We start from the raw sequence: 56,225 nt of genomic DNA on the forward strand, positions 1-56,225 counted from the left end.
CAGCAGCGGCAGGGTAATCCGCCGGAAGATCCGGGTGGGGCTTGCCTTGTCCATCGCCGCCGCCTCGTAGAGATCCCGGGGGATCGCCTGCAGGCCGGCGAGCAGGATCAGTGCATAAAAGCCCATATGCGCCCAGACCGAGACGAAGACGGCGAAGAAGAAGGCCCAGAAACGATCGCTGAGCCAGGAGAAGGGCTCGAAGCCGAAGGGGCTGAGCGCATAGTTCAACAGGCCTTCACGCTGCAGTATCCACTTCCAGATCAGGCCGACGACGACAGGCGACAGTAGCACGGGAAAGAAAAAGACGGCGCGCCAGAAGCCGCGATTGGAAAGCTCGCGATTGAGGATCAAAGCCGTTGCGAGTGCGGTGATCAGCATCGCCGAGACCTGGAAGACGACGAAGACGGCGGTGTTGCGCACGGCCGCCCAGAACGTGTCGGCCGCACAGGTCGACGGATCGAGATAGGAGCGGCAATCAAACAGGATCCGGTACTGCTCGGCGCCGACATAGGTTCTGTTCGGCAGGAAGATGGCGCCGCCGCTCGTCGTCGAATAGATGAAGTTGATGACCAGCGGCAGCAGCACGAAGACGGAAAAGATCAGCATGTTGGGCGCCAGGAAGACGCCAGCCATGCCGTTCAGCCCCGTCAGCTTCTGCCAGGCACGCATGGGAATATCGACGATGCCCATGGCGACCCGGACAGGCGCAATCAGCGCCTGCCGCAGGCCGGTTTTGACAGGTGGTTCGGAGGAAACCGTTTTGTCCGCCATCCGTTCGTCCGTCAGTTGCCGCCAACCTTGGCTTTGATGTCCTCGTCGATGCGGGCATAGGCGTCGTCGAGCTTCATTTCGCCGGCGATCACCTGGCTGATGCGGGCGACGATGGCGCTGTAATAGGCGTCCGACCACTTCCAGCCCGGCAGCTTCATGGCGGGTGCCGCCGTCTGGGCGGCCGACTCGACGAAGGCCTTCAGCGCCGCCTGCACATGCGGATTGTCGGTCTTGAAGTCCATCTGGCCGGCGGCCACAGCTTTGTGCGCCGGAATGAACAGGCTGCGCTCGGCGAACTCCTTCTGCACGTCGGCGCTTGCCAGGTAGTCCATCACCTTGGCGACGTCCTTGGGGTTCTTGGTGTATTTGACGGCGACGAGACCGGCGCCGCCCTGCATGCCGGTGCAGGCGACCGTGCCGCAGGGGCTCCCCGCCATCACCCAATCGAAACTGTCGCCGATCTTCTGGGCAAAGCCCGAGATCTGCCAACTGCCCGAATAATAATAGGCCAGGCCGCCATTGATGAAGTCGTCGGCCGCGGCGCGATAGGTAGTGCCGGCAGCACTGACCCAGACATCCTTGTTGATGGTGCCGTCCTCGTTCCACTTGACGAAGCGGCTGAGGAAATCCTTGGAGCCCTGGTCGATCGGCGCCGGCTTGCCGTCAGCGGCGATATAGTTGGCGCCGTAAGAAATATTCGGGCCGGAGACGCGATGGCCGGAGCGGTCGATCGCCATGGCGAAGACCTTCTGGCTGTCGGCGACCTTCTTGGCGGCGACTGCCCAATTATCCCAGGTGGCCTTTGGGCCGGGAATTTCGACGCCGGCCTGCTCGAACAGCGTCTTGTTGACGAAGCCGCCGGTCAGCGTCAGCTGCGTCATGAAGCCGGTGATGGCGTTCGAGCCATCGGGACGCATCCAGTCGGCCTGGGCGCCGAAATTGTCGTCCCAGTATTTGGCATCGGCGAGCAGCGGGCGAAGATCGAGCCAATGCTGGGCCTGGGCCTTCAGATTGGTGACGCGGGCAATATCGGGCCCCTTCCCGGCTTCGAGCTGCACCGGCAGCTGTTCCTTTACGACGTCATAGGAAACCTCGTCGAGGATGACGTTGACATCGGGATTGGTCTTCGAGAAGCGCGCCAGCAGATCCTTGATGACAGCACCCTCGCCGCCGTCGGAATACCACATGATGCGCACGTCGCCGGCATGGGCGGCAACGGAACTCAAGAGAACCGCAGCAAAGGCCGCGCCAATCGATTTCATTCTGGTCATTTTCTCCTCCTCTTGACCAATGAATTCCTGCGCCCGGCCAGGTCCTCCACCTGCCGGACATGTCGTCTACGAGGCGGCGCGCCGAGGCTGCCTGCCTGATATCTCCAGATGTACCGCTTCTCCCCGCACCGACCAGTCCGCAGGTCTCAGAATACGGCCTTCGGCGCACACGGTGCCGTCCTCTTCGAAGATGACCTGGCCATAATCCGGATCGGCGACGATCAGTGCGTCCTTGTCGTCTCGGTGGGCCTGGAGTGCCGCGAAACGCGCCTGCATGCCGGCAAGGTCGCCCTCCCGATCGAGATCGGAGAGACGGACAATCCATCGGCTCTTACGTGCGGCCAGGCGCAGCTCCATATCCGTCGTCGGACCCTCCTTCACCGGCACCAGTGCTCCGCTGCCGATCAGCAGCGCCAGGCCGTTGCCGGAACGGGCGAGCGCCAGATTGCCGCCGACCGCCGTTTCGTCGAAGGCTTCGACCGGGAACCAGGCGTGGGTGAAATCCGGCTGGCCCTCGTGGATGTTGAAATCGAGGATGGCGAGATCGCGATACTGATGCACGCGCGGCAGCGTTCCGCAGCCGCCCCAGAAGCTCGGCCGGCCATAACCGAACTGGATGGTTTCGCCGGGATGGTTGATCCAGATCTGTGCTTCCGGCCGCTGACCCAAGCGCAGATGCAGCACTGTCTCCTGGTAGCCCCAGGCGCCGGGACGATAATGGGCGATGGTGCCGAGCGCGGTGTCGCGCGTCTTGTAGTGATAGAGCGCGGCGAAACGGTTCTCGCCCTGGGAAAAGGTCCACTCCCGCGCGTCGTCGGCGTCATGCGCGGCAATCGCCGCGAACTCCTCGGGAAAACGCAGGCCGTGATCGCGGATGCAGACAGCAAGCTGCGGCAAAGCGTGGACGCGCCGGCCGTACCAGCCGCGGCCCCAGAGCAGCCGGGCGATGGCCGACAGTTCGACCGAGCGGCCGGGGCGTAGCGTATGTTCGTAGGAGCGGCCCTGGCTGCCAGTCAGCATACCGTGATGGGCCGAACGGGCGACGATCTCCATCAGCCGAACGATGCTGGCATTCGCCCGGGCGCGGATCGTCTCATCCGGCGCGCAGGCGGCGAGCGCCGTCAGGCCCTTGAGGTCGATCGGGAAATAGGGAACGGAATTCCACTCCGCCATTTCCCATTTCTCGAAGTGATCGAGCCAGGCGCGGACGCGCTCTTCGCCGACCTTCATCTGCTCGGCGCCGGTGCGGCCGGAACGGACAAAAACGGCATTGAGAAAAAGCCGGCCGCCGAGATAGGCGGCGGTATGGAAGAGAAGCGCGTGGTTTTCCGAAAAATACCACTGAACGTCATTGCCCGGTTCATCCATCCAGTAGCGATAATGGAGAACGGCGTGCTCGATCCTCTGCCGCAGGCCTTGCGACAGCAGATCGCTCCAGCGCGTATAGGCAAACAGCAGCGGCACCAGCACGAAATCGGCGCAGTCGTGACAGTCCTCGATAACAGGCAGCATCGCCGCAATCATTGCCTCGGTCTCTTCGCCACCCTGCCCCAACGCCAGCCGCGCGAAAGCGCAGACGGTATCCGGCTCGGAATGGGCAGCAACCTCGGCCAGCGCCTCGGCGATACGGTCCGCCAATGCGGCGGGCGCCTGCCCCTGGCGTTCGGGATGACAGATTTCGACGCCGAGCGTGCGGCCGAGCGAAAGTTCGCCTGATTTGAAGGCGATGCGGAAATGGCGGAAATCGGCGGGCATATCAGCCGAGGCACCGAGTTCCAGCCTGGTTGCGCCCTTCTCCAGCGCGAAATCATAATCGAAACGCTCTGTCGACATGAAGTCGCCTTCGATCTCGACATGGCAGGTGAGCGCCACCGGTAGCGGCGCCGGAAACAGGATCGTCACGTCCTCGCCGAGATAGGCGGTGCGGTCGAAGCGCATGCCTTCGAGGATCGCCTCCAGCGCATCGGCATCACCGGCAGCGATCGGAACGGGGACTGCCGTTTCGACCTCCGGCCCTTCGAGATAATCCAGCTGGAAATAGAAACGGGCGTCGCGTTCGGCGAGATCGTCGACATAGACGCGGATCTCGTTGAGACCGACGGCGAGCTCGACCTCGAGGATCTGCTGGGCTTCCAGATTGCGCTCGTAAGGCGCCATGAAGCCCTGCTCGGCGCCATTGACGAAGAGGATCGCGCCACCACAGGTCGACAGGCGAAGCCTAGCCGAACCCGCGGAGCGGGCATCGAGGAAGGTGCGCGCCCAGCAGCCGATGCGGGTCGGGCGAAACCAGAAGCCCGAGAGATCCACACGCGGAGAGGCAAAGGGAAGCCACCAGCGGCTTGCTTCGAATTCGGCTGCCGGCTGCGGCCGACGGCCGGAGAAGGATTTCTTGAATTCAGTGCGGCAGGGATATTCGTGCGGGATGAAGTTCTTCGTCTTGGTGACGAAGAAGAACGGATCCATGCTGCCTTCCATCGGCCGATCGGCGACGTCGTAGCGCTGCTGCGAGAGATGGCCCAGCTGCCAATAGACGATCGGCCTTTGTTTCGCAGTCTGGCGGCGGAGATGGGATTGCTGCTCGGCGGCCATGTTTAGCCCGCTCGAACCTTAAGACGCCGGGCAAAACACCGACGCGTGGACTGGCCGTCAAACCGCATCTTCAAAGCCTCCCTGCTCTGTCGCTTGTCGCGGACTCCTAAAAGCAATTGTGCATAGGCATTCCATTTGCGCAATCTGAAAGATTTTTGCACAATAGACAGGGAGCGAGGAGATGTCATGGCCACGGAGCAGAAAAAGGGCAGGCGCACACGCCTCGACGACATCGCCGCCCGCTGCGGCGTATCGATCAGCACGGTGTCGCGAGCGCTCGCCGGCGAGAAGGGCGTCAGGCCCGAGATCCGCAAGCTGGTGCTGGAAACGGCGAGCGCGGTCAGCTACGCCTTGCCGGCAAGTGTCGCCGGCAAGAAGGTCATGCTCGTTGCCTCCGGCGCGGCGATGATCGACTATGTCCGCAACCAGTTCACCCTCTACGTGCTCGAGGGATTGAACGCGCGGGCGGCCGCTCTCGGCATCGAGGTGGCGATGCGCCCTATCGCCGACAAAGGAGATGAAGCCCGCGTCGTCGCCGAGATGCGGGACGATCCGAGCTTTGGCGGCATGCTGATTCTGACGGTCGACGAGGAGGACATGCTGGCGGGGGCCGCCGGCCTCGGAAAGCCCGTCGTGCTCGTCAACAGCGACGATCCCTATATGCGGCTGTCGAGTGTGACCCCCTGCAACCGCGAGGCCGCCTTCATTGCCGCCGAGCGGCTGATCCAGGCCGGCCATAAACGCATCCTGTTTATGCTGCGGCCGGGGCGACGGACGATCGAGCGGCGACTGGAGGGCTGGCGCGACGCTCTGCTGCATCACGGGCTCAAGGCCGATGCCGATCTGGTGCTCGAGGTCGACGATTGGCTGCCGGAACTCGGGGCCGAAGCCCTCACCCGCCTCGTCCGCGACAAAGGCCTCTCCTTCACCGCCGTCCTGACGGCAGGCGACAGCCTTGCCACCGGCGCCGTGCGCGGATTGCAGGCGATGGGTTATGCCGTGCCGCAGGACGTCTCCGTCATGGGCATCGACGACCTGCCGCAATCGGCCTTTCTCAACCCGCCGCTGTCGACGGTGCATATTCCGATGCGCGAACTCGGCGCCACCGCGCTCGACCTGCTGCGCGACATGATGCTCGGCCTTGCGACACCGCGGCGCCGCGTCGAGCTTGCCTGCCATCTCGTCGAAAGAGGCAGCGTTGCAGCGGTCGGTGGCGCACCAGCGCGAAATATCAAGCTTCCATAAAGCTCGCTTCGAACAGTTCGCGCGCATAGGCATCATGGGTGGTGCCGGCCTGCAGATCCGCCCTGGTGAGTTCGTCGACAAAGCCGCCGTTTTTCATGATCAGCACCCGGTCGCACATATGGGCGATGACAGCGAGATCATGGCTGACAAGCAGATAGGTCAGTCCCTTTTCCTCGCGCTGATCGGCAAGCAGGTTGAGGATTTCGGCCTGGACCGAGACGTCGAGCGCCGATGTCGGCTCATCGAGCAGCAGAATCGGCGGCGACAGGATTAGCGCCCGGGCGATCGCTACCCGCTGCCGCTGGCCGCCGGAAAGCTCATGGGGAAAACGACTGGCGAAACTTGCCGGCAATCCCACCTGGATCAAGGCTCTTTCGACCTTCGACCAGATCTCGGACTGGCCCATGGCGCGCAGCGGCTCGGCCAACGCGGTGCCGATGCGATGGCGCGGATGCAGGGATCCGTAAGGGTCCTGAAACACCATCTGGGCGAATTTCAGCTCCTCGCGCGAGCGCCTCTTGCCGATCGGTTTGCCGCCAAGCTCGATCTGCCCGGTCCAACCCGCCTCCATGCCGGCGAGGCAACGCAGAACCGTCGATTTGCCGCAGCCGGATTCGCCGACAATGCCGAGCGTCTCGCCCTGGTTGACCTGAAAACTGATGCCGCGGACGACATGATTGCTTGATTTGCCCGAGGCAAAGACGACATCGAGGTCGCGGACATTGATCATTGCGCCGCCTCCAGATCGAGTTTTGCCCTGTCGAGAACCGCAAGCCGCCGCACCGGGTTTTTCGGGTCGGGCAGTGCTGCTATCAGCCCGCGCGTATAGGGATGGCGGGCCTCTTCGAGACTGGTCAGCGTTTCGACGATGCGGCCGGCATACATGACGATGATGCGCTCGCAAAAAGCAGCGACCATGCGAATGTCATGGCTGATCAACAGCAGGCCGGAGTTGTTTTCGCGCACCAACTCGTCGAGCAGCAGCAGCACGTCCTTGCGGACGCTGACATCCAGTGCGGAGGTCGGTTCATCGGCAATGACAAGCTTCGGCCGGGCCAGCAGCATCATTGCGATCATCACGCGCTGGCCCATGCCACCGGATATCTGGTGGGGATAGAGCGCCATGACCCGATCGGGATCGCTGATGCGCACGCGCTCCAGCATGGCGCGGGCAGCGTCGAACGCCTGGCTCTTGCCGAGACCGAGGTGAAGGCGCGCGGCTTCGGCGATCTGCTTGCCGATCGAGAGCACCGGATTCAGCGAATAGCGCGGATCCTGCATGATCAGGGCGATATCCTTGCCGCGTAGCGCGCCCATCTGCCGCTCGCTCTTCGACAGCAACGGATCGCCGCCGAGATCCAGGCGTTCGGCGGTGACGACGGCGGCCGGCGGCAGCAGACGCATGATGGCGCGACCCGTCGTCGATTTGCCGGAACCGGATTCTCCGACGATGCCGACACGTTCGCGCCCGACGTCGAAACTGACGTTGGAAACGGCGGGCACGGCGCCTCGCCCGAAACGGACGCTCAATCCCTTGACGGACAGAACGGGCTGCAAATCATGATCTTTCATTTCAAGATCTGGCATGGCGGGGATCCAGAAGGTCGCGCAGAGCATCTCCGGCGATGTTGAAGGCAAGGCTGGTCAGCAGGATGGCGACACCCGGCATGACGGCGACCCACCAATAATCGAGCATGAACTTGCGGCCGTTGGAGATCATCGCCCCCCATTCCGGCGCCGGCGGCTGGGCGCCGAGGCCGAGAAAGCCGAGTGATGCTGCCGTCAGGATGATGCCCGCCATATTTAGGGTCAGGCGAACGATGACCGATGGCACGCACATCGGTGCGATGTAGAGCAGAAGAATGCGGATCGGTGAGGCGCCGTAAAGGCGGGCGGCAACCACATAATCGGCATTTCTAACGACCAGGGCTTCGGCGCGGGCGAGCCTGGCAATCGGCGGCCATGCCGTCAGCGAAATCGCGATGATGGCCGTGGTCAGGCCGGCGCCGAGCGCTGCAGCAAAAGCGAGCGACAGGATCAGCGACGGGAAGGACAGAACGATATCGGTGGCGCGCATCAGCAGCGCATCGGTGCGCCCGCCGAAGAAGCCGGCGACGACGCCGATCAAAAGGCCGATCGGCCCGACGATCAGCGAGATCGACAGCACCGTCTGAATGGTGATGCGCGTGCCGAAGATCAGCCGGCTCAGAATGTCGCGGCCGAATTCGTCGGTGCCGGCCCAGTGTGCCAGGCTCGGCGGCTGCAATGCATCGCCCAGCGCCTGCACGACCGGATCGTAAGGCGCCAGAAGCGGCGCGAAGATCGCGACGATGCAGAGCAGGCCGAGGATGACGAAGCCGGCAAGGCCAAGCGGCTCGGCAGCCAATTTGCGGCCGGCGCGCGTAAACGACGCCGCGATGCGGGTCGACACGCTTGGCGGGCGGATCTGAATGTCACTGCGGATGGCGTCACTCATCGGGCTGCCTCCCGCATGCGCGGATCGAAGACGGCGTAAGCGACGTCGGCGAGGAAGTTTAACAGCATGAAGATGAATCCCACGATGATGGTGCCAGCCACGATGGCGTTCATGTCGCCGATCATGAGGGCGTTCGTCATGTATTGGCCGATGCCCGGCCAGGAGAAGACGATCTCGGTCACGACAGCGCCTTCGAGCAGCCCGCCATAGGAAATGGCCAGGATGGTGATCAGCTGCACGGCAATGTTCGGCAGGACATGGCGCAAGATCGTGCCGGTCGGGCTGACGCCTTTGGCCCGGGCCGCGATGACGTAATCCTGGCTCAGCTGCTCCAGGGTGAAACTGCGGGTCATGCGGGTGATGTAGGCCATCGCCGCATAGGCCAGGATGACGGCGGGAAGAATGATATGGCCGAGCGCATTCCAGAAGATTTCGCTCTCGCCCTGCAGCAGGCTGTCGATCAGCAGGAGGCCGGTTCGCGGCGTGACGAGGCCTTCGTAAAAGACATCGATGCGGCCCGGGCCGCCGACCCAGTTGAGGCCGGCATAGAAGATGACCAGCCCGACAATGCCGAACCAGAAGACCGGGATCGAATGGCCGACGAGTGCGACCACGCGGGCGACCTTATCGATCCAGCTGTCGCGAAACAGGGCGGCGGTGAGCCCGAGCGGGACACCGACGAAGGTCGAGATGATCACTGCCAGCGTCGCCAGTTCGAATGTCGCCGGAAACGCCTGGGCAAGGTCGGAAGAGACGGGATTGCCGGTGAGCACGGCCGTGCCGAAATCACCATGAGCCAGCCCGTTCAGATAAAGGAAAAACTGCTGGTAGATCGGCAGATCGAGCCCCAGGCGCGCCCGCATCGCCGCATAGGCGGCGGGATCGGCAAGTTCGCCGACGATCGCGCCGACCGGATCGTTGGGCAAGACGCGGCCGATCACGAAGGTGACACAGAGGAGGATGAACAGGCTGACCAGCAAATGCGCCAGGCGTCGGCCAAATTCGGCTACGGAGAGTTCCTTCATGATCGGCTTGCCTTGGGAGTCTTACTGGGTTTCTACCTTGGTCACGTTCTCGAGCCGCGTCAGCTGAGACGGATGCCCGATATATCCCTGCACCTTGCCGTTGAGGACGATCGGCTCAAAGCGCTCGAACAGCGGCAGCACGGCCGGCTTCTGTTCGACGAACATCTTCTGCATCTGAACGTAAAGTTCGCCGCGCTTCTTGGCGTCCGGCTCCATCGATGCCTTCGCCGTCAGGGCCGTCAGTTCGGGAATATCCCAGGCCGAACGCCAGACGAAGTTGCCGGCATTGTTGGCCTCTTTCGAATTGTCGGGATTGGAGGAAAACTGCTCCATCGAACCGAGCACGCTCGGCATGTAGGCGCTGGTCTGCGGGATCAGCAGATCGAAATCCCGGGCGCGATGAGCGGCAATGATTTCCGAGCCATTGCCCTGCTGGATGTCGATCTTGATGCCAACCTGGGCAAGCGATGCCTGGATGGCGGTGGCAAGATCGATGCGCGGCGTCTGCGCAATGGTCTTCAGCGTCAGCGAAAAGCCGTCCTTGAAACCCGCCTCGCTCAGCAGCTGCTTGGATTTTTCGACGTCGAGATGCCAGTCGGGATTGGCGATGGCATATTCGAAATTCTCGGGAACGGGAACGTTTCTGGCCCGCCCGTATGGCCCCATGATCGTCTTCTCGATGCCCTTGTAGTCGATGCCGTAGGCGATCGCCTCGCGGACCTTGGGATTGGAGAGGTACTGGTTGCCGGCATTCATCGACAGCACGTAGAAGCCGCCTGTCGGAATGCGCTGGATGGCAAAACCTTTTTTGTCCTGGAACGTTGCGAGATCCGATGCGGTCAGGGCGCTGGCAATATCGATATCCCCGCGCTCAAGCATCAGCCGCTCGACCTGGCTTTCAGGCACATGCCGGACGATGACGCGCCTCATCTTCGGCGCGCCGGTCATATAATCCTTGTTGGCATCGAGAATGACAAGTTCGTTCGGGGACCAGCGATTGAGGGTGAAGGGTCCGGAGCCGGCCGAATGCGTCCGCATCCAGGCGTTTCCATAGTCATTGTCGACGGCATGTTTCTCCACTTCGACGCTGTCGACCACGCTGGTGGTGGTCGTCGTCAGCCGGTAGAGGAGAAGCTCCGCCGTCACCTGCTCGGAGAGATCGATCCGCACTGTCTGGTCGTCGACCGCCGTGACGAGCTTGTCGACATTGTTCTTGTCGTAGCCGACGCGCTTGAGGTTGGCGGCGGCGGCCTGATCCATCTTCAAGAGCCTGGCCAGCGAATAGACCACGTCCTTGGAGGTGACCGGGTTGCCGGAGGCGAAATTGGCCTTGCGCAGGGTGAAGGTGATGCCCTTGTCGTCGACCTTCCAGCTTTCGGCCAGTTGCGGAAGGATCTTGCCGTCCGCCGTGCTGGCGACCAGCCGGTCGTAAAGGTTGGACATGATCTCGACGGCCTTGCCTTCGGTCGCCTGCTGCGGATCGAGAGATAGAACCTGGGCCAGCGATGTACCAATCACCAGCTGATCCTGCGGGGTCGCAGCCTGCAGCTGCGGTGCAGCGATCGTCAGGGCGCCGAAAACGGCGCCGACGAACAAGCTTTTAGAAAAATGCTTCATTGTCAGTCCTCCCTGGATTACTATAAAAGACATATTATGTCGCCCGTATGTCGTATTATGATTTAACGAAGTCTGATATGATTTGCAAGACCTGAGCGGGCGACCTGATGCCAAGGGGTTTGGGAGCGGAAAATGACAATACTCAGCCGTGGCCGGCAAAGACTGGCGCAGCAGGTCATCGATCAATTGCGGGCGCAAATCGAAACGGGGCAGTTGCGCGTCGGCGACCAGCTGCCAACCGAGCCGCAGCTGGAGGCCACCTTCGGCGTCAGCCGCACCGTGGTTCGCGAGGCGATTGCCGACCTCCGGTCGGCGGGCTTCGTCAAACCGATTCAGGGTAAAGGGGTTTTTGTCGCCGACCCGAAGGCGCATTCGGTGCTGTCATTGACGCCGGTGGAAATCAAAAGCATTCCGGAAACCCTGGAATTGCTGGAGTTTCGCATGGCGGCCGAGGGTGAAGCGGCCGCCATCGCCGCCTATCGCCGCACCGCCGAGCAGGAGGCGGCCATCCGCGAGGCCAATCGCAGAATGGCGCAACTGATTGAAGCCGGACAACAGACGGTGGAGGCAGATTACGCCTTCCACATGGCGATTGCCGCCGCCACCAATAACCGATTCTATGTCGATGTTCTCCGCCATTTCGGCGCCAAGGCCATCCCCCGTGGCCAGTTTCCGACGCTGCCCGAGGCCAATGACCGGGACTATCTGCAAAAGGTCTATGCCGAACATGTGGAAATTCTCTCGGCCATCGCCGATCAGGATCCGGAACGCGCCCGCCAGGCGATGCGCGCCCATATGCTGGCCAGCCAACGTCGCTACCGGATGCTCGCCGAACAGCAATAGGGCTCGACTCTCTTCCAAATTCATATTATGTCATATGACATTGTGTAATTTCGAAAGAGACTCAAATGTATCTGGGAACACAGGTCGCCGCCCGGGATGACGACGATTATCGTATCTTCGCGCAACTGGGTGTGAAGCATATCAACGCCGACCCGCCGGGAGAACCGAGCAGCTGGACGCTTTCCGACCTCGAGCGCCACCGCGACAAGGTCGAAAGCTTCGGCCTGATTCTCGACATGATCCAGCTGCCGCTGCCCTCGCAACCGATCGAGAAGGCGTCCTATCCCGATATCCTGCTTGCCGGCCCGGAGCGCGACAGGCAGATCGACGCCGTTTGCAAGCTGATCGAGAATACCGCGGCGGCCGGCATTCCGGCGGTCAAATATAATCTCAACCTGATCGGCATTCCCCGCACACCGGACGAACCAGGGCGCGGCGGATCGATGAATGCCAGCTTCCGCTGGGACAAGACGGATCAGCAGGCAGCACCCGGTCTTGCCGGTGTGCTCTCCGAAGACGAAAACTGGGAACGGATCGACTATTTCCTCGAACGTGTCGTTCCCGTCGCCGCAAGCAATCGCGTCAGGCTCGCCTGCCATCCGCACGATCCCTATACGCCGCCGGGCTTTCGCGGCGTCACGCGGGTGCTCGGCACCGTCGAAGGCCTGAAGAAGTTCGTGCTGATGCGCGAAAACCCCTATCACGGCCTGAATTTCTGCCAGGGCTCGATCGGCGAAATGCTGGAAAATCCCGGCAAGGAGATCGACGACGTCATTCGCTGGTTCGGCGAACGCAACAAGATCTTCAATGTTCACTTCCGCAATATCCGCGGCGGCAAACTCTCCTTTATGGAGACCTTCCCCGACGAGGGCGACATGGACATGGTCCGCTCGGCCAGGATCTACAAGGAAGTCGGCTTCAAATACATGCTGATGCCCGACCATGTGCCGACCGTTTCCGGCAAGGACCCTTCCGCCACCGCATTTGCCTACTGCTACGGCTATATCGCGGCCCTTCTGCAGACGCTCGAAAGCGCCTGAGACGGCCAATTTCAACAGGTAAGGAACAGGACTTTCATGATGAACCCGATTGAATTGAAGAAGGCCGTCGGCAGTGGTCTCCTCTCGTTTCCGGTGACGCATTTCGACGACCAGCTCATTTTCGACGAGGCGAAGTACCGCCGCCATGTCGAATGGCTTGCCGGTTACGACGCTGCGGCCCTGTTTGCCGCCGGCGGCACCGGTGAATTCTTCTCCCTCAGCCCGAGCGAGATCCCGCAAGTCGTCAAGGCTGCCAAGGCGTCGGCCGGCAAGACGCCGATCATCTCGGGAACCGGCTACGGCACGTCGCTTGCCATCGAGATCGCAAAGGCGGCCGAAAAGGCAGGCGCGGACGGGCTGCTGCTGCTGCCGCCCTATCTGATGTTTGCCGAGCAGGCCGGCCTCATCGCCCACGTCAAGGCGGTCTGCCAATCGGTCGGCATCGGCGTCATCGTCTATAACCGCGATAACGCCGTGCTGACGGCTGAAAGCATTGCGCGGCTCGCCGAGGAATGCCCGAACCTGATCGGGTTCAAGGACGGCGTCGGCGATGTCGACAAGGTCATCGAGATCACCACGCTGCTTGGCGATCGCCTCGTCTATGTCGGCGGCATGCCGACCCATGAGGTCTATGCACAAGCCTATTTCGCCGCCGGCGTGACCACCTATTCCTCGGCCGTCTTCAACTTCGTCCCGGCGCTGGCCCAGCGCTTTTACGGCGCCCTGCGCACCGGCGACCAGGCGACCGTCGACGAGATCCTGAAGAGCTTCTTCTTCCCCTTCGTCGCCCTGCGCAACCGCAAGAAGGGCTACGCCGTCTCGATCATCAAGGCCGGCCTGCGGGTGCTCGGGCAGAATCCCGGCCCGGTTCGGCCGCCTCTGACGGATCTTACTCAGGAGGAGTTGGCGCTGCTGGAGAAGATCGTCCAGGCCAACGGTGTTGAACGGATTGCGGCTGAGTAATTCGGAGATTGAGGGCGGCGCTTCGCTCTTCTTAGCTCCTTAGGTCATCCTCGGCCCGGACAACTCTACGCCCGAGATGCCCCTCATCCGCCTGCCGGCACCTTCTCCCCGCCCAGCGGGGCGAAAGGACAAGCCGCGGCCTCTCCGTTTCTCGCCACCTCTCGCGTGGCACGTCCCCTAGCCCCGTTTACGGGTGAGGGGCTGTTTCGGCAATCTCTTCGGTCGAGCATATTCGCATGCGCCGGCGGGCCTCACCTACAGCGCTACACCGCTGCCGCGGTCGAAAACATGCACCTGATCGCTGGCAATACTTGCCTCGAACACGGCGCCGTAGCGGGCGGGGTATTCGCCGTCGACGATGGCGGTCACCTGTTGTCCGGCGAGATCGAAGACCACATGGGTCTGGGCGCCTGTCGGTTCTACCAGCATGGTGCGGCCGGCGAGCGGTGTGCCGGCCGCTATGCCGGGAATGAGATGTTCGGGGCGCAGGCCAACCGTGACGGCCTGGCCGGCCTTGACCTTGCGGTCGGGCGCGAGGCGGATCGCCGTGCCGTCTTCGAGGCGGGCGGCGGGTTCGCCGTTTACACCGTCGACCGTGCCGTCGAGCATGTTCATCGCCGGCGATCCGATGAAGGCGGCGACGAACAGATTGGCCGGCTTCCGGTAAAGTTCGAGCGGTGTTCCCTGCTGCTCCACCTTGCCGTGATTGAGCACGACGATGCGGTCGGCGAGCGTCATCGCTTCGATCTGGTCGTGCGTGACATAGATCGAGGTCGTCCTGACCTTCTGGTGCAGCGTCTTGATCTCCGAGCGCATCTGCACGCGCAGTTTCGCATCGAGGTTGGAGAGCGGCTCGTCGAACAGGAAGACGGCCGGATTGCGCACGATGGCGCGGCCCATGGCGACGCGCTGGCGCTGGCCGCCGGACAGCTGGGCGGGTTTGCGGTCGAGCAATGTGGCGAGATCGAGCATGCGGGCGGCCTCAGAGACGCGGGCCTCGATCTGCGGTTTGGCGACGCCGGCAAGCTTCAGATTGAAGCCCATGTTTTCAGCCACCGTCATGTGCGGATAGAGCGCATAGGACTGGAAGACCATGGCGATGTTGCGCTCGCGCGGCGTCATGGCGTTGACGACATTGCCGCCGATGGCGATTTCACCATCGGTGATCTCTTCGAGGCCGGCGATCATTCGCAGCAGCGTCGATTTTCCGCAGCCGGACGGCCCGACGAGGGCGACGAATTCGCCATCCTCGATATGAAGAGAAATGCCGTGGATGACGTCGACGGCGCCATAGGCCTTGCGAATGTCGTTCAGTTCAACGGATGCCATGATAACACCTCCAATGGTTCGGCTCAGGACTTCACGGCGCCGGCGGTCAACCCGGCGATGATGTGTCTCTGGGCGACGAAGAAGACGATGATGGTGGGAAGGATGGTCAGGGTGATGAAGGCCAGCACCAGCTGCCAATCCGTGCCGTATTCGCCGCGATAGACCATGATGCCGAGCGGCCAGGGATATTTGGATTCCGAGTTCAGCATGATCAGCGGCAGGATGTAGCTGTTCCAGCTGCCGACGAAGGAGATGATGCTGACGGTGGCGACGATCGGCCGGGAAAGCGGCAGCGAGATATGCCAGAAGAACCTCATATAACCGCAACCATCGACGAAGGCCGCCTGAAACAATTCTTCCGGAAGATTGCGGAAATAGTTTCGAAACAACAGGATGCTCATGCCGAGGCCGAAGGCCACCTGCGGCAGCACCACGCCCCAATAGGTATTGAGCAGGCCGAGGTCGCGGATGCGGATGAACAGCGGCAGGATCGCGGTCGCCGCCGGAAACATCAGCCCGAGCAGGAAATAATTGAGTAGGAAGGACGAGCCGAAGAAGCGGACATGGGCAAAGGCGAAAGCCGCCATCGACGAGACGATCAGCGTCAGCAGCACAGTAAGCGCTGCAATGATCAGCGAATTGCCGATCTGCAGCCAGTAGCGTTCGCCGAAGAGAATGTCCGTATAATTCGTCCATTGCCACTCGGTCGGCAGGCCGAAGGGATTGGTGCGCAGGTCGCCCAGCGTCTTGAAGCCGCCGAGCGCCGTCGTCAGCAGCGGCACCAACACGATCGCGGCGATCAGGCTCAGCGACACGTAGAGATAGATGCGGGTCGATGTCCTCATGCGGACGGAAGAGCTCATATCAGTCATGGCGCATGAAGATCCTTTTGTAACCGAAGGCGAGCGTCACGCAGATGACGAACAGCACGACGCCGACGGCACTGCCGAGGCCGACCTGCATGCGCATGACGCCATAGGTGAAGAGGAAGGTGACCATCGTCTGCGTCGAGTTGGACGGTCCGCCGCCGGTCAGCGGCATGATCATGTCGAAGAGTTGCAGCGAGCCGACGACGGCAAAGAAGATCGAAAGGCGCAGGGTCGAGCCGAGCAGCGGCAGGGTGACGTAACGGAACTTCTGCCAGCCGGTGGCGCCGTCGATTTCGGCCGCCTCCAGCACGCTCTTGTCGACCGACTGCAGCCCGGCGATGAACAGCATCATGTGGAAGCCGAAATATTTCCAGACGATCACCCCGAGGATGGCATAGATCGCCAGGTCCTTGTCGGCGAGCACGTAAGGGTTGGCGAAGCCGAAGAAGTTGGAAATAGCGGCAAACAGGCCGTAATCGCCGTCATAGACGAAACGCCAGATGAGGCCTGCGGCGACATCGGCCAACACATAGGGCAGGAAGAAAATCAGGCGGTAACCGACGACACCGGGAATGCGGTGCGCCAGCATCGTCGCCAGCCAGATGGCGAGCGGCACCTGGATGCAGATCGAGATGACGATGATCAGGCCGTTATTGAACAGGGCCTGGGTGAAAGCGGCGTTGCGAAACAGGACCTGGAAATTGCGCAGCCCGATGAACTCGGTTGGCGTGCCGTAGCCGTTCCACTTGTAAAGGCTGTACCAGGCCGCCTCGCCCATCGGCATGATGACAAAGAGCGTGAAGAGCAGCAGCGCCGGCGGCAGAAAGATGAGCAGCACGGTCAAGCGGTCGTGCGCGACCGAGCTCCTGCTGTTTGCGGCTCGTCTTGCCGGCCTTGCGGCACTCGGTGTCGATAGGACTGATATATTGGCCATGGTTCCTGCTTTCGCATTTCGTCGGCAGCGATGCCGGCGCTCCACTGCTGGAGCGCCGGCAGGGGACTGCGGGCGCTGGTTATTGTTCCAGTTCGAAAGCGTCCTGGATCATCTGGGCGCCGTCCTTGGAATTCATCTGTCCGGAGACGATTTCCACCGCGACGTCGTTGACGACACGGCCGACCGCCGCACCGAGATCCTGGTCGAAGAAGTTCTGATGCCAGGTCGAGCCAGCAAGCTGTTTGGCCGATTCGGCCAGCAGTGGGTTGACGACGCCGTCATCGGCACCGACGGCAACAGGCAGGAGCATGCCAGCCTTGGCCATCGCCCGCTCGTTGTCCGCATTCGTCAGGAAAGCGAGGAAATCGATGGCTTCCTTGGAGGCCTTCTTGGTGAGCGCCCAGCCGTTCAGGCCACCGAGCGTATCCGTCGGCTTGCCGGCGCCGCCTTCGACCGTCGGGAAGACGAAACGGCCGATGTTATCGGGCGAAAGCCCCTTGCCGTCGCCGGCATTTTTCCGCTGGTTGGCTTCGGTCGCTTCAAAGCCGAGGATCATCGCCACCTTGCCGTCACCGAAGACGCCGAGCGTCTGCGGCCAGGTTGCGCCGAGATAGCCGGGCTGGAAAGGTTCGAGTTTGCCGAGTTGGGCGAGATCGTCACCGGCCTTGATGACCGCCGGATCGAGGAACCCTTCGCCCTCGCCGTTCTTGGCCGCCTCGAAGACCTTCTGGCCGCCCTCGCGCATAACGAGATAGCTCCAGTAGAAGTGGATCGGCCATTTCTCGCCGCCGCCGCCGGCAATCGGCACGATGCCGGCCGCCTTGATCTTCTGCACCGCCTCGAGAAAATCGGTCCAGGTCTTGATCTCCTCGGCTTTGACGCCTGCTTTTGCAAACAGCGCCTTGTTGTAGAAGAAACTGACCAGACCGACCTTGTACGGGATCGCCCAGGTCTTGCCTTCAAAGGTCAGGCCGTCGACCGAAGCCGGCGTGTAGGCCTTGCGCAATTTGCCGCCATCGGCATCCAGCGCCGTCGTTACATCCTGAAGCGCGCCGGTCTCGGACTGCTGCTTCAGGACGCCGCCGCCCCAGCTGAAAAAGAAATCCGGCACGTCGTCGGACTGCAGCAATGTCGGAAGCTTGGCCTTGAAGGCCTCGTTTTCGAGAAACTGCATCTGGACGTCGACGTCGGGATGCTGGGCTTCGTATTTCTTGACGATGTCTTCCCAGGCGGCGAGGTTCTTCGGGTCGGTTTCAAGATGCAGCCACTTGACCACCGTCGTCGCCGAGGCGGCCCCGGCTCCGGCCAGCAACATGCCGGCTGCCGCGGCCATGGATACGATGCGCCTGCCGCCGAAAGCGGCATTCTTCAGCATGCAATTCATGATTTTCCTCCCAGGGGACCTATCCTCACAATTTTTCCCCTATGCGGATTAATTCAACGGACCTTTTGCCGGATGTCAACCCAATGCGTTAATTTTTGTCAATTACGCTTGACAGCTCCGCGGAATTGCCTGTTATTTATTTCGTAACCCGTTAAAAATATTGGCTCGCATAACGAACCTACTGCCGGCAAATTTTCATGAAGACTGCAGACCCAGAATTGATGCGCGCGATCAATCGCTTGAACGTGCTCGATACCATCAGGCGCCATGGCCCGATCTCGCGCATCGAGATCAGCGAGCGGACCGAGCTCTCGACGACAACCGTTTCGGCCATCACCGCCTCGCTGCTCGACGACGGGCTGATCCTGCCGCGTCATGAAGGCGACATCCGCAACGAGGCGGTGCGTGGGCGGCCACGCGTGGCGCTGGAGCTCAATCCCGATGCGGCCCGGGTGGTCGGCGGCAAGATCGCCGCCAACCGGATGGTTTTCGTCGTCACCAACTTCCGCGGCGACGTGTTGTCGAAGCTCACTTTGCCGATCCGCATCGACCGGCAGCCGATCGGCGTCATCGCCGATCTGGTCGAGGACGGGGTCAGGCGCTGCGTCGTCGATGCCGGGCTGTCGCTGGAGGATGTCGAAAGTATCTGCCTTGGTTTTCCCGGCGTCATCGAGCACCGCACCGGCTACATCAGAAGCAGCCCGATCTTTCGCGACATCAATGTCGATTTCGCCGCCGAAATGTCGACGCGGCTGGCAACGCCGACCATCGTCGAAAGCGACGCGCATGCCATCACGCTCGGCCATCACTGGTTCGGAAGAGCCCGGGATCTGGAGGATATGGTATTGATTTCGCTGGAACAGACGCTGGGGCTCGGCGTCTTGCACGGCAACCGCCTGTTCCGCGGCGCCGGCGGCCTCAGCCACAATCTCGGCGACCTTGTGCTCGGCATGGGGCCGAACGGCGTGGTGCGGCTTTTCAGCCAGGCCGGCGAAAGCGCCATCCTCGGCGAACAACAGACCGACGGGCGTTTTGCTGAAGCGATCCGCCTCGGGCGCGGCATGACCCATGCCCAGGCGCTGATCAAGGCCGATGACGACCGGCTGATCAGTGCTGCCATCCGCGCCGGCGAAGCCGTGGGGTTGACGATTGCCAATATCGTCACCCTGTTTGCGCCGCCGCGGGTGATCCTGGTCGGCTCCAGCCTGGCGCTCGGCGAACCCTTTCTCAACAGCCTGCGCGATGCCTATGCGCTCGCCATTCCGCCCTCGCTGCGCGGGGTGAGCGAACTCGTCTTCGACGATTCGAGCGATGATTTCTGGGCGCAGGGTGCGGCGGCGGTGGCGCTCTACGAACTCTACGAATCGCCCTGGAGCACCACCGGGCCGGCGCTCTGAGCGGCGCACACACCACGATCAATGGAGGAATTCATGGACAAAGTCGGTATCGGCATCATCGGATGCGGCAATATTTCGGGCGCCTACCTCAAGGCGATGGCATCCTTCCCCATTCTCGAGATCCGCGGCGTCGCCGACCTCAACCGCGAACTGGCGGAGGCGAAGGCTGCGGAATTCAACGTCCCCGCCAGGTCGATCGAGGAGCTTTTCGCCGATCCCAAGGTCGAGATCATCGTCAATCTGACCATTCCCAAGGCGCATGTCGCAGTCGCCATGCAGGCGCTCGAAGCCGGCAAACACACCTATTCGGAAAAGCCGCTCGGGATTAATTTCGCGGAAGGGAAAAAATTGGCCGAGGCGGCGCGCGCCCGCAATCTTCGCATCGGTGCGGCCCCCGATACCTTCCTCGGCGGCGGCCATCAGACGGCGCGCGCGCTGATCGACCAGGGCGTCATCGGCCAGCCGGTCGGCGGCTCGGCAAGCTTCATGTGCCCGGGCCATGAACGCTGGCATCCGAACCCGGCCTTCTACTACGAGGTCGGCGGCGGGCCGATGCTCGACATGGGTCCCTATTACATCACCGACCTCGTTAATCTTCTCGGGCCGGTTTCTCAGGTCGCCGGCTTTGCGACGACGCCGCGGACCGAACGGCTCGTGACCAGCGAGCCGCGCAACGGCGAGCGCATCCCCGTGCATGTGCCGACCCATGTCGCCGGCATGATGGCTTTTGCCAACGGCGCCGTCGTCCAGATCGCCATGAGCTTCGACGTCGCCGGCCACAAGCACGTGCCGCTCGAAGTCTACGGCACTGAGGGCACGCTTATCGTCCCCGACCCGAACAAGTTTGCCGGCCCTGTCGAATATCTGAAGAAGGGCGGCGCCTTCGAGGACCAGCCGGTCACCGCGCCGTATGCCGAGGGCAATTTCCGCTCTCTCGGCGTCGCCGACATGGCGCATGCGATCCGCTCGAACCGGCCGCACCGCGCCAATGGCGATCTGGCACTGCATGTGCTCGAGGTCATGGAAGCCTTCCAAACGGCGTCCGAGACCGGTCGGACGGTAACGATTACCACGACGGTGGAACGCCCTGCCCCCTTGTCCGAATCCATCATCGACGGACGGCTGGCGAAATAAGTTTCAGGAGGAAAGAGAATGCGTGAAGCACTGATCGTCTGGGGTGGCTGGAGCGGGCACGAGCCGCAGGAATGCGCCGAAATCATCAAGACCATGCTCGAGGAAGACGGTTTCAAGGTCTATCTCGAACACGGCACCGAGGCGCTTGCCGACCCTTCGGTGCATGATCTCAGCCTCGTCGTGCCGATCATGACGATGTCGAAGATCGAAAAGGAGGAGGTCAAGAACCTCGCCGCCGCGATCGAAAGCGGCGTCGGCATATCAGGCTATCACGGCGGCGCCGGCGATGCCTTCCGCGACTCCGTCGACTACCAGTTCATCATCGGCGGCCAGTGGGTGGCTCACCCCGGCAACATCATCGACTATACCGTCAACATCACCCGGCCCGACGATCCACTGATGGAGGGGATTGCCGACTTCCCCTATACGTCGGAGCAATATTACATGCATGTCGACCCCTCGAACGAGGTGCTGGCGACGACGAAATTCACCGGCGAACACGCCTACTGGATCGACGGCGTCGTCATGCCTGTCGTCTGGAAGCGCAAATACGGCAAGGGCCGCGTCTTCTATTCCTCGCTCGGCCACCAGGCCAAGGAATTCGACGTGCCGGAGATGAAAACCATCTTCCGCCGCGGGGCCAATTGGGCGGCGCGATGAGGCGAGGTTCAGATGGTTTGTAAAAACCCCTCCCCAACCCCTCCCCACAAGGGCCTTGTGGGGAGGGGTCTTGGCGATCTCAGCGCAGGATCAACGCCGTACCATAAAGCCCCAATGCAAACACCGTATGCGCCAGCAGATTGAAACACCGGACCTTGTTGGGGTTCGGATGTTTCGACGCGGCCCAGCCGATGCCGAGGCCCGGCTGTAGCAGGAACCACCCTGCCCCGACGGTGATGATGCCGAAGATCCAGGCGGGAAGGAATGTCGGTGCGGCGAGCCAGCCCTGCCCCATGATGAGTGCAAAAATCACCCCATAGAGAATGCCGACGGCGTAATGGCTGATCCAGCCGAGCGCCAGCTCATGTTCATAGGGCTCGGCATCGGCGATGCTGTCGTGAAAGACCTTGCCGCGGCGAAGGTGCCAGAACCAGCGGCCGACCGGCGCCCAGTTCGGCGGCGTCTGGCCGAAGACCTTGGTGAGCAGGATTGCCCAGAGGTCCATGAGGATGGTTGCGCCGGCGCCGATCGCCAGGCCGCGCCACAGAATATCGAACATTGGGAATCACCGGAGAGCGTTGAATTGCAGAGGCGCTAGAAAAGCACTGGAGACACGCCGGTGCAATGGCTTCGCGCGTTCCACGATCATTCGCGCTCATCATGCGGGGCCGACGTGCTGTCGCCGGGATCGACGCTGATATCTTCTGCGAACCTCCGCATCAGCCGCACCAGTTCATTGAATTCGTGCTCGTCCCAGCGCTCGAAGATGGCGCGGCCGATCCTTTCGCGCGCCACGTCGATGCGGTCGGTCATGGCCTTGCCTTTCGGGCTGATGACCGCCTCGCGCACACGGCGATCGGCAGCACTTCCGCGCCGCTCGACCAGGCCGAGGCTTTCGAGCTTGGCAACCTGACGGCTAACGGTGGTGTAGTCGCGCCCGGCGCGGTCGGCGAGTTCGACCACACCGATCGGACCGAGGCGTTCCACCGTGACCAAGAGCGGAAACAGCGCGCGGTCGAGCGAAATACCGGCCTCGCGGACCATCTGCTCGTCGCGCTGCGGCCGGTTCATGACGCTGACGATCTCGATCAAAGCCCCGTGCAGTTCGCGCAGCTTTTCGGAAATATGTGTATTTTGCACACTTCTTGTTGACGCCGTCATATCGATTCTCCTATTATGTGCATAATACACATATGGAGATTGCAATGACACCGAATTCTAAGGTCGATGTGCTGATATCAGGCGCTGGCGCGGCCGGGCTGACGCTGGCAATCGAGCTGGCGCGGCGCGGCGTCAACTTCCGCCTGATCGAAAAATTGAACGACGCGTTCCGCGGCTCCCGCGGCAAGGGCATTCAGCCGCGCACACAGGAAGTCTTCGAAGATCTCGGCATCCTCGACCGGATCGTCGCGCTCGGCGGCACCTATCCCAAGCAGCGGGAATATCGCGACGATGGAAGCTTCAGCGAATCCGACGTCGTGCTGGGTGAAGCGCCGACGCCTGCCGAACCCTACCATCTGCCGCTGATGGTGCCGCAGTTCCTGACCGAGGGCGTGATGCGCGAGCGTCTGCTCGAACTGGGGCACCGCCCGGAATTCGGATGTGAACTCATCGGCTTCGAACAGGACGATGCGGGCGTAATGGCGCGGCTCAAGGGCCGATCCGGGGAAGAAACCATCCGCGCTCGCTGGCTCGTCGGCGCCGATGGTGGGCGCAGCTTCGTGCGCCACGCGCTCGATATCGGCTTTCCCGGCAAGACACTCGGCGTGCGCGCCATCGTCGCCGATGTCGTGCTGACGGGGCTGGATCGCGACGCCTGGCATCGCTTCGGCGAAGGCGACATGCAGCGACAGCTGGCACTTTGCCCGCTGGCGGGAACCGATCTGTTCCAGATCCAAGGGCCAATCCCGCTTGTCGGCGAGATCGACCTGTCGGCCGCTGGTTTGGCCGCGCTGGTGAACGAGCGCACCGGCCGCGACGATCTTCACGTCCGATCGGTTTCCTGGGCCTCGGCCTTCAACATGAACGCCCGGCTTGCCGATCGCTACCGGCTCGGCCGCGTGTTCCTGGCCGGCGATGCCGGCCATACGCATCCGCCGACCGGCGGACAGGGTCTCAATACCAGCGTGCAGGATGCCTATAATCTCGGATGGAAACTGGCGGCGGTCGCCGCCGGCGCCCCGGATGCGCTGCTCGACAGCTATGAGGAAGAGCGCCGCCCGATCGCGGCGGCGATGCTTGGTCTTGCCACGAGGCTGCTCGATGCTCTGAAGCGCGGCGAGATGCGGCGCGGCCGCGAGGTTCATCAGCTCGATATCGGCTATCCCGAGTCGTCCCTTGCGCTGGAAAAGCCGGCGCGGCGCGGCGGCCTGCTGGCAGGCGACCGTGCGCCGGATGCACCGCTGACCGGTGCGGCCGGTCAGCCGAGACGTTTGTTCGACCTGTTCAAGGGCACGCACTGGACGCTGCTCGGTTATGAGGTCGAGCAACTCGCGATACCGCCGCGCCCGGGGCTGCACATCCACAGGATTTGCCAACGTGCCGACCTGATGGATCAAGGCGGGCATTTCCGCCAGGCCTATGGCCTAGCCCCAGGCGACTGGGTGCTGGTGCGTCCGGACGGTTATGTCGGCGCCATCGTCGCAGCGGCCGATACCCGGGCGCTGGAAGCCTATCTGGCAAATGTCGGTTTCGCACATGATGCGTGAGTGCCAAGCCGACGCCGAGCCGTCGCCCGACTATGCGGATTGCTGAGGTCGACGCGCGCGCCACCCGGTCCTCGATGAAAGAAATTCGATGGGCGATGCACTGTGTTCGGCCGACACTGCCATAGCTCAGCCGCAGCGCCTTGACTGGCGGCGAATGCTACCGGGTTTTCATCGTCCGCAGCCGACTTCCCCGGATCGATTACAGGCTCCGAATTGTCCGTCGACAGTGGCTAGGCGCAGATCCGTCAACGCGTTCGGCGCCCTTCGTGAGGCGCGTCTGAACGGTGGTAAGCGCTGTTAGAGGGCGTCGCGCTCGTAGCGCGGCGTCCAACCGCGGGTCATCCCGCGGCTCATCGCCCGCTCCGCCAGCGCCAGTTGCCGGCGGAGATGTTTGCAGTCGTCGAGCAGCGAGCGGATCGCCGCCTTGGCATTGTCGTCATGCCAGGCCAGCACGGCTTCGACTTCCCAGGCAGGATCGGGCCAGGCAGGATCGGGCCAAGCCGGATCCGGCCAAATCGTATCGGGTTCCAGGATCTTTGCCGGCTGCATCAGTTCAGCGCCAATGGCAATTGAACCGGACGCGGCAGCGGCCGGCTGAGCTCGACCTTTCTCTGCCAGGCGGCGCGTCGCAGTTGATCGCGCTCGCGCGCCGCACGCGACGCTTCGACAAGGGCTAGGGCGTTGGCGATCACTTGTTCCGTATGTGTCATGACCATCTCCAATGTTCCTGTTTTGTTCTAAGCTAGACCTTCGGCTGGAAAAGTCAAGTCAGGGGGATCTGGCGGTGAGGACGATGGATCGGGGACGTTCAGTCCGCAGCTTCGATGACGGCGATGCCGGCTTCCTGCGCAGCCCTTATGAAGGACGCCCGCACCTCATCCGGCGGGAGATCGCCGATAATCGCATCCAGGCACGACTTCACGGCTTCGAGATAATCTTCGCCGTCATCGACCGGCCAGTCGTGCAGCAGCGTTCGCGCGGCGTCCCACACAGAATTAATAACGGCATAATGGCCGAGCCCCATTGAGGCCAAGCCGACCGGTCGAAAATTTGCCGTCTGTCTCACTTCACTACAGCTTTTCTAATTTCGGTGAGCTTACGAGTTAGAGATGCAATTTGCGTGCCGATGGCGGCGGGAACGGGCATGCCGCCTGCCCACTCCAGCCAGGCGCTTGAAAACATGCAACACTTGAAGCGCTCCGATCGGCTTCGAAAGCCCCGCACTTGGTTATCAAACGACTGATTATGGTAAATATCAGGCTTCTCCCGCCAAGCCCACTCATTAAAACGCAGCCTTTCCCGAGTATTCTATAGAATTTACAGCAACTCCGCGACTTTTCTGGAAGAAACAACTTCAATAATCATTCATTGATTGTGCGAAAAGTGGACGCGACAGCATCCAGATCGTACAATGCCATCCCCTGCACGCGGCGGATCTGGGAGGACGCTCTATGCCTATCTTCATGGACCGGCATTTTCTCGAGGGAACGTCGGCGGCCGACGTTGCGCGGGCGCATCGAATGGATCTCGACATTCAGGATCGCTACGGCGTCAAGTTCCTCACCTATTGGTTCGACCAGCGGCGTGGGACAGCCTTCTGTCTCGTGGATGCGCCCGATATGGAAACCGCCCAATGTGTGCATCGTGAGGCGCACGGCTTGGTCGCCGGCGAGATTGTCGAGGTCGCTTTGTCCGCGGTCGAGGCTTTTCTCGGCCGAATTCATGATCCCGAACCGGCGCCTGGCCAATCCTCGGCGCAAGTGGATCCCGGCCACCGGGCAATCCTCTTTACCGATATCGTCGGATCGACCGAGATGACAGCGCGGCTCGGCGACCGCATCGGGACTGAGATGGTGAGAGCCCATGATGCGATCGTGCGCCGATGCCTCGGCCAGAATTCCGGCCGCGAAGTCAAGCACACCGGCGACGGCATCATGGCGGCCTTTTCCGCCACAACGGCGGCCGTCGAATGCGCCATGGCGATCCAGCAGGAATTCCGGCGTTACAACGGCGGAAACACCGAGCCTATCCATATCCGCATCGGGCTGGATTGCGGCGAGCCGGTCGAAGATAGCAACGACCTGTTCGGCTCGACCGTACAGCTCGCCGCACGGCTCTGTGCGGCCGCATCCAGCGACCAGATCCTCGTCTCGGAGAATATCTTTCGGGAGTATGGCGCCACCGATCTCTTTGGTCACGCATCGCGCCGGCGGCTCAAGGGCTTTTCGAAGCCGGTGATGGTGTTCCGATGTGACTGGGCGAATGGCGCGACTGCCTAAGATCCGTCGAGATCCGTCGAGATCCCCCGCGATCGCTACGCATTGTGCGCAGAAATACGCGTCCGGCGGCCAGCCGATTTTGACACCAGAACGCGCCGCACATGATGTGACGGCGCGTCTCTGCTCATTCAAACTTATCAAGCATTGCCGATATTTCGATCGCCCATCAGCTGCTCGAATTTGGGCGCGCCCTCGACCTTGGCAAGCACACCCGACATCTTCAGAAAACGCCGAAAATTCTCGCGTGCAGCGCTCAGCGGGAAACGGCCGCTAGCCGTGTCCCGGCACGCCTTCAACAGCGTGTCATATGCCAGGCCTCGTTTATCCTCCGGCCATTCATCCAGGAAATCGATGATTTCATCGAGACATGTGATCTCAGCGATGAAATGCTGACGATGAAGCAAAACCGGATCGAACCGAGTTTCCGACATAGTAACCTCCCATTTATATTACTTTTTTATGGGATAATATTACTGAAAATCCTCGATTTATTCAAGATAAAATCGCCCGAATTTCGCCGAAAGCTTCCGCAACTACTTCCATAACGGCAGAATAGCTCGATGAGATTATCCTGAGTGAATTGGTCAGCGATCAAGGTCAAATGCACAAGCTCAAGGCTGATTGACCCATCGCACACGTGTTCAGCCAAGCGTGATCAATCGTGCCTGATGTTTCGTATAGGCTGGTGACGGCACGGTAGACTATGACCAAAATCAATTCCGCAAAGGAGAGCCCAGATGAACCGATTTCTGACATTCGTAGCCATCGGCGCGCTGCTCGGCGTGTCGGCGATCACGTCTTCCTGCACCTCGCCCGCCAAGCACGATCGTGAAGACTTCCAGTATCAACGGGACACATCGATCAACCCCGCTTGCGCGGGTGGTTTCAGACCCGGCAACGCGCGCTCATGCAGCTATTGAAGCGCCGCGGCCGACATTGGTGCGCGGCATCGCTGCGAATGCCACAGGGAACAGCCACACTATGACTGCCTCGTGAGAGGCGGCGCGCTGCAGCAATAGGATTGTCAGGGAACTCCAAGCCCGCCCCGCAGTTAAGTCAACGGGTCACGGTTGGCTCGATTCAAACAGGAGAACGGTCCCCATGAACAATTTAATCTGGATTGTCGGCGCTGTCGTCATTGTGCTCGCGGTTTTGAGCTTCTTCGGCTTTCGCTGATTAATGTAATTGTGGCGAAGGGCCTTCTCTCCATGGCAATCAGATGGAGATGAGACCGCTGGCGCCGATAGATCGATAAGCTTCGGAGCGACTCGGCTCTGTGCTTTGGCTGGCCTATTGCGCGTGTTGTCCGCCGAGGGAACCGCGCTCCATTGCCGTTTCGTCAAACAATCCACCGAATGACGTATCCTTAGGCTACATCACCCCCCTCGACTTGTTTTATAGTCACGCGTTTGCCTTCCCTGGGCCGGTCGCGAGGAAATCGATGGAACGTCTTGGTGCAGAAAAAGCGACTCAATCCAGGAAGCGGGCTGTAAAAGCCGATCATTCGGATGGTCTTGTCCGGGATGTCTCAGCCATCAAAATCGGCGACTGCCTGCTGGGGTATAAGGCGGTGCAGCGCCGTGCGTGGGGCGGCCGCTGGAACCATTTCCGCGGCCGGATGCGCGAGATCGAAAAATTGATCAGGCATCGCCATGGAGACATCGTACCCGAGGCGGATGATGCTTTGATCTATGTCGAGGTGATCGCCAGCCTCGCCCTTGTCGAATTCGGGCAGGAGTTCGTGGACGTGGTTCTCGGCTGGGCAGCGAGATGGCTTCCCTGGGCCGGGAAAGCCGCCGTGGAGGAGATCATCTTCGAGCGGACGAAGGTGCGCTTTCCTCGCTGTCGGCCGACGCGCTCGGCCACGCTCTGCATTTGAGCTACGCCGAACGGTGCACTCTCGATATCCGCACGATCGGCGCTTTCGATGTCCCGAAGGCGAAAAGAGCAAAACTGCAAAAGGAAAAGCGGCGGCAACGCGACCGAAATCGGAAAGACGAGCAACGCCGCGCCGCCGGCGCGCTTGCCCGAGCCGACTATCTCGCCAACTCCTTCAGCCAGGCGCGCCCCTGGGAGGCTTTCGGCATCAGCCGCCGGACATGGGAGCGCCGCGGCAAACCCATGCCGCAGGCCGAGGCGATATCGGATGGCGGTTCGATCCGCCTCGCCGCTTAACCAGGTTTAGGCGTCTCCTTGTCGGGTTGCCCGAACCAGGTCGTCATCGCCTCGAGCAGACCATCCGGCGTCCCCTCGCCCACCCAGGCCACGTAGCCATCGGGCCGGATCAACGCGGCGGTTGGGGCCGACACCGCACCGAGCGCCGGCAGCTCCCACACGCCGTCATAGCCGGCGTCAACCCGTTGGACGCGGCCAGACCACGCCCCGTTGTCGAGGCTGCCAGGCGCGCCGAGATTCAAGAGCACTGGCTGCACATTTTTCAGCAGCGCATAGACCCGCAGAGGGCCATCTGATGTGGTGAGGTCGAGGTCCGGCATGCGGCGGCCAAGCAGCGGATGCCCCTCGCCGAGGTCGTAATGGATGGCCAATCCGGACATTTCGGCGGCGATCTTCTTGCGGGGTTCCTGCATGGCGAGGAGCTCCAAAACGATATCTCGCAAGGCTTCGGTGCGGTCATCGGTCCGCTGCAGCGCGACCTGCGCCATCGTCGTGCGCAACACCCGGGCGGCCACCGGATGGCGTTCCGCATGATAGGTGTCGAGCAAGCTTGCCGGCGATATTCCCTTCACCACCTGGGCCAGCTTCCAGCCGAGGTTGACGGCGTCCTGAACACCGGTGTTGAGGCCCTGCCCGCCCACTGGAGAATGCACATGCGCGGCGTCGCCGGCCAGGAAAATCCGGCCCTTGCGGTAAGCCGTTGCCTGACGCGACATATCTGTGAACCTGGAAATCCACCTCAGACTATGGATGCCGTAATCCGTGCCGCATGTTTCGATCAGGGCTTGCCTGAGATCACCGAGCGTCGGCTCGCCCGTGCCACCGGCATTCTTTTCGGTCACCATGACGTTGACCGGACCTTCGCTGGCAAAGATCACCTTGCCGTCGCGAATTTCGTATTCCTCCCGGCCGAAGGCATGCATGCCGAGCGCCGTGCGATGGACGCCGAGCGGCGGCTCCTCCTCCATCTCGGCCTCGGCGAGAATGTTGCTGGTCGTCGCATCCCACCCCGGAAACTCGATGCCGGCCATCTTGCGAACCAGACTGCGGCCGCCATCGCAGCCGACGAGATAGCCTCCCCTCAGCGAAGCACCAACGGAGAGTTCGATGGTGACGCCGGTATCGTCCTCAGCGAAGCCCGTCAGCTCTCGGCCGCGATAGATAGCCACCGGCAGCTCGCCGACCCAGCCGGCCAGAATGCGCTCGATGTGTTTCTGCCGCAGCGCCAGCCCATAATTGTGCCGGGTCGGAAAATCGCTGATATCGAGCCGGGTGACTGCAAAACCCGTGACCTGGGCGATCTGCCCTTCCGCAAGGAACCGGTCGACCACTCCACGCTGATCGAGAACCTCGAGCGTGCGGGCGCTCAGCCCGCCGGCCCGCGAACCGACAATCTCCTGGTTCTGCCGGCGTTCGACAATGGCAACGTCAACGCCCGCCAATGCCAGTTCGCCTGCCAGCATCAGCCCCGTCGGACCTCCTCCTGAAATCACCACCGCATGTTCCTTCATCCGAAAACTCCTCTGCTTCGATTGCGCCACGCAGTATCTCGGTGTTCCAGGCAGACCTGCCGGATGGCATCTGGAACAGCGGTTCGATAGATCCAGACCCCGGCACCGATTTCGGTGTCGTAGGTTGTTCCCCCTATAAATTGAGCTCTTTACTGGTTGGAAGGACTTGCGACAGGATTTCCGCCTTGCTTTCCAAAGCCATGTTTCTTGCCGCTTGCTGGACCTCTGCAGTTAAACGCAGGCCTTTCAATACGACCTGACCAGGTGCACGCCGGACGTGGCAGACGCCGTAGCGGTCATCGTTTGTTCTCGATGAGGAAATTATCTCACTGCGGAGGCGGGGCTTTTTGCGGAATCGTCTCAGCGGCAGGTCGCTCGGACGGATCGCCGGGGTGGCCATAGATTGTGTATATGGCGCCCGCCAGAACACCCAGGACGAGAAGAGCCAGCACGTATAACATCATTCCGCGGATAGCCGTCTTCGGTGTCTTGTCCATCAGGATCTCCAATATGGATCAGCGGCCAAATTCAATACCGGCGTGTTTGTTCCGAGGATTCAAAAGGCAGTGGCCGGTTCGCATTTGCGCCGAGGCTGCCGGAACGATCGAGCCCGGATTTGGTTTACCTCACATCCTTGTCGTTAGCGGAGGCCACCATGTGGGTCATCCTGATCGGAGCCGCTCTCATCATCGGCGGACTTCTCTTTCTCTTTTCGTCGGTACTTGGTCGAAAACCGAGTAATCCGCATCAACTGCCGCAGGGTGGCACCACACTGGAACCACGGCGCCAAGGCCTCAGGTTCCTCGGGCTATCCCAGAACTGGCCAGCCCTCGCCGTTATCGCGCTCGGCGCCATTCTATTAGCTTTTGGTCGATACTCCTGACATCCGACAGCATTTGCCCGCTGGGGAGGCTAAGCAGATGAGGAAATAATGGCGGCGGCCACCTTGGCCCCTTCGGCAAAAACCCGGCTTCCACCGGGTCCTTGCTCAGGTACTACCAAGTCTGCCGACCGTACCAGTCATCGATATCGCGCCTAATACGATCCCTCTCGATGCCATACCGCTCCTGGATCTTGCCTTCCAGTTGGTCGCGCTTGCCGGCGATCTGGTCGAGATCATCATCCGTGAGTTTGCCCCACTGTTCTTTGATCTTGCCCTTCGCCTGCTTCCAGTTTCCTTCGACACGATTCCAATCCATGATCGATTTCTCCAGTTTCTTGATGAGAAGAAAACGGACTGCTGTGGAAGTTGGTTCCTGTCTCTTTGGCAGATTTCATCTCGCGTCGCGTTACCCCGCGCTCGCGCAGCGGATCGAAAATAAATTCCGACGCTAAACCACGTCGCGCCAAACTTGATTCATGCGACATGAGCATGTCGTTGCCGCAAAACCGCTGCACACTTTTGCGCGACATGCTTTGGGTCTTTGTTTTTACGCATGTCGTTGTCGCAAAACCGCTGCACACTTTTGCGCGACATGCTTTGGGTCGCCAAAATACAAAAGCCCCGCCGAGCCGGCGAGGCTTTCCTGCTCCCGACTGGGCGGCAGTTCTTAGAACTTTACGCCGACGCCGAACTTGACCTCGTGCTGGTCGAGGTCGACATCAACACCAAGAATGTCTTGCTTGCCGAAGTCATTGTACCGGTATTCGCCACGGGCGAAGATGTTGTTGGTGATGGCAAAGTCGACGCCAGCCCCGACGGTGTAGCCGTTGAAGGTCTCCGTTTCCTTGTCGAATCCCGGCACGTCAACGTAACCGCGCGTGGCGGTCCAGCCAGCTGCGCCATAGATCATCGCCTTGTCGAAGGCGTAGCCAACCCGACCGCGAACGGCGCCGGACCAATCCGTGCCAATCTCCGCTCCGAGGACATCTTCCTCATTCCAGTTGTGTTCCACGTTGCCTTCGATACCGACGACAATGCTGTCGAACTGGAAGTTATAACCGGCGAATGCGCCGAAAACGCCGCCGTTGAAATCCTCAGAAGCGCTGGCGCCGCCGCCGAAATCGAAATCACCGTTAAGCCACCCGGCGCCGCCGTCGATACCGAAGTACGGACCGGACCAAGTGAAGACAGGTGCAGCCGCAACGGGAGCGGCCGGGATATCCTGAACGGCATCCGCTGCAAAAGCGGTCGATGCGACGAGTGCGAGGAAAGTGGTGGCGATAGTCAACTTCATTTTCTGTACCTCATGCATTAGAATAAAAGCATAATATAATATTCACCAACAAATAGCTGTAGCAACAAGGCCACACTCGCGGTGACTGTACGTCTTAAAATTGTTTGGGCGTTTTCCCGAAGCGGCAGAACGCGATAACGGGACGCCACTGGCAGCGCCGACAGGGGGCATTCGGCTTTGCCAGCTTCATATGGGATGGTGACAAAGCTGCCGCAGATTCGATTCACGATCGGTGGCCACACCACATGAATTAGTGAGGCCGGACGGCGACACTAAATCGAAAAACCAGTTCTTGGAAATGATGGTGAGAGCGTCGGGGTTCGAACCCGAGACCTACTGATTAAAAGTCAGTTGCTCTACCGGCTGAGCTACGCTCTCCCTCTCCGTGGGTGTGAAGCACCCCGGCTGGAAGTGGGCGGAACATAGGCAGGCGACCCATTGCGGTCAACCGAAAAATTCGGCTTTTTTCAGCGATCTGCACATTTCTTGCGGGGCGCAAGACACATATCTTGCGCGCGCGAAAAGGTGATTGGCAATGCCGGACCTGCAAAGCTAGGAACATCACGCAGATAGCAGCCGGAGAGAATGTGTGTCGATTGCCGATATTTCCCTGTGGAGCGCATTGATAGCCGGGGCGCTTTCCTTTCTGTCGCCTTGCGTGCTTCCCCTCGTCCCGCCCTATCTCTGCTACATGGCCGGCATTTCAGTCGAGCAGTTCCGCGGCGGTGGTGCCGTTGCGGTCGCGCCCGATGTCCGGCGTGGCGTGCTGTTCTCGGCACTGCTCTTCACGCTCGGCTTTGCCACGGTCTTCGTGGCGCTCGGCGCCGGGGCTTCCAGCATCGGCATGGCGCTTCGCCAGCATCTCGATCTTCTCTCCAAGATCGGCGGGCTGATCATTATCGTCATGGGGCTGAATTTCCTCGGCGTCTTCCGATTGGGCCTGCTTGCCCGCGAGGCGCGCTTCCAGGGCGGCGGCAAGCCGGCGACGCTGACGGGGGCCTATATTATGGGCCTTGCCTTCGCCTTCGGCTGGACGCCCTGCATCGGCCCCGTGCTCGGCGCGATCCTCGGTGTCGCCGCCTCGCGCGAGACGGTCGGCTCCGGCGCCGGACTGCTTGCTGTCTATTCGCTCGGCCTTGCCATCCCCTTCTGGATCGCCGCCGGCTTTTCCGGCGCCTTCATGCGCTTCCTGTCGCGCTTCCGCCGCCATCTCGGCACGGTGGAAAAGGTGATGGGTGTCTTCCTCGTGCTGACCGGCCTTGCCTTCCTGTTTGGATGGGTCAGCGATGTGGCCATCTGGTTTCAGCAGACCTTCCCGGTCCTGATGCAGATCGGCTAGTTCAGGCGCGACTGGTCGATCGATCCGGTTCCCGCAACCTGAATGACAGACCTATGCGGTGGTATAGCTCGCCCTGTCCTTGGCCCTACCAGGCCTATCCCTCGACCCAATCGACCGAAAACAGGCCTCCCTGTAGCGTCGTCGGTGCCGTGCTTAAGGCGGCGGTCAGAAGGAGACGAACATGAACCTTGAGACAAAGATGAGCCTGGAAAACACCGCACACCCCGGCAGACATCGGCTCGACGAGTTGGTTCCGTCGCGCTACGCGCTTAATATCGGCGATATCGAGGTGCTGGTGGTCAGCGATGGAGTGCTACCGCTCCCAACCGCGATGCTGGGACACAACATCGATCCCGCCGTCCGAGCGACCTGGCTGAAAGACATGTTCCTGCCGCCGGACGCTTTGGATTGGGCGCTGAACGTCGTCGTGGTGCGCAGCGGCGAGCAGATCATACTTCTCGACGCCGGGCTGGGGATCGACCCCGACCTGCACCTGCCGCGGGCCGGACAGTTGATCAAGCGACTGGGGGCCGCCGGCATTGATCTTGCTTCGGTGACCGACGTGGTGCTGACCCACATGCACATGGACCACATTGGCGGGCTGCTCGTCGACGGGGTGAAGGACCAGTTGCGTCCGGACCTGCGGATCCACGTGGCGGCGGCCGAGGTCAAGTTCTGGGAGGCGCCCGATTTCTCCCGGGTCTCCATGCCGCCGGGGTTTCCGGACGCGCTTCGGGCGGCCGCAAAGCGGTTCGCCAAAGAGTATAGCAGCCATCTCAGGCTGTTCGACGAGGAGTACGAGGTGGCGCCTGGTGTGGTCGTCCATCGCACCGGCGGACACACCCCCGGGCACAGCGTGATCCGCCTGGCGTCCGGCGGCGACCGGCTGATGTTTGCCGGCGATGCCGTGTTCGCTGTCGGGTTTGAACACCCCGACTGGTTCAATGGCTTCGAACACGACCCCGAGGAGGCGGTCCGCGTTCGGGTCCGTCTTCTGCGGGAACTGGCGGAGACCGGCGAGCAACTGGTGGCCACTCACCTGCCGTTCCCGTCTGTCGGCCGGGTGGCGGTCGATGGCGACGCCTTTCGCTGGGTGGCGGCCTTCTGGGATTACTGATCGATCGCTTATTGGTTTGGGGTCGTAGAGCGTGTACTCATCGCGTGAATGAGTCCACGCTCTACTGGTTTGTTTGTTGAGCAATTTTCGGACGAAAAACCGCTACACACTTTTGCTGGAATTGCTCTTGTTTCTGCGCAATTCCGGACGAAAAACCGCTACACACTTTTGCTGGAATTGCTTAAGTCAGATCCTGACCCGCCGATCATCCCAGCGCTCTGGAAGCCCTCTTGGCCGATATCGTCAGCCTGCTACTGCCGTTCTTCGGCCTGATCCTGATCGGTTTCATCGCCGCCAAGGCGACGAAGCAGCCGGCCGAGGCGCTCGGCTGGCTGAACACCTTCATCATCTATGCCGCCCTGCCCGCTCTGTTCTTCAAGCTGGTCTCGCGCACGCCGATCGAAGAGCTGACGCGCGTCGATTTCATCGTCACCGATATCGCCGCGACCTATGCGGTCTTCATCCTGCTGTTTGCCGTCGGCCGCGTGCTGCGCGGCAATTCGCTTGCCGACTGCACCATCCAGTCCTTTGCCGGCGCCTACGGCAATATCGGTTATATGGGGCCGGGCCTGGCGCTGCTCGCACTCGGCGAAGGTGCCGCCGTGCCGGTGGCGCTGATCATCTGCTTCGAGAATGCGCTGCATTTCATCGTGGCGCCGGCGCTGATGGCGGCAGCCGGCGACGACAAGCGTTCACCCGGCCGGCTTGCCGCCGATATCGCCCGCAAGGTCGCGCTGCATCCCTTCATTCTATCGACGGCGGCAGGCTTTGCGGTCGCCGCCCTTGATATCGATCAACCGCTGGCGTTCCAGCGCCTGGTCGATTACCTCGCCCAGGCCGCGGCTCCCTGCGCGCTTTTCGCCATGGGCGTGACGCTGGCTTTGCGGCCGCTGAAGCGGGCGGCTGAGATTTCCTATATCGTGCCGGCGAAGCTGATCCTGCATCCGATCGCGGTCTTCATCGCACTGACGGCCGTCGGTGGTTTCGATCCGGTCTGGATCCAGGCCGCCGTGCTGCTCGCCTGCCTCCCGACGGCGACCAACGTCTTCGTCATCGGCCAGCAATATGGCGTCTGGCAGGAGCGCGCCTCGGCGACGATCCTGATCACCACGGTGCTGTCGGTGGCAAGCGTTTCGCTCTGGCTGATCGCGATCCGCTCAGGCCTTCTTCCGTTTCAGCTTCTCCCTTAGGGCATCCGGAATATCGCGGAAGCCGCGACCCGGCTCGATGCCCTCGCGCATGACGATGCTGCGCAGGGGCGGAAGGGCCGCAAGGATGTGCAGGCCGGCGGCACGCAGCATCTGAACGGGGAGGAAATCCGAGAGCAGCGAGCGGTTGAGAAGATCGACACTGGCCGTGCGCGTCATGATGTCGGCGCGGCGCTTGCGGTCGAAGCTGTCGCCGGCATCGGCCGGCACCGGCAATTCGGCCCGGTCGCAGAGGATATCGGCAAGCGCCATGATATCGCGCAGGCTGAGGTTCAGCCCCTGCGCGCCAATCGGCGGGAAGACATGGGCGGCTTCGCCGATCAACGCGATTCGTCCCTTGCCGAAACGATGTGCCATCATGCCTGACAACGGCCAGACCTGGACGCCTTCCTCGATGCTCACTTTGCCGAGCATAGACTGCATCTGCGCCTCGACGAGACGCCCAAGTTCAGGGAGCGGCAATGCCATGCGACTCGCCGCCTCAGCGGGATCCTGCACCCAGACCAGGCTGGAACGGCCACCCGGCAGCGGCACTTGGGTAAAGGGGCCGTGTTTGGTGTGGAATTCGCTCGATATGTTCTGGTGCGGCAGCGAATGGGCGAAATTCAGCACCATGGCCGATTGAGGATAGGACCATTTGCGGGTGTCGATTGCTGCCGTCTCGCGCAGCTTCGAGCCGCGGCCGTCGGCACCGACGGCAAAATCGGCCGTTACCGTCTCGCCGTTGGCGAGCGTGATCGAGACGGCTTCATTCGAAATCGCGATCGATTCGGCCATCTCGGTCAAGCGGGTGATATTGCCCTCGCCGGCCGCCGCCGTTTCGAGGATCTCGGTCAGAGCCTTGTTGGGAAAATTATAGCCGAAGGCATCGAGGCCGACTTCGGCGGCGCGAAAGGTCGTGGTCGGCGCGCGCAACAGCCGGTCGGTGCCGTCGATGATGCGCATGCTGCTGAGAGGAGCGGCGGCCGGGCGCAGTTTTTCCCAAAGCGTCAGGCGATCGAGGAAGCGGATCGACTGATCCATCAGCGCCGTGGTGCGCCGGTCCTCCTTTGCGGCAACGGGTGCCACCAGCGCCACGCTGCGGCCGCCACGGGCGAGCGCGATTGCAGCGATCATGCCGGCGAGACCGCCACCGATCACCGCGACTTCGAATGTCTTCATGCTATCATTCCGCCATCGTAAAAAGGCGGACCGGTCGCTTATGCGGCCGGCTTCGCCTGACGGCGCCAACTATAGCCCTTGCCGGCTTCGGCGTCACGCACCGCCGGCTGATAATGATGGGGAATGGCCGGAAGACGGTTTTCAGCAAGCCGCTTCAGCGCCGTGGCGTTGGTCACGGAAAAACTGTCGATGCCGACACGCAGCATCAGCGGCACCTGATCGATCAGCACGTCGCCGACAGCACGCAGTTCGCTGGTGTAACCAAGGCGCTGCCGCAGCAGCGAGGCATGGCTGAAGGCGCGGCCGTCATTGAAGGCCGGAAAGGCGACGGCAATAATTTCAAGGCGATCGAGGTAAGGCTCCAGCCGGCGCACGTCGTCGGCCGGTTTGATCAGCACGCCGAGGCCGACATCGTTGCTTTCATCGGCCCTGGCGAGCAGCTCGTCGAGGCTAAGCAGCGGCTTCTGCTCACCGGTCGCCTTCACCTCTTCCGTCTCGATCACCCAGGGATCGTTTTCGACAAAACCGGTTTCTCTCCAGATCTTCGTCATCATCCCCTCCTTATGCCGCTTCCGCCGCCGAGCCGTAGAGCGCAGTCTTGAAAGGCTGCGGACCGACGCGGCGATAGGTGGCAAGGAAGATCTCTGACGGATCGAGGCGCAGGCCGAGATAGGTGTCGACGATCGTCTCGATCGCATCGGTCACCCGGTCCGGCTCGAAGCCGCGGCCGATGATCTCGCCGATCGAGGTATGTTGGTCGCCGGAACCGCCGAGCGTGATCTGATAGAGTTCGGCCCCCTTCTTCTCGACACCGAGCAGGCCGATATGGCCGACATGGTGGTGGCCGCAGGCATTGATGCAGCCGGAGATCTTGATCTTCAGTTCGCCGATCTCGGCCTGGCGCTCGGCACTGCCGAAACGGCGGGAGATTTCCTGCGCCAGCGGAATGGAGCGCGCATTGGCGAGCGCGCAATAGTCGAGCCCCGGACAGGCAATGATATCGGTGATCAGGCCGGCATTGGCTTCGGCCAGATTGATAGCCACGAGGCCGCGATAGACCGCTTCGAGATCGGCCAGCGCCACATGCGGCAGGATCAGGTTCTGCTCGTGGCTGACGCGGATTTCGTCGAAGGCATATTCCTCGGCGAGATCGGCGATCGCATCCATCTGCGCATCGGTAGCGTCGCCCGGAATACCGCCGATCGGCTTCAGCGAGATCGTCACCATGCCGTAATCGGGATTCTTGTGCGGCTGCACGTTCTGCTGGACCCAGCGGGCGAAGCCTGCGTCGGCCTTCTTCCAGCGCGCGAGATTTTCCCAGCCCTCAGCGCGCTCAGGCAAATCAGGCAGGGCAAAATAGCTGGCGATCGCCTCCACGTCCTTTTCCGGCAGTTTCAGTTCGGTATCTTTCAGCGCGGCGAATTCGGCTTCCACCTGGCGCGTCAGTTCCTCGGCGCCGGTTTCGTGCACGAGGATCTTGATGCGCGCCTTGTACTTGTTGTCGCGGCGGCCGTGCAGATTGTACACGCGCACGATAGCGGTTGTGTAGGAGAGCAGGTCTTCCTCGGGCAGGAAGTCGCGGATCAGCTTGGCGATCATCGGCGTACGGCCCTGGCCGCCGCCGACATAGACGGCAAAGCCGATCTCGCCCTTGTCGTTCGTCTTCAAATGCAGGCCGATATCATGGACCTGAATCGCAGCGCGGTCGCGCTCGGCGCCGGTGACGGCGATCTTGAACTTACGCGGCAGGAAGGAGAATTCCGGGTGGACCGACGACCACTGGCGCAGGATTTCGGCATAGGGTCTGGGATCGGCGACCTCATCGGCGGCAGCGCCGGCAAAGTGATCGGCCGTCACATTTCTGATGCAGTTGCCCGAGGTCTGCAGCGCATGCATCTCGACACTTGCGAGGTCGGCCAGCGCATCGGGGATTTCCGAGAGCTTCGGCCAGTTGAACTGCAGGTTCTGGCGCGTGGTGAAGTGACCATAACCGCGGTCATAGGTGCGGGCGATATGGGCGAGCATGCGCATCTGGCGCGCGCTCAGCGTGCCATAGGGAATGGCGATGCGCAGCATATAGGCATGCAGCTGCAGGTAAACGCCGTTCATCAGGCGCAGCGGCTTGAACGCATCCTCGGCGAGCTCGCCGGCAAGGCGACGCTGAACCTGATCGCGGAACTGCTCGACGCGCTCGGTGACAAAGGCATGGTCAAATTCGTCGTAACGGTACATCGTCTTCCTCAGACTGCAATGAATTCGGGATCGGCAGGAGCGTAGCCCGGTGCGTATTCCATGGTCGGGCCCTGGGCGCGGATGCGCTCGCGCAGGCGGAGCGGCCAGAGAATACCGTCGGTTTCCTGAACGTCGACGACGGCGACGTCAACCACCTCGTTATCGGCATAGGATTTCTTGCCGATCGCCTCCAACGCCTCAACGGCTTCGTTGTGACGAGCGACAAGCGCCTCCTGCAGCGAGGTGGACCATTTCCCGTTCGCATCCAGCCAGACGGCAATGCCGTCCGTCAGCCGGTTGGCCGTCAGAACCTTGTCACCCATATTCAGCTCCTTGCAAGTTCCTCGAGCCGGGCGTTGGCACGCACCAGCGGCTCGGACAGTTCGAAATTGGCGCCGGCGACCGCATCGCCGATAATGACCATGACCGGCCCGGTCAATTCGTCGCGATGTTGCAAATCGGGCAGATCGGCAAGCGTGCCATGCAGCAGGCGGCGCTCGGCGCGGCTGGCATTTTCGATGACGGCGACGGTGGTCTCGGCGGGAATGCCCGCCTGCATCAGCCGCTCAGCGACGGAGGCAGCAACCGTGCGGCCCATATAGACAGCGATCGTCGCGCCGGAGACCGCAAGACTTGCCCAATCGGGCAGCACGTCGCCGGTCAGATCATGGCCGGTGGTGAAAACAAGCGAGGAGGCGACGCCGCGCAGCGTCAGCGGCAGCTCGAAATCGGCGGCGGCGGCGAAGGCCGAGGTGATGCCGGGCACGACCTCATAGGTGATGCCGGCGGCGCGCAATGCCGCCATCTCTTCGCCTGCCCGGCCATAGACCAGCGGATCACCTGATTTCAGCCGCACGACGCGCCTGCCCTGACGGCCGAGATCGACCAGCAGCTCGTTGATCTCTTCCTGCGACTTGGAATGACAGCCTTTGCGCTTGCCGACCGAAAGCCGTTCGGCATCGCGGCGCCCCATATCGACGATCGCCTGCGGCACGAGGGCATCATAGACGATGACATCGGCCTCCATCATCACGCGCTGGGCGCGCAGCGTCAGCAGATCCTCGGCACCCGGACCGGCGCCAACCAGCCAGACATGGCCGGCGACCTTGTCCATCGAGCGCAGCAGCCGGTCGGCGGCATGCTGGGCCTGCGGCAGGTTGCCGTTGGCGACCGCATCGGCAACGGGACCGGAGAAGAAGCGGCGCCAGAAGACGCGGCGGGAGACGCCGCGCGGCACTAGCTGCTCGACGGATTTGCGATAGCTCGTCGCCAGGCCAGCAAGCCGGCCGAGCGAGGGCGAAAGAAGCTGATCGATCTGCGCACGGATCATCTGGGCCAGAACCGGCCCCGCCCCTTCGGTGCCGATCGCAACGGCGATCGGGGCGCGATTGACCAGCGCCGGCGTGAAGAAATCGCAGTAGTCGGGCTGATCGACGGCATTGGCCGGAATTCCGGCAGCGCGGGCGGCATCGACAATCTCGCGGTCGTCGGCTTCATTGCCGGTGGCAGCGAAGACGAGTGCTGCCGTTTCCACCTGCTCGGCGGAGAAGGCAGCGCGCACGGTCTCGATGCGGTTGGCAATCAGGAAGGCGTGGTAATCGGCTTCGGGCCGGACGGCATAGGCGATGATCCGCGCTCGTGTGTTGAGAAGCAGCCGCACCTTGGCGAAAGCTTCGTCGCCATTGCCGAAGACAGCCGTCTTCTGGCCTTCCACGCGAAAGAAGGCGGGAAATACCGAAAGCTGTTCAGTCTTGGAAGGCATCATCAATCCACTTCGAAGTTGCCAGAATATGCCCTTGATCGACAAGGGATTGAAGGAACAGAAATTCGAAAGTCCCAATACGCGCGTATTCTTTTGCTCGCGTCATCAATGATTTGAGAAAAGTCACCCATGCTGACCGAAACAGCACAGGTGAGCGCATTTGCTGCAGCGCACTGTAAAGCCTGTGATAAACGGCGTCTACCGGCGTTTGGCGCATTTCGCTCGCGCCGCCAAGACGATAGACTGCGGGGAAAACCGGAGATGCCAATGCCTGACGAGACCATCGCCGCCCGCCTGCTTTCGGTCATGGAAGAGGATATCCTGCCGCTCACCGAGCGCGGCGTTTCGCTTGGCAATAAGGTGTTCGGCGCGGCGATCCTGCGCAAATCCGATCTTTCGCTCGTCGTCGCCGAGACCAACAACGAGTTGGAGAATCCGCTCTGGCATGGCGAGGTGCACACGCTGAAGCGCTTCTACGAGCTTGGCGACAAGCCGGCGACCAAGGATTTGATTTTCCTGTCGACGCACGAACCCTGCACCATGTGCATGTCGGCGATCACCTGGGCGGGCTTCGATAATTTCTACTACTTCTTCAGTCACGAGGATTCCCGCGATGCCTTCGCCATTCCGCACGACCTGAAGATCCTGAAGGAGGTCTTCGGGCTTGAACCGGGCGGCTATCGCAGGCAAAACGCCTTCTGGAACAGTTTTGCCATCGCCGATCTGGTCGAGACCGAAGAGGCTCCGCTGAAGACGGCGTTGAAGGCGCAGACCGCCCGCATCAAGGCGCGCTACGACGCACTGTCTTCCAGCTATCAGTCGTCGAAGAGCGCCAACGATATTCCGCTTAATTGAGGCACCATGGAACCTTCAAAAGACATTTCGCGGCTGATCGAGATCATGGCGGCGCTGCGCCATCCCGAGACCGGCTGCCCTTGGGACATCGTGCAGAATTTCGAGACGATCAAGCCCTATACGATCGAGGAGGCCTATGAGGTCTCCGACGCGATCGAGCGCGGCGATATGGACGATCTCTGCGACGAGCTGGGCGACCTGCTGCTGCAGGTGGTCTTCCATGCCCGCATGGCCGAGGAGGCCGGCGAATTCTCCTTCGGCGACGTGGTCAACGCCATCACCACCAAGATGATCAGGCGCCACCCGCATGTCTTTGCCCGCTCGGACGCCGATACGCCCGACGCCGTCAAGATCCAGTGGGACGAGATCAAGCAGGCGGAAAAACGCGAGCGCACCGAGCGGCGAGCGCGGCGCGGGATCACCGAGGATTTCAAGGGCGGCTTTCTCGGCTCGGTGCAGCGCAGTTTCCCGGCCCTGACAGAAGCGCTGAAGCTGCAGGAACGCGCCGCCAAGGTCGGCTTCGACTGGTCGGCGCCCGAGCCGATCCTCGACAAGATCGAGGAAGAGATCGGCGAATTACGGGTGGCGCTGAGAGACGGCGACCGGGCGAAAGTCAGCGACGAACTCGGCGATTTGATCTTCGCGGTCGTCAATATCGGCCGGCATGTGAAGGCTGATCCGGAACAGGCCGTGCGCGGAACGAATACGAAATTCAGGCGTCGATTCAATCATATCGAGCATGTTCTTGATGCGGAAGGCGAGACGCTTGAGGCGGCTAGTCTCGAACGCATGGAAGAGATCTGGCAGGCAGCGAAGGCGATCGAACGAGCTGTGACGGCCGGGGCCGAATGAGTTGACACCTGCGGCTTCGTGCGGATGCTGCCCCTCACCCTAACCCTCTCCCCGTAAACGGGTAGAGGGGACGTGCCAAATTCAACGTCGAGATTGAGGAGGCCGGGCTGGCATATCCCTTCTCCCCGCAAGCAGGGAGAAGATGGCGGCAGCCGGATGAGGGGCTGGCCGCGCCGAACTTACCGCTCCCAATCCTCTTTCGCAGGCTTCGGCCCGATGCCGATGCGGCGTTCGAGTTCGGCGGCTTCGGTTTCGGACAGCCGCAGTTCCAGCGTGATCGAGCCGTCCTCATTATCCTCGCGGGCGTCGACGATGGCGTGATCGTAGAGCCAGGGCAGCAGCGCCAGCTTGTCGACGGGAAGGCGGATCGTCGTTTCGGTCATCACGCCGGAGAGGCGGCGGCTGATTTCGTCCATCAGCGTATCAACACCCTCGCCGCTGACGGCGGAAACCGCCACCACGTTGCTGGCGCCTGATGATTTCTGCACCATGGCGTCGTGGACCTCCGGCTCCAGCCGGTCGATCTTGTTCCAGACCTCGATCAGCCGTTTGTCGGCTTCGGCCTCGTCGATGCCGAGGTCGTTCAGGATGCGCATCACGTCGGAGCTCTGCGCCTGGTTGTCGGCATCGGACATGTCGCGGACATGCAGAATGAGATCGGCTTCCAGCACCTCTTCCAAGGTCGCGCGGAAGGCGGCCACCAGATGGGTCGGCAGGTCGGAGATGAAGCCGACGGTGTCGGACAGGATGACCGTGCGGCCGTGCGGCAGCTTCATGCGCCGAAGCGTCGGGTCGAGCGTGGCAAAGAGCATGTCTTCGGCCAGCACGCCGGCGCCGGTGATGCGGTTGAACAGCGTCGACTTGCCGGCATTGGTATAGCCGACGAGTGCTACGATCGGGTGCGGCACCTTGCGGCGCTTGGCGCGATGCAGTTGGCGGGTGCGCACGACCTGCTCCAACTCGCGTTCGAGCTTGATGATGCGGTCCTGCAGCATCCGCCGGTCGGCCTCGATCTGGGTTTCGCCGGGGCCGCCCATGAAGCCGCCGCCGCCGCGCTGGCGTTCAAGGTGGGTCCAGCTTCTGACCAGCCGGCCTTTCTGATAATTCAGGTGGGCGAGATCGACCTGCAGCGTGCCTTCCTTGGTGGAGGCGCGGCGGCCGAAGATTTCGAGGATCAGGCCCGTCCGGTCGATGACCTTGGCGTTCCATTCCTTTTCGAGATTGCGCTGCTGCACCGGCGTCAGCGGATGATCGACGATGACGAGACCGGAATCGCGCTCGTTGAGCAGCGCCTTGATCTCCTCGATCTTGCCGGTGCCGAGCAGCGTCGCCGGTCTCGGGTCGTTGACTGGCACGACCTGGCCATTGACCACATCGAGATCGATCGCCAGGGCAAGCCCGGTCGCCTCTTCGAGCCGGCTTTCCGGCGTGCGGGTCGAGGCCGATTCGCTCTGGCCGCCGCGGCTGCGCGACTTCAGAACCGGCACGACGACAGTCGCGCGCATGTCGTCCCTGTGCTTGGCGGCCTCAGGGATGATCGAATCGTTCTTGGTATCGCGTGTCGAAATGACGGCTGATCCTGTTAGGACGCTGCTTCTTCGCTCTCGAACATCTGCATCGGCTGGCCCGGCATGATCGTCGAGATCGCATGCTTATACACGAGCTGCGAATGGCCGTCACGGCGAAGAAGAACACAGAAATTGTCAAAAGACGTAACAACGCCCGTGAGTTTCACGCCGTTGATCAAAAAGATTGTCAGGGAAATCTTTTGCTTGCGAACAGTATTAAGAAATAAGTCCTGCAGATTCTGAGAACGTTCCGCCATCGCGCCGCTTCTTTCTTTATTGCCGACCCGATCTGGCCGGTAGAATACCAATCAACCTCTCCATGCAAGACCGGCGGCACCCTCATTCCACCTGTCCAGCAAATCTTGGTATCAAATCGCAATCTTTTCCGCAACGTCGAAAAAGGCCTCGCGGACTTTCTGCGAAACGCTGCCCGGATGGCCGTTGGCGATGGCCTGGCCGTCGACGGAAACGACCGGAAAACAAATACTTGTTGCTGCGGTGAGGAAGACCTCGCGAGCAGTGAGCATCTCGGAAACGGAGAAATTCCGCTCCGCGATCTTCAAGCCCAGCCTGGCTGCGACATCCATCAGCGTGGTGCGGGTAATGCCGCGCAGGATGCCGTGTTCGGCCGGGCGGGTGACCAGCGTTCCATCGGGATCGACGATCCAGACATTGGTCGCCGCCCCTTCCTTCACCATGCCGTCGGCGTCGACATAGATCGCCTCCTGGGCGCCCGCCTCCTTGGCCTGCTGGCGGGCCATGGCATTCGGCAGCAGGCCGATGGATTTGATGTCGACGCGGTCCCAGCGATTGTCGGCAACGGTAATCGCCCTGATGCCGTTGGCATTCTTGGCGGCAATGATTTTGGGATCGGTGCTCTTGGCGGTGATCACGAGTGAAGGCGGCGTGCCCTCGGCCGGAAAGACATGATCGCGCCGCGCGACACCGCGCGTCACTTGCAGATAGAAAAGCCCGTCGCGCACGTGGTTGCGGCGCAGCGTCTGGCGAATGACTTGGGTCAGCGCCGCCCGGCCCATCGGCCAGGTAATGCGCAACTCGCTGAGCGAACGGTCGAGACGGTTCAGATGGCGGGTGAGATCGACGATATAGCCGTGGCGGACCTCGCAGACCTCATAAACGCCGTCGGCGAACTGGTAACCGCGATCCTCGATATGCACGCTGGCATCGGAATGCTTGACGTAGCGGCCGTTCACATAGGCAATTCTCGGCATGGGAAACCTGGTCTTCGGAAAGCGATAAGGGAATGCGGCGGGGCAATGGCCCCGCCGGAAAGGATCAGACGCCGAGCGACTTCAGCTTGCGGTGCAGTGCCGAACGCTCCATGCCGACGAATTCGGCGGTGCGCGAGATATTGCCGCCGAAGCGGTTGATCTGGGCGATCAGATAGTCCTTCTCGAACATCTCGCGGGCTTCGCGCAGCGGCAGCGTCATGATGTGATAATCGTTCTTGGCCGACACCTTCGGCAGCATGTCGCCGAGGTCGGTCGGCAGCATGTCGGCAGTGATCGGCGCATCCGGCCCATCGGTGCGGGCCAGAATCATCAGCCGCTCGATATTGTTGCGCAGCTGGCGGATGTTGCCCGGCCAGTCATGTGCCTGCAGTACGGCCATGGCGTCGTCGCCGATGCGGCGCGGACGGATGCCGGCCTGCTCGGAAATCTGGCGCATCAGTTGGTCGACGAGGAAGGGAATGTCTTCGCGCCGCTCGGCAAGTGCGGGCACACGCACCGGTACGACGGCGAGGCGATGATAGAGATCCTCGCGGAACCATCCCTCGGTGATGCGGCTCTCGAGATTATAGGCGGTCGAAGAGATGATCCGGACATCGACTTTGACGCGCTTGGAACCGCCGACGCGCTCGAACTGCTGATCGACCAGGACGCGGAGAATCTTGTTCTGCGTCTCGCGCGGCATCTCGCCGACTTCGTCGAGATAGAGGATGCCGCGATGGGCTTCCTCGAGCGCGCCGATCTTGCGCGCCTGGCCGGGCGTGCCCTCGGTGCCGAACAGCGCCACCTCCATGCGATCGGGCGTGATGTTGGCAGCGTTGATCGCCACGAAGGGGCCGTTGGCGCGAGCCGACTTCTTGTGGATCATCCGCGCCACGAGTTCCTTGCCGGAGCCGGATGCGCCGAGGATCATGATGCGGCTGTTGGTCGGCGAGACCTTCTCGATCGTCTGGCGCAGCTGCGACACGGCGACCGATGTGCCGATCAGTTCCAGTGCGTCGCCGGTGCGGCGCTTCAGCTCGGAGACTTCGCGCTTCAGCTTGGAATTTTCAAGCGCCCTTTCGGCAATCAGGATCAGCCGGTCGGCCTTGAAGGGCTTCTCGATGAAATCGAAGGCGCCGCGCTTGATCGCCGAGACGGCGGTCTCGATATTGCCATGGCCTGAGATCATCACCACGGGCAGATCCGGATGACGGGTCTTGATCTCGTCGAGCAGCGACAGGCCATCGAGCTTGCTGCCCTGCATCCAAATATCGAGGAAGATCAGCCGCGGCACGCGGTCGGAGATCGCCGCCAGTGCGCTGTCGCTGTCATGGGCCGTGCGCGTTTCGTGTCCCTCGTCGGAGAGGATGCCGGAAACGATCTCGCGAATATCGTGCTCGTCGTCGACGACGAGAATATCAGAGGCCATAAACGCTTTCCTTGTCATTGGCTGCGGGAGCGGAGGGCGTCGGATCCCGGCGTGGCAGATGCACGCGGATCATGGCCCCTCTTCCCCGATCAAAATCGGCGGGCGCATCGTGCAGCTCGAGCTGCCCGCCATGTTCCTCGATGATCTTCTTGACGATGGCGAGACCGAGACCGGTGCCCTTCTCGCGCATCGTCATATAAGGCTCCAGAATGCTGTGGCGGTTCTCCACCGGCAGGCCGCGGCCATTGTCGATGACATCGACGGTGAAGCGGTCGCGGCCGGCATCGAAGGCGGCGCGAACGAGAATCTTGCGTTCGTCCCGTTCGTCGCTCGGAACGGCTTCGATCGCTTCCACGGCATTCTTGATTAGATTTCCGAAAGCCTGGCCGAGCATGCGGCTATCGAACAGGCCCTCCAGCGGCTGCTCGCCGAAATCCTGCGCAAAGCTGACGTGATGATTGCCCATCTCGCGCAGGAAGATTGCGTCGCGCAGAATATCGCGCAGGTCGCTCGGTTCCTTGGTCGGCTTCGGCATGCGGGCGAAGGCGGAGAATTCGTCGACCATGCGGCCGATATCGCCGACCTGGCGGATGATCGTCTCGGTGCATTGGTCGAAGACGGTGCGGTCGGCCTGGTCGATCTGCTTGCCGTAACGCCGCTGGATGCGCTCGGCGGAAAGCTGGATCGGCGTCAGCGGGTTCTTGATCTCATGAGCGATGCGTCTTGCGACGTCGCCCCAGGCGGTCGAGCGCTGGGCGATGACGAGGTCGGTGATGTCGTCGAGCGTAATCACATAGGATTCGCTCATATCGCGCACTTCCTCGCGGGTGACCTGCACGCTTAGCGTCCTGACCGTGCCGCCGCGCACCAGCGCGATCTGCTTGCGGAAATCGCCGCGATGACGTGACGCCGCCTCGGTCAGCACCTGATCGACCTCAGGGGCGATGTCGGCCAGTTGCTTGCCGAGCATCTCGTCGGCTGACAGCGACATCAGCGTCTCGGCCGAACTGTTGACGATGGCGATGCGGCGGTCCTGCTCGACGCCGATGACGGCGGCGGTAACACCCGACAGCACCGCTTCGATGAAGCGGCGGCGGTCATCGACCTCGTCCTTTGCCTCGAGGATCTCGTCGCGCTGCGTGCGGATTTCCGAGATCATCTTGTTGAAGGTGCGCGACAGATTGGCGACGTCGCCATCGACGGAATGCACCGGCACGACGATATCCATATTGCCCGATGCCACGCTGTCGGCCGCCGTGATCAAGAGCCGGATCGGCCGGACAATGCGGTCGGCCACCGCGATCGCCGTCCAGATCGCTGCGAGCAGCACGATCAGCGCGAAGCCGATGTAGAGCACGGCGAAAGCGATCTGCAACGAGAAGCGGTTGGCTTCCATCGATCGATATTCGGTGGCGTTCTCCTCCATCATGCGCATGGCGCCCATGACCTTGGGATCGACGGCGCGCACCGTATAGAGGAAGGTGCCCGGGATGGCGTCGAGCTTGATGATGGCGCCGACGAGGTTGGTGACGCCGGGCGGAATCAGCGTCGGCTGGCCGGCCGCGGCCTTCTCGAGCGCGTCCTGCGGGATTGCCGGCAACGGCTTTTCGGTGGTGATGTCGGCCTGGACGACGACCGAACCGTCGCGCTCGACGAGGAAGGAGCCGAGCAGGCCGCGGCCCCTCGCCTGGCGCGTCATCAGGTCGGCAAAGCCCGTCCTGTCGAGGCTGTAAAGCGCGCGGTTGCGCTCCAGGTCGTTGGCCATGGAAACCGTCTGCCCCTGCAGATAGCTGGCGTTTTCCATCATATAGGCCTGGCCGATATTGCGCGACGAGCTGACGATCGACTGGGTGCGCAATGCAAACCAGCGGTCGAGGCCGGCGTTGAGCGTGATGCTGGCGAAGATAGCGACGAGGATCGCCGGCGTGATCGCGACGATCGAGAACAGCACGACGATGCGGATATGCAGGCGGGCGGCTGCCCGGCCGCGGGTCCGCGCCTTAAGCAGCCTTGCCACCTCGCGGGCGATCAGCGCCAGCAGCGTCAGGACGAAGAAGGAATTGACGATTACCGAGGTGATGACGACATGCGACGTCGGCGCGATCGGTGTAAGGCCGAGCAGCACAAACAGGGTCGCGGTGGCGCAGAGGAGCGCGCCGCCGGCAAGCACCAGGCCGGGCACGGCGAAAAGGGCGCGCCGATCGGTCACCGTGGTCACCGCCTCGCCCGCCGCCGGCGGCGATACCCCATCCTGCGTCATTCGGCCTCTCTTCAGACGGCACCCGCCGCCCTCGCCATCCGATCGAAACCAAAGAACGCCGGCTTAAAAAGCCAGCGCTGCAACGACTCGATCGGGAGCGAATGTCCAAAACCCTGCGTGACCTTTAAGCAACGCATTGTGGCGAAAATGCAACGCACCCGGTCACATTGTCAAGCCGCACTGAGCAGCCAGTCACGATAGCCTTTAGTCGCGGAAAGCTCGTCGAAGAATATATTCAACAGTAGTCGGTACTGGCGCACAGATTGGGATCAAACCGCGCTGCATTTGTTCAACGTCGGTGAGCAAAGTCCGGTCGTGGAGAGCGCCGCCCGGCTTGTCTTTCGATCGATCTCGTTTGAGAAGACAAAGCATTGCCGTTCGGCTCTCGTCGAACTCCTCTGACACGGCGGCCAACTCCGGTTCTGACAGACCGAGAAATTTTCCGCAGTTTTCAGAATCGCAAATTTTGAAAGGTTTGTTCAAGAAGGCCTCGACCGCTGATTTTTGGGTCGAATAGACAGGATCGCTTTTTACTAAATCGTGGAACGCGTTAAGATCGCCCCGCATTATCCTTGGGGCGAGATCGAAACCCCACGCCGCGAATACCACGCCCCAACTAAAGTATCCAAGATTGAGTATGGCCGTTTCGCAGGCAGCACGTTCCCCGTCACGGTACTGATTGCAGTCTTGCAGTTTTACTGCCCGAAATATCTTTGGAATTTGCAACGTTTCTTTGCCGCTAAATGCAACGGCCATCGTCGAGTACGTCATGATGGAGACGGAAAGCGATAGGGCCGTAACGACAGATGCGGTGCTGAAACCTGGAGATCGTTTGGCTGTACTCGAAGTTGGCTCCGCCATCATAGTTCACCTATATTGCCCGCACTTCCTGTTTTGATGAATCGCGTGCAAATATTTCCCTGCAGGGCCGCACCTATTAGAAGTCATCGGGCCCGTACGCGAGCGCTACTAAATCACGACGATTTCCGCATGTCTAATCCAATTGATTTCCGCACGCGTCCATCTTCACGTAATAAGCCGCCGGCATTCCAAAATACGATCCGTTCGAACGATTCTCTTTGATGAATTGAATCTTGACGATCCTGGCCACAGTTCTCGTCATATACTCGCTGAAACTTTCCGGAGTGAAGTAATCATTGGGATTTCCGCGGTATATGCTGCAGCACTCCGGATTATCCGATATGAATTTCCCCGCAAAAATATAATTCGATTTCAAGCTTGAGGATTGCCGATAATACGGGGAATTTTTTGAGGCCTGGATGCTTTGAGATACGGCTGCTCGTATAAATTCGCCGTCACTCAGCGGCCCTCGATCACCGCAATCATACACACCCTCCCACGTATGGCCTGCGGTTTTGTACCGGATAAACGTCCAGGCACTGGTTAGGAATAGGGCCGCCAGCAAGGTCAGGAAAACTCTCAATGCATTGCTCCCCCAAAAGCCTCAACTCACATAGGCTTTCGTCACCGCATAAATGACAACGGGAATAATGAATATTGCAATGACGACCATCCAAGCCTGCCTATAAAGCTGGAACCTATTCTTCAATTCCAACGGAATAAGCGGGCTGTTCGGGTCTATTTGGGGGAGTGCCTTCGAGCTTTTAGTGACAAGATTCGGCCCGTATTTGTTGATCTTATTTGTCAGTTGCTCGAAAGCGATGAGCATGCAGACATGAAAAATCGCTGCCGCGATAAGACATCCGACCGCGAAGACTTCCAAGAAATGCATCACCCCACCTGCCTCCGCGCGCTTCGCCACCGTTTCGCTCTACGATTGTGGTCTGGCTCGTAGAGGGAATTCTGTCTCATCTAAAGCGCGTCGCGATCTGCGGATACGCTTCGCGCTTTAGATCTTTATTTCTACGCATACCGTTGGCAGCACCCACGGCACAGCCTTGCGCCGTAGGCTCTAGAATCGACGCGGGGCTTCCGGTTTGTTTCCAACAATTGTGTCGATCCGGTTCATTACCTCAGGCGTCATCTTCTGCCTGTGCGAAAGGGCGGCCAGATTGTCCTGCAGCTGGCTGGCGCGCGAGGCGCCGAGAATGACTGTGGAGACGTTGCGATTGGCGAGGCACCACAAAAGTGCGAGATGGGTGATCGACATGCCGATCTCATCGGCGAGCTTTGCCAGTTCACCAACCTGTTTGAGTTGGGCGCGGGCCGCATCGCTCGACCATCTTTCCTTCAGCCACTCGTAACCCGGCAGGTTCATGCGGCTGTCGGCCGGCACACCGTTATTGTATTTGCCGGTCAGGACGCCCGAGGCGAGCGGCGACCAGATCGTGGTGCCGAGGCCGATCAGCTCGTAGAGCGGGAGGTAATCAGCCTCGACCTTCTGGCGTTCGAAGATGTTGTATTGCGGCTGCTCCATGGTCGGCGGCGTGATGCGCAAGTCGCGGGCAACGGCGTAGGCTTCCGTCAGTTGCTGCGCCGACCATTCCGACGTCCCCCAGTAGAGCACCTTGCCCTGGGCGACGAGATCGTGCATCGCCCGGACGGTTTCCTCGACCGGCGTGTCGATATCCGGGCGGTGGCAGAAATAGAGGTCGAGGTAGTCGACCTGAAGCCTCTTGAGCGCCGCGTGGCAGGCATCGGTCACATGCTTGCGCGACAGGCCGCGCTGCGTCGGCTTCTGGCCACCCCAGAAAACCTTGCTCGAGACGACAAAACTGTCGCGGCTCCAGCCAAGCGACTTGAGCGCCTCGCCCATGACGATCTCAGACTTGCCGCTTTCATATCCTTCGGCATTGTCGAAGAAGTTCACCCCGTTGTCATAGGCAAGTTTCATCAGGTCGACGGCGTCGCCGCCGTTGACCTGCTTGCCGAACGTGACCCATGAGCCGAAGGAGAACTCGCTCACCTGCAGACCCGACTTACCCAAACGACGATATTCCATCATGCAGCTCCCGAAATTATGAAACTGGGCCGGCCGATACCGGCGCCGCGCGATCGATCGACGACCGACTGGCGTAATCTATGGCATGAACGGCGATATGCGAGGAGGTTCCGCAAAGAAAAAGGGCGCTCGACGACATCAGCCGGAGCGCCCGTTGCATGCAATCGACGACGTTTGCGGCGGAGGTCGACAGCAGCAAAGGGAGATGACGAGATTCGGAACGGATTGGCAACATGGAAATGGAACTGGGACGCTATCGCCAGCCGATCGACCCCTGTCATCCACTTGTTATCCACAGCCTATCCACAGGCGCCGCGGCCACGACCGCAGCAACTTCAATGACATTCGTCCGACGGCAAACCGCACGTCGCAAATGCTCTGTGACTGTTGAATGACACTGCGCTTTTGTTTGTCCGCCCGGATATAAACCGCGGCCCAGCTCGGCTAGATTCAATTCTCTTCCCGACCGTGGCGGCGGACGCCGGGAGGAAGTGGGCGGCGGGCAACATGAGGGCCCGCCGCCCTCTTTTCATTCAGGCGGTGCGAGAACTTCTGTAGACCGAGACACCGAGCTCCCTGATCTTCTTGCGCAAAGTGTTGCGGTTGAGACCGAGAAGATCGGCTGCCTTGATCTGGTTGCCGCGTGTTGCCGTCAGCGCAGCGAGAATCAGCGGATATTCCATTTCCGTCAGCACGCGGTCATAGAGGCCGGGCGGCGGCAGGTTTTCGCCGAAACCCGAGAAGTAGGTGCGCATGTTCTCTTCGACGGCCTGCGCGATCGTCATCGAGCCGCTGCGGATCGGCCCCTTGTCGATCGGGCTGTCGGGCACGTCGGAGCGCAGTTCGGCGTCGATGATCTCGCGGGTGATGACATCCTGCGGATAGAGCGCCATCAGACGGCGGATGAGATTTTCCAGCTCGCGGACGTTGCCCGGCCAGGCGTAGGCCTTCATCAGTTCCAGCGCTTCCTGGTCGAAGCGCTTGGAGCCGAGACCTTCCTTTTCCGCCTGCTGGATAAAATGGCGAACGAGATCGGGAATATCCTCGGCGCGGTCGCGCAGCGGCGGCAGGCGCAGCGGCACGACGTTGAGGCGGTAATAAAGATCCTCGCGGAACAGGCCCTGGTTGATCGCCTGCTTCAAATCCTTGTTGGTGGCGGCGACGATGCGCACATCGGTGCGGATCGGCGTGCGGCCGCCGACGGTGGTGTATTCGCCCTGTTGCAGCACGCGCAGCAGCCGCGTCTGGGCATCCATCGGCATGTCGCCGATTTCATCAAGGAAGAGCGTGCCGCCTTCGGCCTGCTCGAAGCGGCCGGTCGAGCGGGTCTGCGCGCCGGTGAAGGCGCCCTTCTCATGGCCGAAGAGTTCAGATTCGATCAGGTCGCGCGGGATCGCCGCCATGTTGATCGCAACGAAGGGGCCATTGCGGCGCTTGCCGTAATCATGCAGCGCGCGGGCAACGAGTTCCTTGCCGGTGCCGGACTCGCCGGTGATCATCAGCGTCAGGTCGGTCTGCATCAGGCGGGCGAGCACGCGATAGATTTCCTGCATCGCCGCCGACCGGCCGACCAGCGGCATGCCGTCCTGTACGTCGTCTTCCAGCTTGGCGGGCTTGCGCTTCGGCTCGGCGAGCGCGCGGCCGATGATGCCGATCAACTCGGTGAGGTCGAAGGGCTTCGGCAGATAATCATAAGCGCCCTTCTCGGAAGCCTTGATGGCAGTCATGAAGGTGTTTTGCGCACTCATGACCAAGACCGGCAGTTCGGGACGCGCCTTCTTGATGCGCGGCAACAGGTCGAAGGCGTTTTCGTCGGGCATCACCACATCGGTGACGACCAGATCGCCCTCACCTGCCGAAATCCAGCGCCAGAGGGTAGCGGCGTTGGAGGTGATGCGAACGTCATAGCCGGCGCGGCTCAGAGCCTGGTTGAGCACGGTCCGGATGGCCGCATCATCATCTGCAACGAGGATCGTAGCTGTCATCGAGAAGGTCCTGTCGAGCTTGCGGAAGAGGCGTCTTCGAGCGAGGCGTCCTTCGACACCGGCATGAGGACGCGGAATGTCGTGCGGCTGTTCTGGCTGTCGCATTCGATGATGCCGCCGTGATCGCCGATGATCTTGGCGACGAGCGCCAGGCCGAGGCCGCTGCCGTTCGTCTTGGTGGTGATGAAGGGATCGAAGAGGTGCGGCAGCAGATCGGCGGGAACGCCGGGGCCATTGTCGTGGACGCAGAATTCGAGCGGCAGCGAAATTTTCTCGCGCGTGCCGGCGACCGAGAGACGTATGCCGGGGCGATAGGCCGTCGTCAGCATGATCTCGCCATCCGGCCGGTCGCCGACCGCTTCGGCGGCGTTCTTCACCAGATTGAGGAAGACCTGGACGAGCTGGTCGCGATTGGCATAGACGGCCGGCAACGACGGGTCGTAACTCTCGGTGACACGGATGTTGCGGGCAAAACCTGCCTTGGCGACCGCCTTCACATGATCGAGCACGGAATGGATATTGACCGGCATGCGGTCCACAGGGCGTTCGTCGGAAAAAACCTCCATGCGATCGACCAGCGAGACGATGCGGTCGGTTTCATCACAGATCAGTCGGGTCAGCGCCCGGTCGTCGTCGACCGCCGACTGCTCGAGCAACTGGGCTGCGCCCCGGATGCCGGAGAGCGGGTTCTTGATTTCGTGCGCCAGCATCGAAGCGAGGCCGGTCACCGAGCGGGCGGCGGCGCGGTGCGTCAGCTGCCGGTCGATCTTGTCGGCCATCGAGCGTTCCTGAAAGACGATGACGACGGCGCCGGGCTCGCTGAGCACCGGGGCGACGTAAAGGTCGACGAGCTTGTCCTGGCCGAGGCGGGGCGAGCTCAGGTCGACACGATATTCGTTCACCGGCGCCTTGCGCTCGCGCACCTGGTCGATCAGGGCAAGCAGCGGGCTGCCGAAGGGAATGAAGGTCGAGATCCGGTAACGCGCCAGATGCGAGGCGCTGGCGCCGAAGAAGGCCTCCGCCTCCCAATTGGCGAAAACGACGAAGCCGGATTCGTCGACCATGATGACGGGGTTCTGGATGGCGTTGAGCACGGCCATGGCGACGGTTCCGCCGGCGTGATCGAGCGGAGAAGTCGTATCCTTCGTCATGCCGCCTCCCGGCTATCGACAACTGCGGATGCCAGCGCATCGTAAAGGCGCGCGGTCACCTCGCGCGGATCGCGCGAGGTCATGATGCCGGCCTTTTCATCGCCGGCGATATCAGGTGCGAAACGCTGGAGATACCAGCCGAGATGCTTGCGGGCATGGCGGATCGCCACCGCCTCGCCGTAGAAATCCAGCATCATGCGGTAATGTTCGACGGCGATATCGGCAATCTCCTCGGGTCGCGGCGCGGCCGCACCAGCGATGACGCCGGCATGCCACGGCCTACCCTGGCAGCCCCTGCCGACCATCACGGCATCGGCGCCGGAGCGGCGCAGGATTTCCTGCGCGTCCGCAGCGGTCTCCACATCGCCGTTGGCGGTCAGCGGAATGGAGATCACCTCGCGGACGTGACGGATCGCATCCCAATCGGCGCGGCCTTCATAGAATTGCATGCGGGTGCGGCCATGTATGGTGACGAGCTGAATGCCGGCCGCCTCGGCGCGGCGCGCAATCTCGGGCGCGTTGATCGAATTCTCGTCCCAGCCGAGGCGCATCTTCAGCGTCACCGGAATGTCGACGGCCTTGACGGTCGCCTCGATGAGGCCGAGCGCGTGATCGGGATCGCGCATCAGCGCCGAGCCGGAATAACCGCCGATCACCTTCTTAGCCGGGCAGCCCATGTTGATGTCGATGATATCGGCGCCGTGATCGGCTGCGATCTTTGCCGCCTCTGCCATCCAGTGCGGCTCTCGGCCGG

At 61.6% G+C, this 56,225-nt stretch carries 55 protein-coding genes, 1 tRNA gene and 1 pseudogene (2 of these 57 cut by a window edge); 17 read left to right on the top strand and 40 right to left on the bottom strand.

The annotated features are described in order from the left end of the window. The 3 genes from ATY29_RS28650 to ATY29_RS28660 all read right to left on the bottom strand — a co-directional run. Window positions 1–771, bottom strand: partial view of a carbohydrate ABC transporter permease gene (locus ATY29_RS28650; RefSeq protein ID WP_097533519.1) — the 5' portion only. 267 nt of this gene lie to the left of the window's left edge; only the first 771 of its 1,038 coding nucleotides appear in the window; it begins with the start codon at window positions 769–771; the stop codon falls past the left edge of the window. 11 nt (window positions 772–782) lie between these two features. Further along, window positions 783–2,042, bottom strand: a complete 1,260-nt coding sequence (locus tag ATY29_RS28655) for an ABC transporter substrate-binding protein (protein WP_097533521.1) — start codon at window positions 2,040–2,042, stop codon at window positions 783–785. 66 nt (window positions 2,043–2,108) lie between these two features. Then, window positions 2,109–4,631: a hypothetical protein gene (locus ATY29_RS28660; protein ID WP_097533523.1), complete on the bottom strand. Its 2,523-nt coding sequence runs from the start codon at window positions 4,629–4,631 to the stop codon at window positions 2,109–2,111. A 186-nt stretch (window positions 4,632–4,817) separates the two neighbouring features. Between ATY29_RS28660 and ATY29_RS28665 the strand changes: the two genes are divergently transcribed. Next, a complete protein-coding gene (locus tag ATY29_RS28665; RefSeq protein WP_025416138.1) occupies window positions 4,818–5,876 on the top strand; it encodes a LacI family DNA-binding transcriptional regulator in 1,059 nt (352 codons plus the stop codon). Here the strand turns inward: ATY29_RS28665 and ATY29_RS28670 are convergent. The 5 genes from ATY29_RS28670 to ATY29_RS28690 are packed head-to-tail and all read right to left on the bottom strand — an operon-like array spanning window position 5,863 to window position 10,994. Continuing rightward, window positions 5,863–6,606, bottom strand: coding sequence for an ABC transporter ATP-binding protein (locus ATY29_RS28670; RefSeq protein WP_003573232.1), 744 nt, complete (start codon window positions 6,604–6,606; stop codon window positions 5,863–5,865). The two genes, ATY29_RS28665 and ATY29_RS28670, sit on opposite strands and share 14 nt — an antisense overlap. Continuing rightward, window positions 6,603–7,448 (bottom strand): ABC transporter ATP-binding protein, encoded by an 846-nt coding sequence (locus ATY29_RS28675; protein ID WP_097533610.1) that lies wholly within the window; start codon window positions 7,446–7,448, stop codon window positions 6,603–6,605. The genes ATY29_RS28670 and ATY29_RS28675 overlap by 4 nt, the downstream gene beginning before the upstream one ends. A gap of 1 nt (window position 7,449) precedes the next feature. After that, window positions 7,450–8,352, bottom strand: a complete 903-nt coding sequence (locus ATY29_RS28680) for an ABC transporter permease (protein WP_097533525.1) — start codon at window positions 8,350–8,352, stop codon at window positions 7,450–7,452. Next, window positions 8,349–9,377, bottom strand: a complete 1,029-nt coding sequence (locus ATY29_RS28685; protein WP_025416135.1) for an ABC transporter permease — start codon at window positions 9,375–9,377, stop codon at window positions 8,349–8,351. Before ATY29_RS28685 ends, ATY29_RS28680 begins: the two co-directional genes overlap by 4 nt. Window positions 9,378–9,398: 21 nt before the next feature. Beyond that, the gene (locus ATY29_RS28690) at window positions 9,399–10,994 is read right to left on the bottom strand and encodes an ABC transporter substrate-binding protein (protein WP_097533527.1); all 1,596 of its coding nucleotides are present in this window, start codon (window positions 10,992–10,994) and stop codon (window positions 9,399–9,401) included. A 132-nt stretch (window positions 10,995–11,126) separates the two neighbouring features. Between ATY29_RS28690 and ATY29_RS28695 the strand changes: the two genes are divergently transcribed. The 3 genes from ATY29_RS28695 to kdgD all read left to right on the top strand — a co-directional run bounded on the left by ATY29_RS28695 (window position 11,127) and on the right by kdgD (window position 13,840). Beyond that, window positions 11,127–11,837 carry a FadR/GntR family transcriptional regulator gene (locus ATY29_RS28695; RefSeq protein ID WP_025416133.1) on the top strand — a complete coding sequence of 237 codons (711 nt, stop codon included), beginning with the start codon at window positions 11,127–11,129 and terminating at the stop codon, window positions 11,835–11,837. A 65-nt stretch (window positions 11,838–11,902) separates the two neighbouring features. Then, the gene (locus ATY29_RS28700; protein ID WP_003573246.1) at window positions 11,903–12,877 is read left to right on the top strand and encodes a mannonate dehydratase; all 975 of its coding nucleotides are present in this window, start codon (window positions 11,903–11,905) and stop codon (window positions 12,875–12,877) included. Window positions 12,878–12,913: 36 nt separating this feature from the next. Beyond that, window positions 12,914–13,840 (top strand): 5-dehydro-4-deoxyglucarate dehydratase, encoded by a 927-nt coding sequence (kdgD, locus tag ATY29_RS28705; RefSeq protein WP_003573248.1) that lies wholly within the window; start codon window positions 12,914–12,916, stop codon window positions 13,838–13,840. A 255-nt stretch (window positions 13,841–14,095) separates the two neighbouring features. Here kdgD and ATY29_RS28710 read toward each other — a convergent pair whose 3' ends face one another. The 4 genes from ATY29_RS28710 to ATY29_RS28725 form a co-directional block, all read right to left on the bottom strand. Further along, on the bottom strand, window positions 14,096–15,169 hold the full coding sequence (locus ATY29_RS28710) for an ABC transporter ATP-binding protein (RefSeq protein WP_097533529.1): 1,074 nt from the start codon (window positions 15,167–15,169) through the stop codon (window positions 14,096–14,098). 23 nt (window positions 15,170–15,192) lie between these two features. Next, on the bottom strand, window positions 15,193–16,041 hold the full coding sequence (locus tag ATY29_RS28715; RefSeq protein ID WP_003573253.1) for a carbohydrate ABC transporter permease: 849 nt from the start codon (window positions 16,039–16,041) through the stop codon (window positions 15,193–15,195). Then, on the bottom strand, window positions 16,034–16,972 hold the full coding sequence (locus tag ATY29_RS28720; protein WP_025416130.1) for a carbohydrate ABC transporter permease: 939 nt from the start codon (window positions 16,970–16,972) through the stop codon (window positions 16,034–16,036). Before ATY29_RS28720 ends, ATY29_RS28715 begins: the two co-directional genes overlap by 8 nt. Window positions 16,973–17,051: 79 nt before the next feature. Further along, entirely contained in the window at window positions 17,052–18,356 is a 1,305-nt protein-coding gene (locus ATY29_RS28725) for an ABC transporter substrate-binding protein (protein WP_097533531.1), read from the bottom strand. Window positions 18,357–18,553: 197 nt separating this feature from the next. On the opposite strand from ATY29_RS28725, the gene ATY29_RS28730 reads away from it, so the two are divergent. Genes ATY29_RS28730 through ATY29_RS28740 form a run of 3 tightly spaced genes read left to right on the top strand, consistent with a single transcriptional unit; the run spans window position 18,554 to window position 21,547 of the window. Beyond that, on the top strand, window positions 18,554–19,753 hold the full coding sequence (locus ATY29_RS28730) for an ROK family transcriptional regulator (protein ID WP_097533533.1): 1,200 nt from the start codon (window positions 18,554–18,556) through the stop codon (window positions 19,751–19,753). Window positions 19,754–19,786: 33 nt separating this feature from the next. Next, window positions 19,787–20,887, top strand: coding sequence for a Gfo/Idh/MocA family protein (locus ATY29_RS28735; protein ID WP_097533535.1), 1,101 nt, complete (start codon window positions 19,787–19,789; stop codon window positions 20,885–20,887). Between the two features lie 18 nt (window positions 20,888–20,905). After that, on the top strand, window positions 20,906–21,547 hold the full coding sequence (locus ATY29_RS28740) for a ThuA domain-containing protein (RefSeq protein ID WP_010065671.1): 642 nt from the start codon (window positions 20,906–20,908) through the stop codon (window positions 21,545–21,547). 79 nt (window positions 21,548–21,626) lie between these two features. Here the strand turns inward: ATY29_RS28740 and ATY29_RS28745 are convergent, their stop codons facing one another. Together ATY29_RS28745 and ATY29_RS28750 are read right to left on the bottom strand one after the other, a co-directional pair. After that, window positions 21,627–22,106, bottom strand: coding sequence for a DUF2938 domain-containing protein (locus tag ATY29_RS28745; protein WP_097533538.1), 480 nt, complete (start codon window positions 22,104–22,106; stop codon window positions 21,627–21,629). An 86-nt stretch (window positions 22,107–22,192) separates the two neighbouring features. Further along, window positions 22,193–22,708, bottom strand: a complete 516-nt coding sequence (locus tag ATY29_RS28750) for a MarR family winged helix-turn-helix transcriptional regulator (protein WP_097533540.1) — start codon at window positions 22,706–22,708, stop codon at window positions 22,193–22,195. Window positions 22,709–22,752: 44 nt separating this feature from the next. Between ATY29_RS28750 and ATY29_RS28755 the strand changes: the two genes are divergently transcribed. Next, a complete protein-coding gene (locus ATY29_RS28755; RefSeq protein WP_097533542.1) occupies window positions 22,753–24,255 on the top strand; it encodes an FAD-dependent oxidoreductase in 1,503 nt (500 codons plus the stop codon). Window positions 24,256–24,552: 297 nt separating this feature from the next. On the opposite strand, the gene ATY29_RS28760 is transcribed toward ATY29_RS28755, so the two are convergent. The 3 genes from ATY29_RS28760 to ATY29_RS28770 all read right to left on the bottom strand — a co-directional run bounded on the left by ATY29_RS28760 (window position 24,553) and on the right by ATY29_RS28770 (window position 25,321). Further along, a complete protein-coding gene (locus ATY29_RS28760; protein WP_097533544.1) occupies window positions 24,553–24,804 on the bottom strand; it encodes a hypothetical protein in 252 nt (83 codons plus the stop codon). Next, the gene (locus ATY29_RS28765) at window positions 24,804–24,965 is read right to left on the bottom strand and encodes a hypothetical protein (RefSeq protein ID WP_165779366.1); all 162 of its coding nucleotides are present in this window, start codon (window positions 24,963–24,965) and stop codon (window positions 24,804–24,806) included. Before ATY29_RS28765 ends, ATY29_RS28760 begins: the two co-directional genes overlap by 1 nt. A gap of 98 nt (window positions 24,966–25,063) precedes the next feature. Further along, the gene (locus tag ATY29_RS28770) at window positions 25,064–25,321 is read right to left on the bottom strand and encodes a DUF982 domain-containing protein (RefSeq protein WP_003573274.1); all 258 of its coding nucleotides are present in this window, start codon (window positions 25,319–25,321) and stop codon (window positions 25,064–25,066) included. Window positions 25,322–25,706: 385 nt separating this feature from the next. Here ATY29_RS28770 and ATY29_RS28775 point away from each other — a divergent pair, with 385 nt between their 5' ends. After that, window positions 25,707–26,534, top strand: a complete 828-nt coding sequence (locus ATY29_RS28775) for a nickel-binding protein (protein ID WP_003573276.1) — start codon at window positions 25,707–25,709, stop codon at window positions 26,532–26,534. A 137-nt stretch (window positions 26,535–26,671) separates the two neighbouring features. On the opposite strand, the gene ATY29_RS28780 is transcribed toward ATY29_RS28775, so the two are convergent. Beyond that, complete coding sequence (locus ATY29_RS28780) at window positions 26,672–26,965, bottom strand: DUF982 domain-containing protein (RefSeq protein WP_003573278.1); 294 nt, start codon at window positions 26,963–26,965, stop codon at window positions 26,672–26,674. 306 nt (window positions 26,966–27,271) lie between these two features. Here ATY29_RS28780 and ATY29_RS28785 point away from each other — a divergent pair, with 306 nt between their 5' ends. Together ATY29_RS28785 and ATY29_RS28790 are read left to right on the top strand one after the other, a co-directional pair. Further along, window positions 27,272–27,454 (top strand): hypothetical protein, encoded by a 183-nt coding sequence (locus ATY29_RS28785; RefSeq protein WP_025416125.1) that lies wholly within the window; start codon window positions 27,272–27,274, stop codon window positions 27,452–27,454. A gap of 521 nt (window positions 27,455–27,975) precedes the next feature. Further along, window positions 27,976–28,709: pseudogene (locus tag ATY29_RS28790) on the top strand (hypothetical protein). Here the strand turns inward: ATY29_RS28790 and ATY29_RS28795 are convergent. Together ATY29_RS28795 and ATY29_RS37090 are read right to left on the bottom strand one after the other, a co-directional pair. Beyond that, entirely contained in the window at window positions 28,706–30,220 is a 1,515-nt protein-coding gene (locus tag ATY29_RS28795; RefSeq protein ID WP_097533549.1) for an FAD-dependent monooxygenase, read from the bottom strand. The pseudogene ATY29_RS28790 and the gene ATY29_RS28795 overlap by 4 nt on opposite strands. 326 nt (window positions 30,221–30,546) lie before the next feature. Next, window positions 30,547–30,717: a hypothetical protein gene (locus tag ATY29_RS37090; RefSeq protein ID WP_164895900.1), complete on the bottom strand. Its 171-nt coding sequence runs from the start codon at window positions 30,715–30,717 to the stop codon at window positions 30,547–30,549. Between the two features lie 158 nt (window positions 30,718–30,875). On the opposite strand from ATY29_RS37090, the gene ATY29_RS28800 reads away from it, so the two are divergent. Then, window positions 30,876–31,103, top strand: coding sequence for a membrane protein (locus ATY29_RS28800; RefSeq protein ID WP_025416123.1), 228 nt, complete (start codon window positions 30,876–30,878; stop codon window positions 31,101–31,103). Between the two features lie 112 nt (window positions 31,104–31,215). On the opposite strand, the gene ATY29_RS28805 is transcribed toward ATY29_RS28800, so the two are convergent. From ATY29_RS28805 to ATY29_RS28815, 3 genes are all read right to left on the bottom strand, one after another. Continuing rightward, window positions 31,216–31,419 (bottom strand): CsbD family protein, encoded by a 204-nt coding sequence (locus tag ATY29_RS28805; protein WP_003573292.1) that lies wholly within the window; start codon window positions 31,417–31,419, stop codon window positions 31,216–31,218. A 351-nt stretch (window positions 31,420–31,770) separates the two neighbouring features. Further along, window positions 31,771–32,397, bottom strand: a complete 627-nt coding sequence (locus ATY29_RS28810) for an outer membrane protein (protein ID WP_097533551.1) — start codon at window positions 32,395–32,397, stop codon at window positions 31,771–31,773. 302 nt (window positions 32,398–32,699) lie between these two features. Further along, window positions 32,700–32,775, bottom strand: a tRNA-Lys gene (locus ATY29_RS28815). 211 nt (window positions 32,776–32,986) lie between these two features. On the opposite strand from ATY29_RS28815, the gene ATY29_RS28820 reads away from it, so the two are divergent. The 3 genes from ATY29_RS28820 to ATY29_RS28830 all read left to right on the top strand — a co-directional run bounded on the left by ATY29_RS28820 (window position 32,987) and on the right by ATY29_RS28830 (window position 36,043). After that, complete coding sequence (locus ATY29_RS28820) at window positions 32,987–33,736, top strand: cytochrome c biogenesis CcdA family protein (protein WP_003573297.1); 750 nt, start codon at window positions 32,987–32,989, stop codon at window positions 33,734–33,736. Between the two features lie 181 nt (window positions 33,737–33,917). Beyond that, complete coding sequence (locus ATY29_RS28825; protein WP_003573299.1) at window positions 33,918–34,853, top strand: MBL fold metallo-hydrolase; 936 nt, start codon at window positions 33,918–33,920, stop codon at window positions 34,851–34,853. A gap of 230 nt (window positions 34,854–35,083) precedes the next feature. After that, on the top strand, window positions 35,084–36,043 hold the full coding sequence (locus ATY29_RS28830; protein ID WP_097533553.1) for an AEC family transporter: 960 nt from the start codon (window positions 35,084–35,086) through the stop codon (window positions 36,041–36,043). On the opposite strand, the gene ATY29_RS28835 is transcribed toward ATY29_RS28830, so the two are convergent. The 6 genes from ATY29_RS28835 to ATY29_RS37095 are packed head-to-tail and all read right to left on the bottom strand — an operon-like array spanning window position 36,011 to window position 41,433. Beyond that, a complete protein-coding gene (locus tag ATY29_RS28835) occupies window positions 36,011–37,222 on the bottom strand; it encodes a UbiH/UbiF family hydroxylase (protein ID WP_097533555.1) in 1,212 nt (403 codons plus the stop codon). The two genes, ATY29_RS28830 and ATY29_RS28835, sit on opposite strands and share 33 nt — an antisense overlap. 38 nt (window positions 37,223–37,260) lie before the next feature. Beyond that, window positions 37,261–37,773, bottom strand: coding sequence for a DUF934 domain-containing protein (locus tag ATY29_RS28840; protein WP_097533557.1), 513 nt, complete (start codon window positions 37,771–37,773; stop codon window positions 37,261–37,263). Between the two features lie 10 nt (window positions 37,774–37,783). Next, complete coding sequence (locus ATY29_RS28845; protein ID WP_097533559.1) at window positions 37,784–39,454, bottom strand: nitrite/sulfite reductase; 1,671 nt, start codon at window positions 39,452–39,454, stop codon at window positions 37,784–37,786. Between the two features lie 8 nt (window positions 39,455–39,462). After that, entirely contained in the window at window positions 39,463–39,777 is a 315-nt protein-coding gene (locus tag ATY29_RS28850; protein ID WP_003579112.1) for a DUF2849 domain-containing protein, read from the bottom strand. A 2-nt stretch (window positions 39,778–39,779) separates the two neighbouring features. After that, window positions 39,780–41,216: a siroheme synthase CysG gene (cysG, locus tag ATY29_RS28855; protein WP_097533611.1), complete on the bottom strand. Its 1,437-nt coding sequence runs from the start codon at window positions 41,214–41,216 to the stop codon at window positions 39,780–39,782. Further along, window positions 41,200–41,433 (bottom strand): hypothetical protein, encoded by a 234-nt coding sequence (locus ATY29_RS37095; RefSeq protein WP_165779368.1) that lies wholly within the window; start codon window positions 41,431–41,433, stop codon window positions 41,200–41,202. The genes cysG and ATY29_RS37095 overlap by 17 nt, the downstream gene beginning before the upstream one ends. Before the next feature lie 50 nt (window positions 41,434–41,483). On the opposite strand from ATY29_RS37095, the gene ATY29_RS28860 reads away from it, so the two are divergent. Together ATY29_RS28860 and mazG are read left to right on the top strand one after the other, a co-directional pair. Then, window positions 41,484–42,071: a nucleoside deaminase gene (locus ATY29_RS28860; protein ID WP_097533561.1), complete on the top strand. Its 588-nt coding sequence runs from the start codon at window positions 41,484–41,486 to the stop codon at window positions 42,069–42,071. A gap of 6 nt (window positions 42,072–42,077) precedes the next feature. After that, a complete protein-coding gene (mazG, locus tag ATY29_RS28865) occupies window positions 42,078–42,923 on the top strand; it encodes a nucleoside triphosphate pyrophosphohydrolase (RefSeq protein ID WP_097533563.1) in 846 nt (281 codons plus the stop codon). A gap of 179 nt (window positions 42,924–43,102) precedes the next feature. On the opposite strand, the gene hflX is transcribed toward mazG, so the two are convergent. The 11 genes from hflX to dusB form a co-directional block, all read right to left on the bottom strand. Continuing rightward, window positions 43,103–44,428, bottom strand: a complete 1,326-nt coding sequence (hflX, locus tag ATY29_RS28870) for a GTPase HflX (protein ID WP_025416118.1) — start codon at window positions 44,426–44,428, stop codon at window positions 43,103–43,105. 77 nt (window positions 44,429–44,505) lie between these two features. Then, on the bottom strand, window positions 44,506–44,748 hold the full coding sequence (hfq, locus tag ATY29_RS28875; protein ID WP_003539403.1) for an RNA chaperone Hfq: 243 nt from the start codon (window positions 44,746–44,748) through the stop codon (window positions 44,506–44,508). Between the two features lie 111 nt (window positions 44,749–44,859). Next, on the bottom strand, window positions 44,860–45,723 hold the full coding sequence (locus ATY29_RS28880) for a D-amino-acid transaminase (protein WP_003573312.1): 864 nt from the start codon (window positions 45,721–45,723) through the stop codon (window positions 44,860–44,862). 64 nt (window positions 45,724–45,787) lie between these two features. Then, the gene (gene ntrX, locus ATY29_RS28885) at window positions 45,788–47,152 is read right to left on the bottom strand and encodes a nitrogen assimilation response regulator NtrX (RefSeq protein WP_003573313.1); all 1,365 of its coding nucleotides are present in this window, start codon (window positions 47,150–47,152) and stop codon (window positions 45,788–45,790) included. Continuing rightward, on the bottom strand, window positions 47,142–49,412 hold the full coding sequence (locus ATY29_RS28890; protein WP_003573314.1) for a sensor histidine kinase NtrY-like: 2,271 nt from the start codon (window positions 49,410–49,412) through the stop codon (window positions 47,142–47,144). Before ATY29_RS28890 ends, ntrX begins: the two co-directional genes overlap by 11 nt. Before the next feature lie 204 nt (window positions 49,413–49,616). Continuing rightward, complete coding sequence (locus ATY29_RS28895) at window positions 49,617–50,273, bottom strand: hypothetical protein (protein WP_244597465.1); 657 nt, start codon at window positions 50,271–50,273, stop codon at window positions 49,617–49,619. Between the two features lie 604 nt (window positions 50,274–50,877). Next, window positions 50,878–51,195 (bottom strand): hypothetical protein, encoded by a 318-nt coding sequence (locus ATY29_RS28905; RefSeq protein WP_244597466.1) that lies wholly within the window; start codon window positions 51,193–51,195, stop codon window positions 50,878–50,880. A 150-nt stretch (window positions 51,196–51,345) separates the two neighbouring features. Continuing rightward, window positions 51,346–52,335, bottom strand: coding sequence for a potassium channel beta subunit family protein (locus tag ATY29_RS28910; protein WP_097533568.1), 990 nt, complete (start codon window positions 52,333–52,335; stop codon window positions 51,346–51,348). A gap of 533 nt (window positions 52,336–52,868) precedes the next feature. After that, entirely contained in the window at window positions 52,869–54,320 is a 1,452-nt protein-coding gene (gene ntrC / locus ATY29_RS28920; RefSeq protein ID WP_003573318.1) for a nitrogen regulation protein NR(I), read from the bottom strand. Continuing rightward, on the bottom strand, window positions 54,317–55,471 hold the full coding sequence (locus ATY29_RS28925) for a two-component system sensor histidine kinase NtrB (RefSeq protein ID WP_003573319.1): 1,155 nt from the start codon (window positions 55,469–55,471) through the stop codon (window positions 54,317–54,319). The genes ntrC and ATY29_RS28925 overlap by 4 nt, the downstream gene beginning before the upstream one ends. After that, window positions 55,468–56,225, bottom strand: partial view of a tRNA dihydrouridine synthase DusB gene (dusB, locus tag ATY29_RS28930; RefSeq protein ID WP_097533570.1) — the 3' portion only. The gene runs 262 nt beyond the window's last position; only the last 758 of its 1,020 coding nucleotides appear in the window; its start codon lies beyond the right edge, outside the window — the gene reads right to left on this strand; it ends in the stop codon at window positions 55,468–55,470. The genes ATY29_RS28925 and dusB overlap by 4 nt, the downstream gene beginning before the upstream one ends.

Source organism: Rhizobium hidalgonense, from assembly GCF_002914525.1.
In the GTDB taxonomy this organism is placed as follows: domain Bacteria; phylum Pseudomonadota; class Alphaproteobacteria; order Rhizobiales; family Rhizobiaceae; genus Rhizobium; species Rhizobium hidalgonense.

Coding starts and splice junctions, on each gene's coding strand:
- ATY29_RS28795 (WP_097533549.1), bottom strand. CDS start 30,220: ATGAAGGAACATGCGGTGGTGATTTCAGGAGGAGGTCCGACGGGGCTG.
- ATY29_RS28925 (WP_003573319.1), bottom strand. CDS start 55,471: ATGACGAAGGATACGACTTCTCCGCTCGATCACGCCGGCGGAACCGTC.
- ATY29_RS37095 (WP_165779368.1), bottom strand. CDS start 41,433: ATGCGCCAAACGCCGGTAGACGCCGTTTATCACAGGCTTTACAGTGCG.
- hfq (WP_003539403.1), bottom strand. CDS start 44,748: ATGGCGGAACGTTCTCAGAATCTGCAGGACTTATTTCTTAATACTGTT.
- ATY29_RS28725 (WP_097533531.1), bottom strand. CDS start 18,356: ATGAATTGCATGCTGAAGAATGCCGCTTTCGGCGGCAGGCGCATCGTA.
- ATY29_RS28670 (WP_003573232.1), bottom strand. CDS start 6,606: ATGATCAATGTCCGCGACCTCGATGTCGTCTTTGCCTCGGGCAAATCA.
- ATY29_RS28880 (WP_003573312.1), bottom strand. CDS start 45,723: ATGCCGAGAATTGCCTATGTGAACGGCCGCTACGTCAAGCATTCCGAT.
- ATY29_RS28840 (WP_097533557.1), bottom strand. CDS start 37,773: ATGACGAAGATCTGGAGAGAAACCGGTTTTGTCGAAAACGATCCCTGG.
- ATY29_RS28675 (WP_097533610.1), bottom strand. CDS start 7,448: ATGAAAGATCATGATTTGCAGCCCGTTCTGTCCGTCAAGGGATTGAGC.
- ATY29_RS28860 (WP_097533561.1), top strand. CDS start 41,484: ATGCCTGACGAGACCATCGCCGCCCGCCTGCTTTCGGTCATGGAAGAG.
- ATY29_RS28835 (WP_097533555.1), bottom strand. CDS start 37,222: ATGAAGACATTCGAAGTCGCGGTGATCGGTGGCGGTCTCGCCGGCATG.
- ATY29_RS28665 (WP_025416138.1), top strand. CDS start 4,818: ATGGCCACGGAGCAGAAAAAGGGCAGGCGCACACGCCTCGACGACATC.
- ATY29_RS28755 (WP_097533542.1), top strand. CDS start 22,753: ATGACACCGAATTCTAAGGTCGATGTGCTGATATCAGGCGCTGGCGCG.
- mazG (WP_097533563.1), top strand. CDS start 42,078: ATGGAACCTTCAAAAGACATTTCGCGGCTGATCGAGATCATGGCGGCG.
- kdgD (WP_003573248.1), top strand. CDS start 12,914: ATGATGAACCCGATTGAATTGAAGAAGGCCGTCGGCAGTGGTCTCCTC.
- ATY29_RS28710 (WP_097533529.1), bottom strand. CDS start 15,169: ATGGCATCCGTTGAACTGAACGACATTCGCAAGGCCTATGGCGCCGTC.
- ATY29_RS28655 (WP_097533521.1), bottom strand. CDS start 2,042: ATGACCAGAATGAAATCGATTGGCGCGGCCTTTGCTGCGGTTCTCTTG.
- ATY29_RS28715 (WP_003573253.1), bottom strand. CDS start 16,041: ATGACTGATATGAGCTCTTCCGTCCGCATGAGGACATCGACCCGCATC.
- ATY29_RS28700 (WP_003573246.1), top strand. CDS start 11,903: ATGTATCTGGGAACACAGGTCGCCGCCCGGGATGACGACGATTATCGT.
- ATY29_RS28785 (WP_025416125.1), top strand. CDS start 27,272: ATGAACCGATTTCTGACATTCGTAGCCATCGGCGCGCTGCTCGGCGTG.
- ATY29_RS28910 (WP_097533568.1), bottom strand. CDS start 52,335: ATGGAATATCGTCGTTTGGGTAAGTCGGGTCTGCAGGTGAGCGAGTTC.
- ATY29_RS28735 (WP_097533535.1), top strand. CDS start 19,787: ATGGACAAAGTCGGTATCGGCATCATCGGATGCGGCAATATTTCGGGC.
- ATY29_RS28825 (WP_003573299.1), top strand. CDS start 33,918: ATGAACCTTGAGACAAAGATGAGCCTGGAAAACACCGCACACCCCGGC.
- ntrX (WP_003573313.1), bottom strand. CDS start 47,152: ATGGCCTCTGATATTCTCGTCGTCGACGACGAGCACGATATTCGCGAG.
- ATY29_RS28765 (WP_165779366.1), bottom strand. CDS start 24,965: ATGACACATACGGAACAAGTGATCGCCAACGCCCTAGCCCTTGTCGAA.
- ATY29_RS28760 (WP_097533544.1), bottom strand. CDS start 24,804: ATGCAGCCGGCAAAGATCCTGGAACCCGATACGATTTGGCCGGATCCG.
- ATY29_RS28780 (WP_003573278.1), bottom strand. CDS start 26,965: ATGTCGGAAACTCGGTTCGATCCGGTTTTGCTTCATCGTCAGCATTTC.
- ATY29_RS28685 (WP_025416135.1), bottom strand. CDS start 9,377: ATGAAGGAACTCTCCGTAGCCGAATTTGGCCGACGCCTGGCGCATTTG.
- cysG (WP_097533611.1), bottom strand. CDS start 41,216: ATGCCTTCCAAGACTGAACAGCTTTCGGTATTTCCCGCCTTCTTTCGC.
- ATY29_RS28720 (WP_025416130.1), bottom strand. CDS start 16,972: ATGGCCAATATATCAGTCCTATCGACACCGAGTGCCGCAAGGCCGGCA.
- ATY29_RS28805 (WP_003573292.1), bottom strand. CDS start 31,419: ATGGATTGGAATCGTGTCGAAGGAAACTGGAAGCAGGCGAAGGGCAAG.
- ATY29_RS28850 (WP_003579112.1), bottom strand. CDS start 39,777: ATGGGTGACAAGGTTCTGACGGCCAACCGGCTGACGGACGGCATTGCC.
- ATY29_RS28810 (WP_097533551.1), bottom strand. CDS start 32,397: ATGAAGTTGACTATCGCCACCACTTTCCTCGCACTCGTCGCATCGACC.
- ntrC (WP_003573318.1), bottom strand. CDS start 54,320: ATGACAGCTACGATCCTCGTTGCAGATGATGATGCGGCCATCCGGACC.
- ATY29_RS28695 (WP_025416133.1), top strand. CDS start 11,127: ATGACAATACTCAGCCGTGGCCGGCAAAGACTGGCGCAGCAGGTCATC.
- ATY29_RS28775 (WP_003573276.1), top strand. CDS start 25,707: ATGCCTATCTTCATGGACCGGCATTTTCTCGAGGGAACGTCGGCGGCC.
- ATY29_RS28680 (WP_097533525.1), bottom strand. CDS start 8,352: ATGAGTGACGCCATCCGCAGTGACATTCAGATCCGCCCGCCAAGCGTG.
- ATY29_RS28845 (WP_097533559.1), bottom strand. CDS start 39,454: ATGTACCGTTACGACGAATTTGACCATGCCTTTGTCACCGAGCGCGTC.
- hflX (WP_025416118.1), bottom strand. CDS start 44,428: ATGCGCGCGACTGTCGTCGTGCCGGTTCTGAAGTCGCGCAGCCGCGGC.
- ATY29_RS28895 (WP_244597465.1), bottom strand. CDS start 50,273: ATGGCGGAGCCAACTTCGAGTACAGCCAAACGATCTCCAGGTTTCAGC.
- ATY29_RS28750 (WP_097533540.1), bottom strand. CDS start 22,708: ATGACGGCGTCAACAAGAAGTGTGCAAAATACACATATTTCCGAAAAG.
- ATY29_RS28745 (WP_097533538.1), bottom strand. CDS start 22,106: ATGTTCGATATTCTGTGGCGCGGCCTGGCGATCGGCGCCGGCGCAACC.
- ATY29_RS28660 (WP_097533523.1), bottom strand. CDS start 4,631: ATGGCCGCCGAGCAGCAATCCCATCTCCGCCGCCAGACTGCGAAACAA.
- ATY29_RS28690 (WP_097533527.1), bottom strand. CDS start 10,994: ATGAAGCATTTTTCTAAAAGCTTGTTCGTCGGCGCCGTTTTCGGCGCC.
- ATY29_RS37090 (WP_164895900.1), bottom strand. CDS start 30,717: ATGGACAAGACACCGAAGACGGCTATCCGCGGAATGATGTTATACGTG.
- ATY29_RS28740 (WP_010065671.1), top strand. CDS start 20,906: ATGCGTGAAGCACTGATCGTCTGGGGTGGCTGGAGCGGGCACGAGCCG.
- ATY29_RS28730 (WP_097533533.1), top strand. CDS start 18,554: ATGAAGACTGCAGACCCAGAATTGATGCGCGCGATCAATCGCTTGAAC.
- ATY29_RS28800 (WP_025416123.1), top strand. CDS start 30,876: ATGTGGGTCATCCTGATCGGAGCCGCTCTCATCATCGGCGGACTTCTC.
- ATY29_RS28890 (WP_003573314.1), bottom strand. CDS start 49,412: ATGACGCAGGATGGGGTATCGCCGCCGGCGGCGGGCGAGGCGGTGACC.